Below are 57,671 nucleotides of genomic sequence, written 5' to 3' on the forward strand. Positions count from 1 at the left end.
GCGCGACGATACCCCCTGGATGCCCAAGGGCCGTTACGAGATCATGCGCAATTATATGCCCAAGGTCGGGTCGATGGGCCTTGATATGATGCTGCGGACCTCGACCATTCAGGTCAATCTGGATTTCGCGTCCGAGGCGGATATGGTCAACAAGTTCCGCACCTCGCTGGCCTTGCAGCCGGTGGCAACTGCCCTGTTTGCCTCATCCCCTTTTGTCGATGGTAAACCCAGCGGCTTTTTGTCGTCGCGGTCCCATGTCTGGACCGATACCGACCCGGACCGGTGTGGCATGTTGCCGTTTGTGTTTGAAGACGGGTTCGGGTTTGAACGGTATGTCGATTACATGCTTGATGTGCCGATGTATTTTGTCTATCGCGATGGCAAATACATCAATGCGGCGGGCAAATCGTTTCGCGATTTCATGGCCGGAAAACTTGATGTGATGCCGGGCGAACGTCCGACCCTTAATGACTGGTCGGATCACATGACCACCGCCTTTCCCGAAGTCCGTTTGAAAAAGTTCCTTGAAATGCGCGGGGCCGATGGCGGGCCGTGGAAACGCATTTGTGCATTGCCGGCCTTTTGGGTGGGATTGCTGTATGATGATGCCGCCCTTGCTGCGGCATGGGAACTGGTGGCTGATCTGACCCCGGATGAACGCGATGCCCTGCGCAATGACGTGCCGAAACTGGGCCTGAAAACGCCGTTTAAAAACGGCACCTTGCAGGATCTGGCCAAAGACGTGGTGGCCGTGTCAAAACAGGGCCTTAAAAGCCGGGCGCGGCTGGACAGTTATGGCGATGATGAAAGCCATTTCATCGAAGGTCTGGAAGATGTTGCCGAAAGCGGTCGCACTTTGGCCGAAGAATTTCTTGATTTGTATGAAACGCGCTGGAACGGGTCGGTGGACCCGGTTTTTCGCGAATATGCCTATTGATGACAATCGGGGCGGTGGGTAAAACCACCGCCCCGCCTGTTTTCAGGAATGATAAAAGGATAACCGCCTGATGAAAGCCAACCGTTGCGAAACCATGAAGGATGTCCGCGCCAATGTGGACCGCGTTGACCGGTTGCTGGTGGCCCTTTTGGCGGAACGGTTAAATTACATCGAACAGGCCGCCCGCATCAAACCGTCCCGCGATGCGGTCCGTGATGAGGACCGCATCGAAGACGTGATTGCCAAAGTCCGCGCCCAAAGCCGGATTGACGGATTTGATCCCGACATCGCCGAACGTCTGTGGCGGTCGATGATGGAAGATTTCATCGATCACGAATTCATCACATGGGATGATTTGCGGGATCGTCAAACCAGTTCCTGACCGCCGCAATATCCTGTTTCGCCATGCCAAGGCCCAGCTTGCTGCGTCGCCACAACACGTCATCGGTATTTGTCGCCCATTCGGTGCGCACCAGAAACCGCAATTCGGCGTCATACAGGCCGGGGGCAATTTCCGGCCCCAAATCTGCGATGTTTTGGGCATCGGGTGCAATATCATGCAGTCGGGTGCCATAACTGCGGGCCCAGCGTGCCCGGATCGATGATGGCACCCACGGCAATTTGTCGCCAAGATGCCGCACAAAGCCGTCAAAATCGCCATCGGGAATATCGCCGCCCGGCAAGGTCGCCGATGCCGTCCATGTCGGGGCGTGATTGTCCAGATACGGGCACAGTTTTGCCAGCGCATGTTCGGCCAGCCTGCGATAGGTGGTGATTTTCCCGCCATAAATCGACAGCAAGGCCGGTTTGCCATTGCCGCCGGTATCAAGATCAAACACATAATCGCGGGTCACGGCCGAGGCATTGTTGTTGCGGTCATCATAAAGCGGCCGCACGCCGGAATAATGCCAGACAACCTGATCGCGGGTCGCAGGCGTTTTGAAATAACCATTCACCAGATCCAGCAAATAGCCGATTTCGCCTTCGGTAATTTCAACCTTGGCCGGATCGGCATCATAGGGGACGTCGGTGGTGCCGATCAGGGTGTAGTCATTCTGATAGGGGATGGCAAAGGCAATGCGGCCATCGCCATTCTGGAAAATATAACAATGATCGCCGTCATAAAGACGTGGCACGACAATGTGACTGCCCTTGACCAGACGCAACCCCGCCGCCGCCCGGTTGATCCCGGCACTGCTGACGATTTCCGATACCCACGGCCCGGCAGCATTGACCACGGCGCGCGCTGTAACGGTATGGGTGCCGATATCATCGGCAAGTGTGGCGGTCCACAGATCATCACCGCGCAACAGGGTGGTGCAACGGGTGCGGGTTTTGATTGCCGCCCCGCGGGCCTGCGCATCCAGCGCATTGAGAACCACAAGGCGGGCATCATCGACCCAGCAATCGGCATAGGAAAAGGCAGTGGTATATTTGTCTGCCAATGGCGCGCCTTCGATGCTGCCCGGCAGCGACAATTTACGCGATCCCGGCAGTTTCTTGCGGCGGCTGAGATGGTCATACAAAAACAGACCGGCGCGCAACATCCATTGCGGGCGCAGACCGCGATGATGCGGCAAAACAAAGGTCAGCGGCCAGATAATATGCGGGGCAGCGGCCAGCAACACTTCGCGTTCCTGAAGGGCTTCGCGCACCAGCCGGAATTCGTAATGTTCAAGATAACGCAATCCGCCATGAACAAGTTTGGTACTGGCCGACGATGTGGCGGATGCCAGATCGTTTTTTTCAACCAGCAGCACAGAAAGGCCGCGTCCGGCGGCATCACGGGCAATACCGGCCCCGTTGATGCCGCCGCCGACGACCAGAAGGTCGTAAGGTTCAGACACGTCAGATCACCTTTTTTCGCAACCAGGCGGCCAAAGCTTCGCCAATGATCACCAGAACAATGATCGCCAGCAAAATGGTGGCCACGGTTTGCCAGGCAAAGGTATCAATCGCACCTTGCAGAACGATGCCGATCCCGCCAGCCCCGACCAAACCCAGAACCGTACTTTCGCGCAGGTTAATGTCCCAGCGCAGGATGGAAACGGCAAAGAAGGTTGGCATGACTTGCGGCACAACACCGTAAATCAGGATTTTAAAACGGGATGCACCAACGGCCTCAAGGGCCTCAATTGGCGCACGGTCAATTTCCTCGATCGCCTCGCCCAGCAATTTGCCGATAAAGCCGATCGAACGGAAAATAATCGCCAGAATACCGGCCATCACGCCGGGGCCGAAAATCGCCACAAACAGCAACGCCCAGATGATGGTGTTGACCGACCGCGACGATACCAGAATAAACCGGCCAATCCACAGCGTCACCTTGTTGGGGGTGGTGTTCTGGGCGGCAATCAGGGCAATCGGCAGGGATAGAAACACGGCAAAAAACGTCGCAATCGTTGCGATATTGATGGTTTCAAGCAACGTGATGGCGATCATTTCCCATTGATCAAGCGATGGCGGATACATGCGGCCAAACAGATCGCCCATCTGCTGGGGCGCATCCCACAGCCACGGCCAGATGATATTGATGGTTGATAACGACCAGACCGTAGCCAGTACGATCCCGCCAAACATGGCAAAGCGTAGCCAGCGTTGTTTGGGAGTATGGCGGGACCATTCGCGATGTGCGATGGCGTCCGGCCCGGAATGTTGAGACGTGGTTACCATATGTTCCTCCGGATCCGGCCGCTGATGGCTTCGCTGATCAGGATCACGCCGATAATGCACAGCGTAATCGCCAGCGCGAAGTCATAGTCATAGCGCCGAAAGGCATTCATCAGGGTCGAGCCGATACCACCTGCCCCCACAATCCCGACCACCGCCGATGCGCGCAGATTGCTGTCAAGCTGATAGATCGCAAGACCGATCTGGCGCGGCATGATTTGCGGGATAACGGCATAAAGCATGGTGATAAAGGTCGCCCCTCCGGCGGCCCGGATGGCTTCGACCTGCCCCCAGTCGATTTCTTCAATCCGTTCGGCCAGCATTTTGGCAACGAACCCGATGGAATAGAAGATCAGGGTCAAAATCCCGGCCAGCGGACCAAAACCCACCGCCTTGACGAACAGGATGGCAACAATCACCGGGTGGAAACTGCGCGCGATGATGATGATGGCGCGCCCGATATGATAAAGCCATTTCGGCGCGACATTGGATGCGGCGGCAAAGGCAATCGGCACGCTCAGCAACACGCCAAACAGGGTGGATACAATGGCGATCTTGATGCTTTCAAGAAAACCCTGAATCACCAGTTCACCCCGGATGAATTCCGGCGGAAACGCTCCCTTGAAGATGCGAATGGCGCGTGGAATGCCTTGTTCGATACGGTCCCAGTCAAAGGGCAGGCTGGTAATCGCCCACCAGACATAGGCCAGCACCCCGATAATCACCGTCCAGCGCACCACCGGATTGGCGATGAAAGACGGTTTTTTCCAGGTGCGATGGCCCGTTGGTTTTTCAACGGAACTGGTCATTATGATACGGCCTCGCGCTGCAAGTCGGCCTCACCGGTTTCGCCGCGTTCTTCGGCAGGAACCCCGGCATAGATTTCTTCCATGGCGTCATGGGTCAGATCGACGGGCAGGCCATCAAAAATGATGCGGCCAAACCGCATGCCGACGATGCGCTGGGTATATTCCTTGGCCTCGGTCACATTATGGATATTGATCAGGACCGGCAGATGCAATTCCGAGGCAAGGGCGCGCAACAATTCCATGATCTGCCGTGATGTTTTTGGATCAAGGGACGCGGTCGGTTCGTCTGCCAGCAGGATTTCAGGTTCCTGCATCAGGGCGCGCACAACGCCCACACGCTGGCGCTCACCGCCGGATAATTCATCGGCGCGTTTGTTGGCGTAATGGGCAATACCGACACGTTCCATCAATTGAAAGGCGCGGTCGATGTCATTTTGCGGAAAATTGCGGGTCACAGCACGCCATGTCGGCACATATCCCAGGCGACCCGACAAAACATTTTCCATCACCGTCAGGCGGTTGATCAGGTTAAATCCCTGAAAAATCATCCCGATGCGCCGACGTGCCAGACGTAACCCGGTGCCCGAAAGCGTTGTCAGTTCGGTGCCGTTAAGGTCAATCGACCCGGATGTCGGTTCAACCAGCCGGTTGATGCAGCGCAAAAGCGTGCTTTTGCCTGCCCCCGATGCGCCGATAATGGCAACGACGCTTTCGCCGGGAACTTCAAGATTGAGATTCTTGAGGACGGGCTCGTCCTTGCCATAGCGTTTGACCAGATCTTTGATACGCAGCATGAAGCTACCCCGAAAAAAGACTGCCGGGACCCAAACGATCCCGGCAGGATGTCATTGAAACAAAGGATTACTTCAGGTTGTCCGGGGTGTATTTCACACCGTTGGCAGCCTGAATGTCACGGATCACCGACCAGTTGTCCTTGTAATTGATCGGGACAAACTTCGAGACGCCCTTGAATTCCTCGCCCAGCGCAGTGCCCTTCATGTCGAAGGTAAAGAAGGCTTCCTTGATCTTTTCAACCAATGCCGGATCAAGATTGTGGGCATAGTTAAACGAGGTGGTCGGGAAACGGGCGGTTTCGTAAATGATTTTCACTTCTGCCGGATCATAAAGATCGCGCTGTGCCATCCGCTCGACAACTTCGGATGCGACCGGGGCCGCCTCGTAGTCACCGGCAACCACACCCAGCATCGACTGGTCATGCGACCCGGAATAAACGACTTCGTAATCGGTGTCGGGCACGATGCCAAGGCCCGGGAACAGGGCGCGCGGTGCCAGATTGCCGGAATTCGAGGTCGGCGAAGTATGCGCAACCCGTCTGCCTTTAAGGTCGGCCAGTTCGTTAATGCCGCTGTCAACACGGGTGTAAAGCTGCAAGGTGTAACCAAAATTGCCTTCGTCATTGCCCATCAGGGCAAACGGAACCGCACCGGCAAGATTGACGGCAAACGGGGTCGGCCCGGTCGAGAAACCGGCAACATGCAGGCGGCCTGACCGCATGGCTTCGACTTCTGCCGAATTCGACTGCACGGCAAAGAAATGCACATCCTTGCCGGTAACTTCGGCCAGATGGTCGATAAAGGGCGACCAGATGTCGGCATAAACCGCCGGGTCTTCAACCGGGGTATAGGCAAAAACCAGCGTATCGGGATTGACCAGCTGATCTGCTGCCGGGGCATCGGCAACCAGATCACCATCTTCATCGCAATACATCATGTCCAGATCGCCGCGTGAAATGCAATCGGCCTGCGCCTGGGCAGAGGAAGGGGCAAATCCAAACATGCCAATGGCAGCCAAAAGCGTTGTGACCTTCAGACTGTTGGAAAGATTGATATGTTGGAGTCCGGATTTTTTCAGTTCTGAAAACATGAATTCTTGACCTTTTTCCCTGTGAACGGCAGCGTGCCGCCATATTTTGTGTTGTTTTGTGGTTTTTGTTATTGCTTTAGCCAACATTATAGGCCGTGGAAAAGTTGGAAAAGCAACATAAAAATGTCACAAACGGGCATCTTTTCTGCTGCTACTATACAGGAGGTTGGGGAAATTTCGGGGTGGCAGCAGATGTTAAGGGCGCGAATGCGAAAAAAAGAACGTCATCAACTGATTTTGCAGGAACTGCAAATTCGACCACATGTGAGAGTAGCCACATTGGCGCAGCGATTCGATGTGGCGACCGAAACCATCCGGCGCGATCTGGATGCGCTCAGCGCCGAAGGCCTGATCGACCGGGAATTTGGCGGCGCATCGGCCCGACCGATGGGCCATCAGCCCCCGGCAGAGGAACGCGGGCAAACCATCATTGCCGAACGCGCCCGGATCGGGGCGGCGGCCTGTGCGATAATTTTGCCGGGCGAGGTGGTGATGGTCGATGCCGGATCAACCGTATCGCAACTGGCGCGGTTTTTACGGCCCGGTGCGCAACCCCGCACCTTCATCACCAATTGTTATTCGGTGGTGCGCAATATGGGCGATCAGGCCCGATCCGATCATGTCATTCTGTGTCCGGGCCGATATGATCCGCAGGAAAATGCCGTTTATGGCACGGACACGGTGGAATATCTCCGGCGGTTTCAGGCCAACAAGGCCTTCATCGGCGCATCGGGCCTGTCGCGTCAGGGGCCCAGTGACGTCAACCGCGATGCGGTCTGGGTCAAACGTGCGATGATGGAACGATCCGGCGAAGTCTGGCTGATGATCGATCATACCAAATTCGATCAGCGGTTTCTGGAAATCGTCACCCCGCTGGATGTTCTGACCGGCATCATTTCCGACCAATTGCCACCCCCTGCCTTGCTGGCGCAACTGGATCGCAGCAATGTCAGGGTGGTGGTGGCAGAAGGTCAGGATAATGGATTGGTGGCGATCTGATCACGATATGAGATGTACTTGTATGTGTACATTTTGGGGACTTTGTGCGATAAGAACAACAGCAAAGACCCAAAACGAGGATCGACATCATGAATGTCGTCAATTTCACGGATATCCGAAAAAACCTGAAGGCCGAACTGGATCGGGTTGATCAGGACCATGACTATACTGTCATCGCACGCCGCAATGCCTCGAATGCAGTTGTTATGTCAGAAGCCTATTTCAATCAGATCATGGAAACCATGCATCTGATCAAATCACCTGCAAATGCGACTCATCTGGAAAAATCCATTGCGCAATTGCGGGCCGGACAGGCTCAGGAACGCGATCTGATTGAATGAAAAGACGGATCGCGTTTACCCCTGATGCCTGGGATGATTACCTGTATTGGCAGGGGCAGGATCGAAAAACGCTTAAACGTATCAATCAACTGATTCGTGACATTCAACGCGAACCATTTGACGGAATCGGCAAACCTGAACCCCTTAAAGAAGGTCTTTCCGGTTTCTGGTCGCGCCGGATCGATGATACCAACCGGCTGGTCTACGAGGTCAGCGAAGAACGGATATCGGTTGTTTCCTGTCGCTATCATTATTAAATAGTGAGCGTCGCCGCCGAATTATTCCATTAATCTGCTGGCGATGAACCATAAAATCCCTATATCGGGCACAGCGCCGGGTTCCCGCCCCGGTCAGTTTTTTCTGACACGGAGGAAGATTGTGACTGCACAGCCAAACAGCCGCACGGAACGCGATACGATGGGGGCGGTCGAGGTTCCCGCTGATCGTTATTGGGGCGCACAAACCCAACGATCCAAAGAAAATTTCCGCATTGGCGGGGAACGCATGCCCGATGCCCTGATCCGGGCCTTTGGCATTCAGAAACTGGCCGCCGCACGGGCCAACCGGGCGCTGGGCGATCTGGATGCCCGATTGTCCGACGCCATTGAGGCCGCCGCCCGCGAAGTCGCCGATGGCAAGCTGATGGATCATTTCCCCCTGGTGGTCTGGCAAACCGGCAGCGGCACCCAGACCAACATGAATGTCAACGAAGTGATCGCCAACCGCGCCTGTGAAATTCTGGGAGCACCCATGGGCCAACGCGATCCCGTCCATCCCAATGATCATGTCAATCGCGGGCAATCCTCCAATGACAGTTTTCCGGCCGCCATGCATATCGCCGCTGTGATCGAGATTGAGGAAAAACTCAAACCGGCGCTGGCACATTTGCGATCCGCGCTGGAAATCAAAATGGCGGAATTTTCCACCATCGTCAAAATCGGCCGCACCCATATGCAGGATGCCGTACCCCTGACCTTGGGGCAGGAATTTTCCGGCTATGCCACGCAAATCGCCCTGGGTCTTGACCGGATCAATGATGCCCTGCCGCGTTTGTGCAAACTCGCACAGGGCGGAACTGCCCTTGGCACCGGTTTGAATGCGCCCAAGGGATTCGACGTGCAATTCGCCCGCGAGGTCAGCACCCTGACCGGGCTGGATTTCCAGACCGCCGAAAACAAGTTCGAGGCACTGGCCGCCCATGATGCCTGTGTTGAAATGTCCGGCGTTCTGAATGTTCTGGCGGTGTCGCTGATGAAAATCGGCAACGATATCCGGTTACTGGGATCGGGGCCGCGCTGCGGGCTGGGCGAACTGGTATTGCCTGCCAATGAACCGGGATCATCCATCATGCCGGGCAAGGTCAACCCGACCCAGGCCGAAGCCCTGACGATGGTCTGTGCGCAGGTGATGGGAAACAATGTGGCGGTGACGGTGGGCGGATCGAATGGTCATCTCGATTTGAACGTGTTCAAACCGGTGATCATTTATAATCTGTTGCAATCCATCCGGTTGCTGGCCGATGCGGCGGTCAGTTTCACCGATCATTGCATCACCGGGCTCGAAGCCGACACGGCACGCATTGCACATTATGTCGAACAAAGCCTGATGCTGGTGACGGCGTTGGCCCCGCATATCGGCTATGACAAGGCCGCCGCCGTTGCCAAAAAGGCCCATGCAGAACGATCCAGCCTGAAAGAAGCAACCCTTGCCCTGGGATATCTGGACGCGGCCCAGTTTGATGAACTGGTGCGGGCCGAAGACATGATCGGTTAACCATCGGGTCGGCGGGCCGGATAGTTCCGGCCCGCTTGATCAAAATCATTGTTGTCGCCGACAGGATCGGGCATATCTGCCGTATGCAAAAGTACCAACGCCCCTTGCGCCGGATGCAAAAACCGGCCTCTGTTTGCGCCCCTGCCGGGAAATGGCGGGCGTGGCTGGTGGCGTTTGCGGTTTTCTGGGCTGCGACCCTGCCCACAGGCATGCCCGCAGCAGCGGGGGATGGCCTTGTCCTGATTTGCACCAGCGACGGCATCCGGGCGGTTAATCCCGATACCGGCAAACCGGATGGCACGGGGGTCGTGTCGCATGGCTTTTGTTCACTCTGCGCCAATCATCACACGGCGATTACCCCCGACCTTGCCCCGAATGCCTTGCCAACCGGGCGTGTCATGGCCCGGCAAGCTTTCACGATGGGCGAGGATGTCCTGACCGGTTATCGCATCGGTGTCAAACATTCCCGCGCCCCGCCTTTTTTCATCTGATCCCGTATTCCCAAATCCTGTTTACACACTGCCGCCGCCTGTTGGCGCGGTTATCAGATGGAAAAAATGATGTTGCACAAATCCTTTATGACTGTTGTTGCCGCCCTGACCCTGCTGGTTTCGGCCCCGGCCTTTGCCGATCATGATCATGCCGCAAAGGGTGATATTCACATTGCCGGAGCATGGGCCAAGGCCTCCATCGGGCAGGTGCCCAATGGGGCGGCCTTTATGACGATTGAAAATGCGGGCGCGGCGGATCGTGTGGTTGCCGCAACATCCGATATTGCGGACCGCACCGAACTGCATACGCATCTGATGGAAAACAATGTCATGAAGATGCGTCAGGTCGATGGCATTGATGTGCCGATGCACGGATCGGTGATGCTGGAACCGGGCAGTTACCACGTCATGCTGCTGGGCCTGCATGCCCCGCTGGTCGAAGGGGACGAAGTTTCCATTACGCTGGAATTTGAAAAGGCCGGCACAATGACTGTGCCGGTCAAGGTGGTTTCGCCCAAGGAATCCGCCCCGATGGGCGGCATGGACCATAAGGGTGCGCATAGCAGCCACTGACGGACCTTGCAAATTTGCAAAGGGGTACGGTTTGCGCCGTGCCCCTTTTGTGTTTTGATGGGGTAAAATCACAGGGGAAGATGATGACCGACATCACGATTGACGATTTGATTTCGCAACTGCGCCTGCAACCGCATCCCGAAGGCGGATATTTTGCCGAAACCTTTCGGGCGGTTGAAACAACCAATCCCGGCGGACGCTATGCCGCAGACCGGGCGACGGGAACGGCGATTTACTATTTGCTGACGCCCGATACGTTTTCGGGGATGCACATCCTGACATCGGACGAGATTTTTCATTTCTATCTGGGCGATGCGGTGGAGCAATTATTGCTGTTTGCCGATGGCCGTCACCAGATTGTCGAGATCGGCACCGATATTGCCGCCGGACAACGCCCGCAACAGATTGTCCCGAAAAATGTTTGGCAGGGGGCGCGCCTGAAACCGGGGGGCGCGTTTGCCCTTCTGGGCTGTACCGTTGCCCCCGGTTTTGATTTTGCCGATTTTGCGATGGGCAAACGCGCCGATTTGCAGGCACGCTGGCCCGCCGCATCATCACAGATTGCCGACTTGACGCGCGATTGAATTTGCGGCCCAATCCCGGTCAAATGGGATGATGAATGGGGATGAAAATGCCGTTTGATGTGTGGGTGCTGTTTGCCGGGGCGGCTTTTGCATTATGTATGGCGCCGGGGCCGAATAACTTGCTGGCGATGTTTAACGGGGCGCGTCACGGCGTTCTGGCGGCATTGATCGGCGGGGCCGGGCGGCTGACGGCCTTTGCCGCCATGATTGTCGTCACCGCAATGGGGCTGGGTGTGGTTCTGGCCACCAGCGAAACCGCCTTTATGATCCTTAAATGGGGTGGGGCGGTTTATCTGGTTTATCTTGGCGTCCGGACATGGCGCAGCAAGGTGACGGGTGCGCCCGCGGATGTCTCTGTCGATAAGGGGTCGGCGGTTCTGATCGCCCATCCCGGCGCGATGACACTGGCGAGGATCGAATTTCTGACCGCGATTGGCAATCCCAAGGCGATTTTGATCTTCACGGCATTTTTCCCGCAATTTCTGGACCCCGCTGCGGCTTATGGACCGCAATTCGCGGTGATGGGGCTGACATTTCTGGTGCTGGAGGCCTGCGTTTTGTTCGGCTATGGCCTTGTCGGCGGACAGGTCAAGGGCCTGATCCGCTCAGCCCGGCATATGATGATCCTGAACCGGATCAGTGGCGGGCTTTTGATGGGGGCCGGGGTGTTGCTGGCAACGTCGCGGCGGTAATACTTGTTGGTATTCCCAAGGACAAAGGGGCGCAAATCATCGCGCCCCTTTGTTTTGATGTCGGCTTTGGTCCGGTCTGTCACGCGATCAGGAAATTTCCTCAACCCGGTGGCAGGCGATGTTGCTGCATATCATCAAATGCCGGAACAAGGCACCCGGCAAAGACCCGTCAGGGGGGAAGCAGTTTGAAATTGGCACCTTCCGGCAACAGTTGCCCGCCATCGACGATAATGGTGGTGCCGGTCACATAGCTTGCATCTTCAGAGGCAAGAAACAGGAAAACATTGGCGACGTCCCGAGGGGAACCGAGGCGACCGAGGGGTATCGAATCTTCCATGTTCTTGATGAAAGCGGTGCTGCGATGAAGCTGAATGGCCTCAGTTAAAATGTTGCCTGGCTCCACACCATTGACATTGATACCGTAGGACGAAAATTCCAGCGCGGCCGAACGGATAAAGCCGTTGATCCCGGCCTTGCTCGCGGCGTAGTGGCCATGGCCCGGACTGGTTACATGCGGGCCGGTAATGGACGAAGTGAAAAGGATACGCCCCGAACCCTGTTTTTTCATCGGTGTGAGTGCGGCGCGTGCGGCATTGAAACAGCCACGCAGATTAACGGCCATCACACGATCCCAGTCTTCAGGAGACGTCGCCTCAATCAGTTGCCACGGATATATGCCCGCATTCTGCACGATGATGTCGAGCCGACCGTGGCGTTCTATCGTGAACGTGACCGCTGCGACCGCGTCATCCATCTTCGAGATATCTGTGCGAATGAATTCGATACCAAGTTCATCTGCCGCCGCCTTGCCTTCTTCGGCCTCGAAATCGGCGAGGACGACTTTTGCACCTTCCTCCTTGAAGCGGACAGCGGTGGCCTTCCCGATCCCGCGCGCGGCACCGATGATCAGTGCTACCTTGTCTTTCAGTCTTTCTGTCATGCGAGCCTCTGACGTAACCTTTGTTTGAATGTATCAAGAAGAACGGCCGCCAGCACCAGAAGGCCGTGGATAACCTGGGTATAGTTCGCTGGCAGCCCCATCAGGTTGATGGCTGTGTTGATGGACGAGAGCAGCAGCACACCTGCATAGACGCCGGGCAAGGCACTGACCCCGCCCTTAAGGCTGACACCCCCGATTACGACAGCGGCAAAAGCATTGAACAGCAACCCGACGCCAAGGTTTGCCGTCGCGCCTGAGGTGCGAACCGCAAGCAACCACCCGGCAAGACCGGCAATGGCACCGGCGATCATGAAGGCTATGATCAGGTTACGGGTGACGCGGATGCCTGCGCGGAAGGTCGCGGTTTCGTTGCCTCCGATCATCACCAGGTGCCGCCCGAATGGCGTCTTCGCTATAAGGATCGAAAAGACCAGAAAACAGGTAATGGCGATCCAGGCCGATAGCGGAATGCCGAGGAAACGCTCGATCGCGAACCAGCGGATGGCAGGTGCCAGATCCTGGGCGGACCGGCCACCCGATACGGCAAGCACAATACCGCGCACCCAGATAAAGGAGGCAAGTGTGATGATGAAGGCGCTCATCTTCAGTTTGACAATGAGAAAGCCATTGAAGAGACCGATCAGTGCCCCAATGGTACAGGCGACCAGCAGAGAGACGGGAATCATCAGCCATTCTGGTGAAAACGTGATGCCGAGCCCGATTCCTGCCGAGCAGAAAAGGATGCCGACCGCCATAGCCGAGAGAGCGGCAACCGATTCAACCGAGAGATCCATGTGACCCGTAATGATCACCAGTGCGAGACCGATCGACATGACGCCGAGCACGCTTGACGCCTCAATGATATTGACAAAGATACCGGGCTGAAAATAGTTCGGGATCAGCGCCGAAAATATGGCCAGCACGAAAATCAGCATGAACCAGACGAGATTGTCGAGGACGAATTCGAGAGTCTTTCGGGTACGGGGCGTCATGCGGTAAATCCCGATTGGAGGGGAGGAACCCGGGGCCTTCCGCCCCGGGGAGGAACGATTGACTATTTGACGGATTCTACCGCTGCCGTCGGGGGCTTCATATTGCCCCAGAATGCCGGATCATCGACATTCTCTTTGGTGATCACAGCTCCCGGGATTTTGATGTTTGGTCCCCAATCCTCGATTGTCACGACACTCTTAAGACCGAGTACGTCATACTCGCCGGGTTTGATTTCCTGCTTTTCGACGATCTTGTCCATAAACATGGCAATGGCGGCTGCCTGGGCATAGAGCGGTTGCTCGACCTCGGTGTTGAGCCATCCTTTTCGGATCAGGTCGAGGCCGACAGGAGCACCGTTTGAACTCATCATCATGACTTCGCCGGGTTTTTTACCGGCGGCCTCAAGCGAGGCGACAGCCGCAACCGAAAGATGGGCCGCGTGCAGGAAAATCAGGTCGATGTCGGGATTGGCAAGCATCTGGTCGGAGACTATCGTTCCCGCATTGCTCGCTTCCCATTGCATGGCGGGGACTGAAACGATGGTCACATCCGGAAAGGCAATCATCTTTTCCTCGAAGCCCTTCTGGATGTCGAGTGTGTAGGGATCGCCGGGATCGCCGAGAACTTGCAGGATTTTGCCCTTCACTTCACCATGCCTGGTTTTGAGCATTTCTTCTGCCTGATCGGCGGCGACTTGGCCGATTTCGATTGTTCCGGCGACAGAGGTGAAGTCGGACGGGGTAGAAGTAATCTGGCGGTCAAACTCGACGACCGGTATACCGGCGGCACGCGCAGCCTCAATCGAAGGTTTGAGGGCATTAAAATCGACTGCGGCGAGGACGATGGCCGCAGGTTTCAGCGCGATGACGTCGTTCATCTGCGATTGCTGGACGTCGGTTTTATTGTCGGCATTGAGCGTTTTCATCTCGTAGCCCGTCTGCTCAAGAAACATCTCCAACGCACTGACCGAACCGGTCTGGAATTCGTCAAGCAATGTCGGCACAAGGTAGTAAACCGTACTCTTGGTCTGGGCCATCGCCGTCGTGAGCATGGAAAGGCCGAGTACCAGAACACTTAGCAAGCCTGGGATTATTCGCTTCATGATCATTCTCTCCAGTTGAGCCGGACCCCTTTCCATTATCTGCCCTCCGGTCCGGCTCCGGAGAGGCTTTGCCCTGTGATCATCTGGATCACTGCATCCGGGCTTGTTTTACTGCTCTCGACATCTCCGGCGACGACGCCGTGGCGGATGACGACAATGCGATCAGCGACCTGAAAGGCCTGCTGCATTATGTGTGTGATGATGATGACGCCGATGCCCTGATCTGCAACATGGCGGATCATGTCCAGCCCGCGCCGCGTCTGTTCGACGCCAAGCGCGGCAAAAGGCTCGTCAAGCAGGACGAGCTTGCCCCCCCAATGGACAAAGCGGTTAAGTTCAATTGCCTGACGTTGACCGCCAGACAGATGCTCGACTTTGGTCCGCATGGAGGGAATACGGGTGCCTGCGCTGGCCAGCGCCTTGCTTGTGATGTCCTCCATCGCGCGTTCATTGAGAAAGGGAATACCGGCGATCTTGCGGCAAATTTCCCGTCCCATGAAGAAATTCCCGACCACATCGACATTGGTGCAAAGCGACAGGTCTTGATAGACTGTTTCAATGCCTGCGGCCTTGGCTTCGGCAGGTGTTTTTGCCTGATATTCTGCGCCTTCAAAAAGCATGCTGCCAGACGTCGGTTGCTGGCCGCCCGAGATGATTTTCACCAATGTCGATTTTCCGGCGCCATTGTCACCGAGAAGGGCCACAACTTCGCCCTTTCCAATCGAAAAACTGATACCTTTGAGAGCTTCGATAGCACCGAAATTCTTGCGTAAATCATTCAGGACAAGCAGTTTGTCGGTCATGCGGCATCCCCTTTCTCTGGAGTTTCAAACATCTGGCCGAAGCGTGGCGACAGGACACCGAAGACAGCGAGTGCCGCAGCACCGCGCAGTGCCGAATGCTGGCAATCGCTGGCGACGATAACCCGGGGGTGAGGGCGGTTGGCGCGGGCGGAAACCGAATTGTTAAGCCCGTCGGCAAGCGTTGCGAGTTGCTCGACCAACGGCTGTGGGGCCAGACCGCCAAGCACGATGGTTTCCGGGTCGAACAGATTTTCGATCGTGCGGATCGCATTGCGAAAGATTGGCGCGATCTTGTGGACCCAGTCTGCCTCTGACAGGCCACTCCTTTTGAAGGCATCAAGCGAAAGATACCGTTCGAGGCAGCCGTGGTTTCCGCAGGGACAAGGTTCCCCTTCCGGTATGGCCGGGATATGGCCAATTTCACCGGCATTTCCCCACGCACCGCGCATGACCGAACCATCACTCATCATGGCACCGCCAAGGCCCACGCTGAAAAAGAGGTAATAATAGTGTGAAAGCTGTTGTCCGAGACCGTAAAGCTGTTCGCCTAAGGCTGCGGCGGCCATGTCGTTTTCTATAAAGGCAGGCAGACCCGTCACCGTGGCGAGGCGCTGGCGTATATCGACATTTTTCCAGCCCGTCATGGTGGTAGGGCCAACAAAGCTCATCGACTCAACATCGAATGGACCCGGCAGTGCCATGCCAGCGCCAAGAAGTCGACCTCGGCTGGGGCTTGCCTTGAGTTCGTCCACCAACTCGCCGATCAGGGCAAATGCTTCATCCGGCATCGGGTTCGACGCGTGGCGGTGACGGCTTTCGACCACATCGCCGCGAAGATTGACCAGTGCCGCCTCTATACCCAGCGGTGTCAGGTGGATGCCAACAGCATGCCCCCCTTCTGGATTGATGGTCAGAACCGAGGGTGGAATGCCGCGTCCCTTGGGCTTTTCCCGCACAGACAGGATAAGGCCCTGCTCCTCAAGTTCACGGATGATTGTGGAAACAGTCTGGACAGTAAGACCCACACGGCTGGCGATATCGCCCCGCGTCATTGGCCCATGCAAACGGATCGATTCCAGAACGATCCGTCTGTTATAGGGTCTCCCTGATTCTTGGTTTGTACCGCGCAGTGTCATTTTAAAACCTCCGCTTTTGAAAAGACTGGCATCGTTTTTTTATTTAGTCAAATGGTTTTCAAAAATAAAAAAGACAGATATGTCCGGCTTATTCGCAGGAATCAGCGGGATGAGGACCGCGTTTTCCAACGAAACAAACCCGTGATTCTGGCACAAACCAAAACGGGGCGCACCGCATGATGCACCCCGTTTTCGCTGATAATGTCTGATAGTGTTCGCTTTGACCGGCTTCGATCAGGAAATTTCCTCAACCCGGTGGCAGGCGACGCTGCGGCCATCGAACGGGCGCAGTTCCGGACGGATCTGGGCGCATTGTTCGGTGGCAAACGGGCATCGTTTGTGAAAGGTGCAACCCGATGGCGGGTTGATCGGCGATGGCAATTCACCGGTCAGCGGTTCTGATTTGATCCGCTGTGCCGGGTCAATACGCGGGGCCGATGCCAGCAAGGCGCGGGTATAGGGATGCAGGGGGCGTTTGAAAAGTTCCTCGGTCGGGCCTTTTTCGGCCACCCGGCCCAGATACATCACCATCACATCATCGGCAATATGGCGCACCACCGACAGATCGTGCGAAATGAAGACATAGGCGACATTCATCTCGTCTTGCAGATCCATCATCAGGTTCAAAACCTGGGCCTGCACCGACACGTCAAGGGCGGAAACCGGTTCATCGGCCACGATGATTTTCGGTTCCAGAATCAATGCCCGGGCAATCGCAATGCGCTGGCGCTGGCCACCTGAAAACATATGCGGATACCGGCCAATGAATTCAGGCCGCAGGCCAACCTTGGCCATGGTTTCCTGTACCCGTTCGGTGCGTTCCTTGCGGCCCAGATGATCCATGTTCAGCAAAACCGGTTCGGCCAGAATCTGCCCGACCTTTTTGCGCGGGTTCAGCGACCCGTAAGGATTCTGGAAAATCATCTGCACCGTGCGGCGAAACAGCTTGGCATCGGCATCGGACAATTTGCCGACCGGCGCACCATTGATTTTAAGCGCACCGGCGCTGGGCTTTTCAATCAGGGTCAACTGGCGGCCAAGGGTCGATTTGCCACAACCGGATTCGCCGACAACCGCAAGGGTTTTGGCGGTTTCCAGGGTAAAGGAAACCCCGTCCAGCGCCTTGACGACGGCATCGCCCCGGCCAAGGCCGCGACTAACCGTGTAATGCCGTACCAGATCATCGGATTCCAGCAACGGCACGCCGGGTTTGCTGTCAAGAAAGCTCATCATGCGGTCCTCCCGGTCGGTTGCCCCTGATCGTCAAGCGGATAAAAACAGCGTACATCATGGCCGCCAAAGGCGGTGATGGCCGGTTGTTCGGACACGCAACGATCATTGGCATAACGGCACCGCGGGGCCAAAAGACAGCCTTGCGGGCGGTCATACTGACCCGGCACAACACCGGGAATGGTCCGCAAACGATGATGGCCTTCGGACCGTTCAGGCAGGGCTTCAAGCAGGGCCTGGGTATAGGGGTGGCGCGGCTTGTCAAACAATCCTTCGGACGGGGCACTTTCAAACAATTGCCCGGCATACATCACCTGAATGCGGTCCGCCGCCTCGGACACCAGCGCCAGATCATGGGTGATCAGGATCAGGGCCATGTCGCTGTCTTCTTGCAGTTTCAGCAACAGATCAATGATCTGGGCCTGAATGGTCACATCCAGCGCGGTGGTCGGTTCGTCGGCGACCAGCAAACGCGGATTGCAGGCAATCGCCATGGCAATCACAATCCGCTGGCTCATACCGCCCGACAATTGATGCGGATAGGCGGTCATGCGCGATTTGGCATCGGGAATGCCAACCTGATTGAGCAATTCCATCGTGCGGTCGCGCAACTGGCGTTTTGATCCGCCTTCATGGACTTTCAGGGCCTCCATAATCTGCGCTTCGACGGTGAAGCACGGATTAAGCGAGGACATCGGGTCCTGAAAGATCATGGCAATATCCTTGCCGGTGATCTGGCGGCGGCGGCGGGCGGACATTTTTAACAGATCCTGCCCGTCAAAACTCAGGCGGTCGGCCGTGACGCGGCCCGGATAATCGATCAGCCCCATAATGGCAAGCGAACTGACCGATTTGCCCGACCCGGATTCACCGACAATGCCCAGAACTTCGCCCCGGTCAACGTGGTAGCTGACGGTATCAACAGCCCGGAACGGTTTGTCTTCCGATCCGAACTCGACCGTAAGGTTTTGGATTTCGAGAAGAGCCATAACTTACCGTTTCATCTTGGGATCAAGGGCATCGCGCAAGCCATCACCCATCAGGTTAAAGGCCAGAACCGTGGTCAGAATGCACAGGCCGGGGAAGGTAATCACCCACCAGGCAGATCCGACAAATTCGCGGGCTTCGGACAACATGGTGCCCCATTCCGGCAAGGGCGGCTGTGCGCCAAGGCCAAGGAAACCAAGGGCAGCAGCATCCAGAATGGCGCTCGATACGCCCAGCGTGCCCTGCACGATCAATGGCGCCATGCAATTGGGCAGGATGTTGATAAACATCTGTCGCGTATGCCCGGCCCCGGCAATCTGGGAGGCAATGACATATTCCTTGTTCAGTTCAGACACCACCGATGCGCGGGTCAGGCGCACATAATGGGGCAACTGGACAATGGCGATGGCCAGCATGGCATTTTCCAGCCCCGGGCCGAGAATGGCGACAATCGCCAGTGCCAGCACCAGACTGGGCAGGGCCAGCATGATATCCATCAGGCGCATCACGCCGACTTCGATCCAGCCCCGGAAATATCCGGCAACCAGACCCAGCGTAATGCCTGCAACCATCGAAATGATGACGACAAAAACACCAATCGAGACGGACAATTGCGCCCCGTGGATCAGGCGCGACATAATGTCGCGGCCAACCGCATCGGTGCCCAGCCAATAACGCGGATCGGCACCTTCCATCCAAAAGGGCGGTTTCAAAAAGGCGGTGCGGTCCTGCGTGATCGGATCATAGGGCGCGATATATTGTGCAAAGGCGGCAACAAACAAAATCACGCCAATCACGATCAGTCCGACCAGTGCGCCGCGATTGCGGCGGAAATACTGCCAGAATTCCTGAAACGGGGTCGGCGGTGCCGCATGGATATCGGCGGATTCTGCGGTGGTTTTAAGGGTTTGATTGCTCATGACGATCTCCTAGCGCCGGTGCCGGATGCGCGGATTAATGACCCCATACAGCAGGTCAACCAGCAGATTCACGGACATCATCAAAAAGGCGATCATCAGAATGCCGCCCTGAATGGTCGGATAATCGCGACGGCCCAGCGCCTCGACGATCCATTTGCCAATTCCCGGCCACGAAAAAATGGTTTCGGTCAGAATGGCCCCCGCCAGCAAAACACCGACCTGAAGGCCGATCACCGTAATCACCGGGATCAGGGCATTGCGCAGGGCATGAACCATAATGACCCGCATCGGGGCAAGGCCCTTGGCGCGCGCAACACGGATATAATCCTCGCCCAGAACTTCCAGCATCGAGGATCGCGTCATGCGGGCAATCACCGCCATCGGAATGGTGCCCAGTGCAATGGTCGGCAGGATCAGATGGCGCAGCGCACTGACAAAGGCACCTTTTTCACCACTGATCAATGTATCGATCAACATGAAACCGGTAACCGGTTCGATGTAATAGAAAATCGACAGCCGACCTGAAACCGGGGTCCAGCCAAGGGTCGTGGAAAAGAACATGATCAGCAGCAACGCCCACCAGAAAATCGGCATGGAATAGCCGGTCAGCGAAATGGTCATGGTGGTATGATCGACGATGGTGCCACGTTTGATGGCGGCAATCACGCCCAGGGGCAGGCCAATGATCACGGCAAACAGGATACCCATGATGCTCAGTTCAACCGTTGCCGGGAACAGGGTCATGAATTCCTCAAAGACCGGTTTTTTGGTCACAAAGGACCGGCCAAGATCGCCCTGAAAAACGCCCACCAGATAATGGTAATATTGCACAATAACCGGCTGATCGAACCCGTATTGGGCTTGCAGTTCGGCATAGCGAACCGCGTCAACACCACGTTCACCGGCCATCATCAGGATGGGGTCGCCGGGGATCAGGCGGATCAGGAAAAATACCAGCAAGGTGACACCGAAAAAGGTCGGGATGATGTCACCCAGGCGGCGTAACAGAAATCCGAGCATGCCATGGGGCCTTTTTATTCGTCCGTGCCCGGCAGGGCGACCTTGCATGTCAGGATGCAGGTGCTGCGGGCAGGGGCGTCTCTCTCTTTATGGAACAAGAAGAGGCCCGGAAAACCGGGCCTCTTCGGCAAGGTGTTGTTTTTGTTATTCTTTGATGTCAACGCCATAGAAGATGTGACCGCCAAACGGGTCAATCTTGTAATCGACAACTTCGTTGCGGATCGGTTCAAAAACGATCGAATGCGCAATGGTTGCCCACGGTGCTTCGCGTTTGAACACGGTCTGGGCTTCTTCGTACAGACGGGTGCGTTCCAGAACATCTGCCGTGGTCTTTGCCTGCTGGATCAGACCATCAAACTCGTCATTGCACCAGCGCGAACGGTTGGCACTGCCAACAGCATCACAGCCAAGCAGAACGGCCAGGAAGTTGTCGGGGTCGCCATTGTCACCGGTCCAGCCAAGCATGAAGGTGCCCTGTTCGCCCTGTTTGGTGCGTTCAAGATATTCGCCCCACTCATAGGAAACGATTTCCGCCGTCACACCGATTGCCGCCCAGTCCGCCTGAATCATTTCGGCCATACGACGGGCATTCGGGTTGTAGGGACGCTGTACCGGCATCGCCCAGATGTCGGTGGTGAAGCCATCCGGATAACCGGCATCGGCCAGCATCTTTTTGGCGGCTTCCGGATCAAAGGGATCGTCAACGGTATCGTTGTTGTACGACCAGATCGTCGGCGGCAGCGGGTTTTTGGCAACTGCACCGGCCCCCTGATAAACCGCTTCGATGATGGCTTCCTTGTTGATCGCCATGTTCAAAGCCTTGCGGACTTCGGCTTTGGTGAAGGGTTCTTTTTCGGTGTTGTAACCAAGATACCCGACATTGAGGCCTTCCTGACTCATCAGGTTGACATCGGCATCGGCTTCCATTGCGGCCAAGTCGGCCGGGTTCGGATAGGGCATGACATGGCATTCACCGGCTTTCAGCTTCTGGTAACGTACCGTGCTGTCCGGGGTGATGGCAAAGATCAGGTTGTCAATGGCAGCCGGACCTTCCCAGTAATCCGGGTTGGCCTTGTAACGGATGACCGCATCTTTTTGATACTGGACCAACTGGAACGGACCGGTACCGACCGGATTCAGGTCAACATTTTCCGGGGTCCCGGCTTCCAGCATATTGTCGGCATATTCGCCCGACAGAACCGATGCAAAATCCATCGCAAGGTTGGCGATGAACGGTGCTTCGGGGCGGTTCAGGACGAATTTGACGGTGTAATCGTCAACTTTGACGATGTCCTTGATCAGGTCAGGCATCGACATCGAGTTGAAATATTCGTACGAGCCACCCGATACGCCGTTATAGGGATGATCCTTGCTCCACTGACGCATGAAGGTAAACATGATGTCGTCAGCATTGAAATCACGGGTCGGGGTGAAATCGCCGGTGGTGTGGAATTTCACACCCTCGCGCAGATGGAAGGTATATTCCGTGCCATCGGCTGAAATATCCCAACTGGTTGCCAGACCCGGAACGATGGTGGTGGTGCCGCGTTTGAACTGGACCAGACGGTTGAACACCTGACGCGAAGATGCGTCAAAGGTCGTACCGGCGGTATAAAGTGCGGGGTTGAACCCTTCCGGGCTGCCTTCCGAGCAATATACCAAGGTCTTTGCCGAAGCGGCGGTCGGTGCGGCCAGCGCAGTGGTCGCGAGCAGAGCAGCGCCGATGGCCACTTTGACGAAATTCGATTTCATTAAATGCCTCCCTCAAGGCTAGTGTTACCCGAACCGGCACGTATGCCGGAATCGACGAGGGGAAAATAATCAGGGTTTCTGGGTATCGTCAACGCCTGCTGCGGGATTTTGCGTAGATGTCGGGGGGCGTTGAATGATGAATTTATGTCAAGTGTTTGTTATTTTTATGAAATTGTTCGGTCTATTTACGTATGGGTGGTGTGCATTTTTTTCAGGGCTTGTTGCTTTCGGGTAGAAAAACACGCCCGTAAAGTACATTTCGGGCGTGTTTTTTGATCCTGTCTGTATATTGTTTACGGATTCGTTTTATCTTTCAGCTTGTTAGCTGCGGCGGCATTATCCTGCCAGACGCTGTCCCAGTGCCCGGATATCGTCAAGGCTGCTGTTCCATGCGGTCACAAAACGATACACATCCGCGCCCAATGCCGTCCATGCATGGAACGACACCCCGTTATCGCGCAAACGTTTCGCCAGATCGTCGGGAATATGCAGGAACAATTCATTGCTGCATGACGCATGGACAGGACGTGCGCCCAGCGTGACCAGCATGTCATTCAGGGTTTTGGCGGCGTCATTGGCGCTGCGGGCATTGTTCAGCCAGACATCATTTTTGATGTAGGCCAGCAATTGCGCCGCCAGATAACGGTGTTTGGAATGCAGATGGCCGCTGCGCTTGCGGGCCTGTTCGATGCGAAACCGCAGGGATGTGTCAAACAGAACAATGGCATCGACCGCCATCGCACCGTTTTTGGTCGCGCCAAAGCTCAACACATCAACCCCGGCCTTCCATGTGACATCGGCAGGCGCACAGTCCAGCCATGCCATCGCATTGGCAAAGCGCGCCCCGTCCATAAACAGGCGCAAATCGTGGCTTTTACAGACATCACCAATCGCGGCAACTTCATCGGGGCTGTAAACCGCGCCCAGTTCGGTGGCCTGGGTGATGGCAACGCATTCGGCGGCAACATTATGCACCCCGCGTGCGGGCATGGCCGCCAGATAAGCCGTCAGGGCATCGGGTTCCAGTTTGGCCACCGGGCCATCCATCAGCAACAACTGCGCCCCGCCGGTAAAAAACGCCGGTCCGGTCAGTTCGGCATCATTGATATGCGCATCATGATGGCAAATGATCCCGCCATAGGGCGATGTCAGGGCCGATAATGAAATACAATTGGCCGCTGTCCCCGTGGCAACCGGCAAAACCGCAACATCGGTGTCAAACAGATCGGAAAAAACACGATCCAGCCTTTGCGTCGGATCATCCCCGCCATAGGCCGGGGCATTGCCACTGGCCTCGGCGCTCAGGGCTTCAAGGATTTCAGGACACAGGGGCGATACATTGTCGGAGGCAAAATTCATCAAAAGTCTCTCATTTTATGCCCCGATTTATCGGGGCATATCGTTTCGGAACTTTGCCAGTCTTTCTCCGATCTGCCGGGGATTGCAAGCCTGTATCGCGGTGGCGGCCAAACTCTATTTGCTGGTCGCCACATATACCCCGTCCCAATCGGGGCCGGGCGGGGTGGCGCGGAAACTGGCAATACGGTCTTCATACAGCCCGTAAAGCGTCTCAAGGCTGTCGATATCGGCGCTGCGGCATGTTGCGATCAAGTGTTCGGCCTGATCCCAGTTCTGACTGCGATAGGCGGCCAGCATGGCCTCATGATTCTGCGACAGCGCAATGAATGTCGGGTCGGTCCGCAGTGTATCATCCCCCAAAAGGGCAAAAATCCGCACCGCTTCGGTTTTGCCTTTCACGGCAATCAGGTCGAGTTGCACAATTGCAAACCGGTCCTGTGCGGCGGCGGCTGTATCGGGACCAAGGACGATATCAACGCCATAACTTTTTGATTGTCCTTCCAGACGCGCCGCCAGATTAACCGCATCGCCCAGAACCGAATAATCAAACCGCTGATCCGATCCCATATTGCCCACCACGCAAGGCCCGCTATTGATGCCCGCGCCAATCATCAGGGGCAAAAACGGAACCCCTTCTGCCTCGGCTTCGGCCTTGCGTTCGGCATTCAGGACATCCAGCGCCTTGAACATCGCAAGGGCAGAATCGCAGGCATTGACCGGGTGGGCGGGCACATCAAGCGGGGCGTTCCAGAACGCCATGATGCAGTCGCCCATATATTTGTCGATGGTGCCCTGCCGTGCCAGAATGCAATCGGTCAACGGGGTCAGCAACCGGTTGATCAGACGGGTCAGGCCTTGCGGATCGGACTTGAAGGTTTCGGAAATGGTGGTAAATCCCCGCACATCGCAAAACAGCAAGGTCATGTCGCGGGTTTCCCCGCCCAGTTTCAACCGTTCGGGATGCTGGGCAAGCTGTTCGACCAGGGCGGGCGACAAATAGCTGGCAAAGGCGGTCCGCACCTGCCGTTTTTCACCTTCGGTTCGCATGAAACCGATAAAACTGCCAATCACATAAACGGCCATCAGGGTAATAGTGGCATAGGCCGGATCAATCAGCATCAGATGGGTCTGATAGGCCCACCACGATACATAAATCGCCCCGCCAATCAAAACGACGCCAAAAATTGCAGGCCACACCGCGCCCAGACGCGGAATGGCGAATACCAGCATCAATCCGGCAATCAGCAGCGCCAGCGTTTCGGCCTCGGCACTCCAATAGGGGCGGGTCAGGAAATGTTCCAGCAACATCTGTTCCAGCATTTCGGCATGAATTTCCACCCCCGGCAGGATCGGGTTCAGCGGCGAGGACCGCAAATCCAGCAACCCTGCGGCACTGGTGCCAATCAATATGGCGGTATTTGCCAGTTCATCCGGACCAACCCGGTCATGAAGGACATCGGATGCCGAAATATAACGTTCGGGTTTGTGGCCGGTATAATGCACCCACATATAGCCATTCTGATCGGTTGGAATGGTGATGGCACCGACGCGGATGGCATCAATCCCCTCGGTCGAGGTCCAGCGCACCTTGCCGCCCGATCCCGACATACGGACATTCATGGTGCGCGGTGCCTGTTGCAAAACCCGCAGCATTTCCATCGACAGGGTGGGGTAAACCGGCTTGCCGATCACCGGCAATTCCATATCCAGTGCCAACATCAACGGCACCCGCCGCACCACGCCATCCCCGCCGGGGGCGACATTGACCAGACCATTACCGGCAGCAGCATTTTCAAGTTGCGACAGGCTGGAATTTGCGCCGGGCAGAACCGGGATGAAATCAAACAATTGCCGCCCGGCTTCGCCACCAACCGAAAAATTGCCGATTTGCGCCGGGGCGCGGTCGGCGGTATCGCGGGTCAGTTGGGCGACGGTGACAATATTGCCAACCCCGCCAATGAATTGTGCAAACAGATCGTCATGGTCGGGCAGGGTGGCGGCAAGGTCGCGGATGGTTTGCATATCGTCATTTTGCGGCCAGCTTTCGACAACGCGCATCGGCGATGTCCGGTCGGCCTCGGCAAAGACAATGTCGAACCCGACAATCGCCGCCCCGCCTGCACGCAGACGATAAACCAGTTCGGCCATGCGGGTACGCGGCCACGGCCATTGACCCAGTTCGGCCAGACTTTTTTCGTCAATATCCAGAATCCGAACGCCAACATCCTCAAATTCGCGCGGGGCAATCTGCTGATAGGTATCAAACAGCGTGGCGCGCAACTGCCCGACCATCGGCACATCCTGCCAGCGCAACACAATGGCCGCGACCAGAACCGCAAGCGGCACCAGATAATGAAGCGCCTTCAGATATTTGGCTGGCATGGGATGCTCCGCTTGCGCAATCGGGAATTGGTTAGTCTTCAGTCATGGTCAGGGTGCCACCCAGGCCATCCGGATGTCCATCTGTTCGCAAGTGGAAATCAACATCGGTAATGCTTTTGAATGTCGCTGTCGCAGAACATCCGGCTGCACCGCAATCGAACGGATTTCCGAAGATGAGCATCTGGCTGCTATCAAGCGTCACCGCGCCATTCAATGATGAGTAATCTATGGGGCCGGTCTCGCCGCCATAGTAAAGATTATTGTCAACGACGACGTTGCTAAATCCTGCTCCCAGCGTCCGGTCCGCAAAATTCACATTGGCGGAAAAAGTGTAGCTTATAGGGTCACCACCTGACCCGACATTCGTGTTCCCGCTATATGATCCTGATGTAACCTGACGCATCGCCTCAAAGGTGTAGGCGGCCGGGGTGTTGGTCGTCGTGTCGGCCTCGGTTACGGCATTGACGGTCTGGGCCGTTTCCGCCGGATTGCTGTTACCCGATGATTGCGTGGTGACACGGGTCTGGGTCACTGCGGTATTGAGCACGGCGGCCATGGTCTGGCCGGTCTGGTTGCTGGCCATTGTGATGGCACCGCTGCCCAGCGAACCGCGTGCGACGGTTGAACTTCTTGTGGTCGTGCTGCCGCTGCCCGATGTTGCCGAACCGCCATCCGAAGTTGTCGATGTGGATGAGGATGCCGTCTGGCTGCCGCCTTCGGACGAAGAACCACCTTCGCCATCGCTATTGGCACTCTCGCCATTGCCGTCGCCGCCGCCTTCACCATCGCCATCGGTTCCGGCAGATGCGGTTTCGGCGGTGGATTCAGTCCCGCCACTGTTCTCGCTGTCCGATCCGTCCTGCCCCTGATCCTCATTGTCCGATTCGCCATCCGGGCTTTGGGTTGCGGCCAGACCAAAGTCAAAAGCCCCCATTTGCGGTGGAAACCGTGTCGGTTCGGTCACAAATCCCTGACCGACAAAAACCCCGAAATTTTCCCCCGTCACCGGTTGTTCCGACCCGCTGGCCGATGTGACGACAAAAGCGCCGGGGCGCGATCCGGAATCATTGCGCCCCAATCCTGGCCCCTGATTGACGGCGCTGAACACCAGATTGCCGCCGGACCCGCCACCGCCATTATCGGGCAGGGACGATCCCAGATTTTCACTGCTGGCCTGATTGGCCTGTTCGGGATCATAGGATTGAATAAGGCCAATCGTGCCTCGAATGCCGATTGATCCGACCGGCAGATTGATATTCATGCTTGATGGATTGTTTTGCGCCACCTGTCCTGTGACAAACCGCATGACGCCGCGTGTCATGCTGGCGGTCAGGCGGCCATTGCCGGTTGCCGGGTCATAGACGAAATCATCAATGGCGATTTCGCTGTTGGGGCCGATGGTAAACACCGTTTCATCCATCAGCAAAATCTGCATGCCCGACTCCGCCGAGGAGGTAATCAGATCCCCCAGATAAATCGCCTCGCCGCTTTCAACCTTGCGGCCCACGGCCCCTGTGGCGGCGGCCAGTTCAACCGTTCCCTTGACCGCGGCAGAAACCCCGGCCTGTTCGCCGCGATCTGCCATGGCGATGCCGGGCAGGGTGGTAAAAGACACAGCCGCGGCAATAAGGCCGGATTTAATCGTAAAGTGCCAGACATGTTTCATTTCGGTGGCTCCATTACCGGGGGGCTTGCCCTGTGACAGCCTAAAAATCCCAACGCCGCGACAGCAGAATCTGCGCCCGCATGTTTTCGTATTCGTAATTGGTGATGTTGGATCGTGCGCCCTGATATTCACCGGTTACAGACCATGAAATCGGGGCCAGAAAATCATAAACCTCGCGACCGGCACCCTCGGCATCGAACCAGTCGGATTCCATCAGATTGCCAAGGCGCGCCCCATAGGTCAGGCGCAACCGCATCGGATTGTCGGTCCGCCGGATCGGTGATGTTGTGCCGGTTACCAGGGTATCGGCTTCCTGATACTGATCCAGCCCATAGGTCAGGCCGCCAATCACATATTTACCGCCCGGCAACAGATAGGTGTGATTGATATCACCTGAAATGCTGCGCGATGTGTAATAGCCGCGTGCGGCTTCCTTGCGCGACCAGGTGGCGGCAACTGACGTCCGTTGGCTTTCATTCCAGGTATAATGGCTGCCAACCGTTCCGGTGTATCTTTGCCCGGCACGCTGGACAAGGGCGGAGGAGTCGGTTGTGGACTGGAACCGTTCATCGGAATAGGCGACCTGCCCAAACAGGATGGTATCGGGTCGCACATTCCAGTCGGCACGAAGCTGTGCGGTACGTGCCGTCAGGAATTTTTCACGGCTGAGTGCCTGGGCTGTTTGCGAGATCGAAGGTGTGATCACCAGATCAAGGGCGCGCCAGCGTGCGCCGATTTCAACATCGGCGGACATGACATCAAGTGAGTCAAGTTGTACCTGATCGTCGGTATAGCCGCTCAGGGCAGCGAAAACCTCGTGGCCTTCCTGATATCCCAGATCATAGGAAACGTCATAACGCACCGCGCCGATAAAGCCGATATCATCCTGACGCAGATCGGCATCGGTTGAAATCGCGGTGCGTGTCCCGGTGACCAGTTGTTCCTTGCTGGTGGGCGATGCGTTTTTATTGGTGTCGTAATGGGTGCCAAAACTGACGGTCAGGGCCTGTTTTACCCGTTGGCGGCGTTCACGGATCAGGCGCAGATATTCATTGATCTGCCGGGCAGCTTCGCCGTCCAGTTCAAGGGTTTGCAACAGTTCAAACTGGGATCGCGCCTCGTCAAGACTGTCAAGGCGAAACAGGACAATGGCATAATACAGTCGTACAGGCGCCAGCGACGGATCAAGCACCAGAATACGTTCAAGCGTTGACACCGCCCCGCGCATATTGCCGCGTGCCATCTGGGCCTTGGCCCAGCGGAAATTCAAAAGGATGTCATCGGGATTGGCCAGAATATCGCCAAAGGTGATGTCCGCCCCGTCATCGGTCATCAACAACATTTGCGACCGTTCGGTGGCATCGGTTATCGTATTGAAATCCTGAAAGAACTGTTCTGATTGACGGGTAACATTTTGCAACGAATCCTGCGCGTTGGCCGCGCCGGTTCCGGTTATTCCCGACAATAAAACGGTTATGAAGGCCATCCTGGCCTTTGACATACACCGCAAAGCATTATCCCCCGACAAGCTTTATGGCAGAATTGTTTACCGGATTGATTCCTTCAGTCCGAAAAACGCCATGTTGGCCTGTACATTAGGCGGGATTGGAACTGTTGAAAAGGGGGAAACTGTCCATTTGTATAATTTACTAATAAAAAGTGCCGCCAACACGGGGCGGCGGCACTTTTAAGGATCAGGGCAGGCGGTCGATCACATCGCCGTGCCGCCCACGGTCAGGCCGTCAATGCGCAGGGTCGGCTGGCCGACGCCAACCGGAACGCCTTGCCCGTCCTTGCCACAGGTGCCGATCCCGTCATCCAGTTTCATGTCATTGCCGATCATTGAAACCTTGGTCAGGCTGTCGGGGCCATTACCGATCAGGGTCGCGCCCTTGACCGGCGCGCCGATCTTGCCGTTTTCAATCAGATAGGCTTCGGACGCGGCAAAAACGAATTTGCCCGATGTGATATCGACCTGCCCGCCACCGAAATTGACCGCATAAAGGCCTTTTTTGACCGAGGCCAGAACCTCTGCCGGGTCATGTTGCCCGCCCAGCATATAGGTATTGGTCATGCGCGGCATCGGCGCATGGGCATAGGATTGCCGACGGCCATTGCCGGTGGATTTGACCCCGGTCAGGCGGGCATTGAGGCGGTCCTGCATGAAACCGGTCAGAATGCCGTCCTCAATCAGAACCGTGCGTTGGGTCGGTGTGCCTTCATCGTCAATCGACAATGACCCGCGCCGGTCATGGATGGTGCCGTCATCAACCACCGTCACACCGGGGGCGGCAATGCGTTTGCCCAGCAACCCGGCAAAGGCCGATGTGCCCTTGCGGTTGAAATCGCCTTCAAGACCATGCCCGATTGCTTCATGCAGCAAAATCCCCGGCCAGCCCGGCCCCAGAACAACCGTCATCTCGCCCGCCGGGGCGGCGACGGATTCCAGATTGACGCAGGCCTGCCGCAAGGCTTCGTCTACGGCCGATTTCCAGGTTTTTTCATCGAAAAACCCGTCATAGCCAATGCGCCCGCCCTGTCCGTGCGACCCGGTTTCCATGCGGTCGCCCTGGGTGACAACGACCGAGACATTAAACCGAACCAGCGGACGAATATCGCCCAGCCGCAATCCGCCCGCCCGCCAGATTTGCACCGCCTGCCAGTTGCCCGAAATCGAGGCGGACACCTGTGATACGCGCGGGTCGCGGGCGCGGGCATAGGCATCGATTTGCGCCAGCAAATCAACCTTGGCCTGAAACGTTGCCTCGCCCAGCGGATTGATATCGGTATAAAGCGACACATTGGTGCCGGTGGCCCCCAGATCGACCTTGCCCGACCGGGCATTGCCGATGGCGCGCACGGTGTCGGCGGCACGGGCAACCGCATCGTTTGACAATTCGCTGGAATGGGAAAACGCCGCCGTTTCATCGGCCACCGCCCGCAGGCCAAATCCCTGTGCGGTATCGAAATTGGCACTGCGCAGACGGCCATCATCCCATGACAGGCTTTCGGACTGGCGATATTCAAGGAACAGTTCCCCGTCTTCCGCATCACCCAGCGCCGCATTGACCTGCGCCTCAAGACGGTCGCGGTCAAGCTCACTTTTGCCGAAAAACAGATTGTCGGTTTTGCTCAGATCGGTCATCGAACCTCCTTGCGGCTGTCGGAGAATCCCGGCAACCAGTGTCATTCATACCCGGCAAGAACAGGCCCTGTGACAGTAATTTCCCTGACGCTTTAGGGGCTTTCTGTCATGTTTGACTTTGGTCTATACAGGTTTATCGCTGGCTTCCTATATAGAACGCCAGAACCAAAGATGAAAGCCCGTGGCAATGTTTGTTGAACATCCGCAGCGCGTCGCCCTTCATAACGAAATCCATGCAAGGCCGTTTGGCGGCGTGGAATCGCCCGCAAGGTGCAGTTGCCTTGCCTTTCATGCAGGCGAAGACCTTGATTCTAGTGTCCGGCAGCATTTCCGGATTTTCTGCGAACGCTACAGCCTGACACCGCCCGCCGCCGAACAAAAATATTTCGAGGCGGCCTGCGACGGCTTTACCGTGATCTGGGAACGCCATGCCGAATTTACGGTCTATGTGTTCAAGCGCCACGCCCCGTTCGATCAACCCTTTGACGACCCGGTGATCAATCTGATTCCGCAGGACTGGCTGGAAAGCACACCGGGGCAGTTGCTGGTTGGCTTGCACATCGCCATCGACCGCGATCAACGCAGCCCCGAAGAAATTTCGCGCCTGTTTGACCATAACGGCCTGACCGGAAGCCGCGTAATGGGCGGCTCGGCCATGGTCTGGACCGATTTTCGCCTGCATGGCGATGGCTTTGGCCGCATTCTGGTGCGCGATAACGGGCTGGAACCCTTGCAGGCCGGGCGGCTGATTCAGCGGTTAAAGGAACTGGAAGTTTACCGGATGATGGCCTTGCTGGCCTTTCCTTACGCCCATTGCGCCACGCCCAAGGTGTCGGAAATTGATGCGCGGCTGTCCGATATTACCGCCGAAATGGCCAGCAAAGCCCACACCAATGACGAAGAAACCCTGCATAAACTGACCGATCTGGCCGCCCAGACCGAGGAAATGGCGGCATCGCTCAATTACCGGTTTGGCGCGGCGCGGGCCTATTACAAAATTGTGCAGGCCCGCCTTGCCGAATTGCGCGAGGAACGCATCGAAGGGCTGCAAACCGTGACCGAGTTTATGGAACGCCGTCTGGCCCCGGCCATGCGCACCTGCCAGAATATTGGCGACCGTCTGGAAGTCCTCTCGAAACGGGTGGCACGCGCCAACAATCTGCTGCGCACACGGGTCGATATTCTGCTCGAAGCCCAGAACCGCGATTTGCTCGCCAGCATGGACCGCCGCGTCAAACTGCAATTGCGTTTGCAACAAACCGTCGAAGGATTGTCGGTTGCCGCCATCACCTATTATGCCGTCGGCTTGCTCGGCTATCTGTTCAAGGCGATCCACGACGCCGGGGTGCCGCTCAATGACCGCATCGCCACCGGCCTGTCGGTGCCCGTCGTGCTGGCCGTGATCTGGTATGGCATGCGCCGCGTCAAAAAAGCCCTGCACCGGGAGGAGGGGTGAGGTCGCTTGGAAGTCCCTTTTTATTGATGCTCGTCAGGCTCATAACCTGAAGGTGTCAGGCCAAAATTGTGCCAAATAAACAAATAATATCAATAATTTATTTGATAAGTAGGATAAATCGTTTTTGCATTTGGAAGCATTTTGTAAGCTCCAGAGGCTCAGGTCACAGAGCATCTATAATAGAATATGTGAATTAGTATATACTGTTAATGGGAATGTATGCTCCAAATGTTCGACTAAGTATCAAGCGTTATGACACTGCACGCCTCAAGCCCATTTTTTGCTGACCTGTGTCTTATGATAGGCGCAACTGAAAAGCTTGCGATGGGTACAAGTGGTCTTTGGCAATCAATGCGGAAAGGGTGAGAAGATGGATGTAAGAGAAATAGTAAAGAGCTTAGATTCTGAGATTGCAGCCCGCACTTCCGACAGATTCGGCATCAAAATGGGATACGCCCTTATGAAAGCGCTTGCCGAAGATGGGCTGGTTACTCTTGAGAAATTCAGCATCATGGGCAGCGGTGTCTTTGAGCATGAGCTTCTTACTTACAAAAGGAAATATGCCGTTACGATTGACTATGACATGGCCGATTACGATTTTGCCCTAGGGGTGGCTAGGCCACAGATGTAATTGAAGGAATTTATCTATGTCAGACGCATGCCGCAGCGTTGGATCGGTCTGGAAGAGATGGGATCTTCATCTTCATGCGCCTGGCACAAAACTTTCCAATGGTTTTGGTGAGGCTTCCGAAGAGAACTTGCTGCGATATGTTGAAGCGCTGGAGGCTTCGGAAGTTCAGGTGTTTGGGATCACTGACTACTTCTCGTTTGATAGTTATCTCGTTGTGAGTGAGGCGTATCAGGCGGCGTATCCCGATGGGAAAAAACTCTTCATCCCGAATATCGAGTTCCGTTTGACGGAAACGATCAGCAAAGATGCAAGGCATGTTCACACCCATGTTCTTATTGATCCTAAAGCAGGCACGAAAGCTAAGCTTACAACTCTGCTGAGTGATTTGCTGACGCACATTACGCGAGATGGGGGGCGGCGTGTGAGATGTGGCGAACTGTCATCAACGAGTGACTACGAACAAGCTACTGTCAGTATTACCGAGCTGGGCAAGGCGCTTGATGCGGTTTTTTCCGACCGCACCGCTTACATAATCGTGACCGCAGCGAATAATGACGGGCTCAAGGGGGTGGATACGAAATCACCGAGAAGCATGTCGATTTCGGACGAACTTGACAAAGCCAGCGATGCTTTCTTCGGATCTTCAAAGAATTCCGACTATTTCTTGGGAATAGAGCGTTACGAAGACAAAACACCGTCTGAACCGAAACCTGTGTTTTCAGGGTCAGACGCTCACTCGTTTGACGATCTTGCGAGGTTATCGGGAGACGAGGCGGGCTACGAGGGAACCTGGATTAAGGCCGACTTAACATTTCGTGGACTTAGGCAGACGCTCTTCGAACCTAAGGGGCGTGTCCATCTTGGAGAGCGACCGCCAGTGTTGAAACGGCAGGATCAAGACGCTACCCGGTTCATCACCGCACTTGAGATTGATCATGTAGCTGGATACTCAGGCGCAAACGGATCTTGGTTCAAGGATATTATTATACCCTTTAATCCCGAACTAACGGCAATCATCGGCAACAAGGGTAGCGGCAAGAGTGCTGTGGCAGATATTATCGGCTTGCTTGGAGAGTCACGACAGTTCGAGCATTTTTCTTTTCTCACCGATAAGATGCAAAATCGCAAATTTCGCCAGAAGGGTTTCGCCGAGAGTTTCGTTGGAACGCTGTCATGGGCAAGCGGCGCGAAACCCCAGAAACGGCTCGACCAAGATGTTGATCTGAGTAAACCCGAGGTAGTGAAGTATCTTCCCCAGAACTATTTCGAGAGCCTGACGAACGAGATCGAGGTCAAAGCGTTCAGGGGGGAAGTCGAAAAGGTCGTGTTCTCGCACGTGGAAGAGTCTGACCGCATGGGCAAATCGACCTTCTTGGAGCTGGAGGAACTAAAAACTGCACAGAGCAAGAGCGATATCAGTACGCTGAAAGTGCGTCTGCAGGAACTGAACATAGAAATTGTCGAGTTGGAGGGGCAGGCAACCCCCGCGACCAAGGCCGCACTTTCCGAACAGCTCAAGCAAAAGCAGGAAGAATATCGCGTTCTGGAGGCTTCAATACCGACCGAAGTCCCTAAGCCCGAGAGTGAAACCAGTGAGCAGATAGCGATTGGCGATCAGATCGAAAAAGTTAGGCGGAATCAGTCCGACCTTGAGAGCCGTGGAAAGGAAACCGTCGAAAGGCTGTCCTCACTCAAGAGCGATCTTGTGGGCTTGGGTGACATCAAGGAAGCGGTCATAGGGCTTGATTCACAGATCAAGGATGCCAAGGAAGAGCTGCGGGCAGCTTGTACAAGGTTAGATATGGATGTCGATGCGATCATCAAGCATGGGATCGATACATCAACTGTTGACGCAAAGATCGCTGATATTTCGGCGAGGATCAAGGTGCTCGAAGCAGATAGCGAAGTTGCTGTCACAGATGCGACAGAGTTTTCATCGCTTGTCAGCGTTCCCGATCTACGCCGCGCGCACCAGTTTTTGTCCGAAAAGTTGAAGGGGTTGCAGGAAACGCTGTCAGCTCCGCAACGCCGCTATCAGCGCTACGTTCAGGCGGTTTCGGATTTGGCGACTAAGATGACAGACGTCATGGGCAATGAGGAGAACCCAAAGCCCGGAACGATCAAGTATATCGAGCATCGCATTCGCTACATTGAGAATGAGCTGACAGCAAAGCTTGAGGCCAAATATACCGACCGAGATCAGATCGCCCGTTCTATATTCGAAGCGAAGAAGAAGGTTCGTGTGTTCTACGAGGCGTTGAAGTCGAGTGTTGAAGAGCGATTGGCAAGTGTGCGATCAGAAGAGTTTGAAGTTACAATTGATGCCTCGTTTGTTCCATCATACGAGTTTCCTGAGCTGTTCTTTGATCTCGTGAATCAAGCTTCGAGCGGTCCGTTTCGGGGAACGGCTCAAGGTGGAGCGGAGTTGGAGGCGCGTCTGGCCGAAACTGATTGGAACAATGTGGACCGCGTTCTTGGGTTTGCCAACGGCATTATCGACGCTATTCGCACCGAAGACGTGAGCAAGCAGGTTAAGGACGTCAAACGCTTATATGATCTGTTATTCTCGTTTGAATATTTTGATGCACGGTATGAACTGCGATTGGGCGGCAAGAACCTGAACCAACTTTCTCCAGGTGAGAAAGGTCTGTTGCTCCTCGTTTTTTATCTCCACCTGGACAAGGAGAAGACGCCGCTCATTATCGACCAACCCGAAGATAACCTAGATAATGACAGCATTTTCAGCGTTCTGGCTAACTGCATCAGGCAGGCAAAGAAAACCCGACAGGTTATTCTAGTAACCCATAACCCGAACCTCGCCGTTGGCGCTGATGCGGAGCAAGTCCTCTATGTGTCGCTGGATAAGGCTGCGGGCTACAAGTTCTCTTATGAGTCCGGTGCAATAGAAAACCCAAGGATCAATGACATAATAGTTAAGATTCTCGAAGGTTCGAAACCGGCATTTGTTCAGCGACGGCTGAAATACCAGATAAAGTAGGATATGGGACAACAAAAAGGGACAGATTTATTTTTAGCAGCGACTTTTGGGGCGCACGTGTTTTGCCATCAAACCCCGCCAACACCCCGATCTTCCGACAGCTTGTAAGCCGCATAAGTCATGGCCCCGACAAGCACCACCGCCCCGGCCTGATGCGCCACACCCAGCGGCAACCAGACGACGGACAGCAATGTTGAAATCCCCAGCGTGACTTGCAGGCAAACGGCGGCCAGCACCAGATGGGTGGCGATGCGCTGATCGCGCGCAAGGTTCCATGTCCCGGCCCGCCACCAGAACAGCAGCACGGCGGCAAAGGTGATTTTCGCCAGCCAGCGATGATCCCACTGCACCGTCATATGGTCCTCAAACGGGGCCAGCCATGCCGGGCTGTAGTCAAACAGGCCATCGGGGATGATCTGCCCGTCCATCAACGGGAAGGTGTTATAGATATGCCCGGCATTGATCCCGGCAACAAATCCGCCGGAAAGGGTCGTGATGAAAATCAGGCCCAGTACCATCCAGCCGCGTTTCGAGGCAATGGTCGCTATCGGGCGCGGCGCATATTGTTGCAGCCCCACCCACAACAGCGCGATGAAAATGATCAGCGCCAGACCGAAATGCGCAGTCAGGCGATACTGGCTGACATCGGGGTTATCGACCAGGCCGCTCATCACCATGTACCAGCCCATCACCCCCTGCAAACCGCCCAGAATGAACAGGCCCCACAATTTCCATTTGGTCGTGCGGTCAAGATGGCCTTTGACCAGAAACCAGACGAACGGCACGAAAAACACCACGCCAATCAACCGCCCCCACAGGCGATGGATATATTCCAGCCAGAAGATGTTTTTGAAATCCTCAACCGACATCCAGGCATTGATTTTCTGAAATTCCGGATACTGGCTATATTGCAGATACAGATTGTGCCAGTCGGCCTCGCTCAGGGGCGGCAGAATGCCGGTAAAAGGCCGCCATTCGACAATCGACAGGCCCGATTCCGTCAGGCGGGTCAAGCCGCCAATCACCACCATGATGAAAACCATCGCACTGCACACAAACAGCCAAACCGCGACAGAACGATGCGGCGTGGGTGCCGCAAGAAGGGCGGCAGCAGGAGCGGACGGCGTTGGGGCGGCGGACGAAGCGGAATGCGACATGGCGGTTATTCTCTTGGCTTGCGGAATCGGGCGACACTATAGGCAAAAATTCGCAAAAGTGCAGGAAAAGCTGCAAGCCGTTGATACGAAGCACTTTACCGAATGGTTCGCAGCCCATGGGTGCAATTTAATAAACATTAATTTTATGTATTATAATATATAAACACATAAAAAATGTATTGAATTAAATAAAGCACATCGGCATAGTAAATTCCAAAGAGAGAGAACCCAGAATTAAGGATCGCCGATGTTTCCCATCAATCTTGATCTGGCGCGGCTTGCCGTCGTGTTGGTCGGCGACGGTCGGGCCACGCTCAACCGCCTCAAACAGCTTGACGATGACGGTGCCACCCATGTCACCGTCTATAGCGAAAATCCCGAATCCGCGCTGGTTGATCAGGCCGGGGACCGGCTGCATCGGTATTTGCCCAATTCCGCCGATATCAACGCAGCCGCGGTGATGTTTGTTGCCGACCTTGCCGCAGAAAAATCGGCCGAACTGGCGACGATGGCGCGCGCCGTTGGCACGATTGTCAATGTCGAGGATGTAAAGGATTATTGCGATTTTCATTCGCCCGCGCGCATGGTGCGCGGCGATCTGATGGTCACGGTATCCACCAATGGTGCCAGCCCCCGTCTCGCCGGGCGCATTCGCCGGGCGATTGAAAACTGGCTGTTGCCCAACTGGGCCGAACGGCTTGATGAACTTGCCGCCCAGCGTGCCCGCTGGCAGGCATCGGGGGCAGATATGCAAAAACTGATCCGCCTGACCGATGATTATATCGACCGGCGCGGGTGGCTGTGATGACGGTGATGCGCGAAGACGATATTGTGACGGGCGGCAGCATGTCGGTCGAAGAATCCGCTGATCGGGCGCGCGATCTTTTGGCGCGTTATGGCCATTTGCAGGGCATTTCCCTGATCGAACCGATGGTGCATGAAGAATTCAATGGCCGCATCACCATGACCTCGTCCTTCGGGACCGAGGCGGCGGCATTGCTGGCATTGGTGGCCGAAGTGGACCCGAACTTGCCGGTGATTTTCCTCGATACCCGCAAGCTGTTTGGTGAAACCCACCGCTATCGCGAACAATTGGTCGATCAACTGGGCCTGACCAATATCCGCATCATGCGCCCCGATGAAACCCTGCTGGCGGCCGAAGACCCCAAAGGCATGCTGTTTGCCTCGGACACCAACCGCTGCTGTTTCTTGCGCAAGGTCGAACCGTTGCAACGTGCCCTGACGGGCTATGATGCGTGGCTGACCGGGCGCAAGCGCTTTCACGGGGGCGAACGCGGGGCCTTGCCCGCGATCGAGGCGGCGGGAACCCGGATCAAGATCAATCCGCTGGCCGGGTATCAGCGCCAGGATATCGAGGATATCTTTGAAAACCGCGCCCTGCCGCGCCATCCGCTGGAGGCGGAGGGATATTTGTCGATCGGCTGCATGCCCTGCACCGACCGCGCCGCCCCCGACAGCAACGACGTCCGCGCCGGGCGCTGGGCCGGGCAGGATAAAACCGAATGCGGGATTCACTATATTATCTGATCCCGGATTGGGCCGGTGGTCAGATGGTAATCCCCTGCAATTTGCGAAACAGGGTAACGGCATAGCGGTCCGTCATGCCGGAAATATAATCCATCACCCGCATGATTTTTTCATACAGCCCGACGGTTTCCGACAGGCGCCCCGACAGCAGTTTGTCGATGCGGTCGGCCTGCGGCGGCAGGCGTTTGCCGTGAATCTGATGTTCTTCGATGTCAATGGCGGCCCGGACAAAACTGTCAAGCAGGCCGTGAATCACCTCGAACCCGGCAATTTCAATCGGCAGGACATGCGGCGCGTTATAAATCTTGCGCACCGCCAGTTTCTTGCAGTTTTTGGCATCAACGCCCAGCGGCGTATTGGCCAGCAAATCGCCGTCAAGCGTCCCGGTCAGAAGCGCATCCTCGTTGGCGATAAAGGCATCGACGGCGGCCTTGACCAGATTGCCAATCGCCTTGCCGCGCAAAAAACCGATGCGATCATCTTCCGATTTTTCGGCGTACCAGCCCTCGGCCCGCAAATCGGCCCAGCGTTGATCCGCATTGCCGGGGTATTTTTCCGGGTGGCGGGCAATCGGGGCAAGGGCGCGTTCGACTTCTTCAAAGGTCACACAGCCCAGTTCCCAGCCATCCTCAAGATCAACCACCGAATAACAGATATCATCGGCCGCCTCGACCAGATACACCAGCGGATGCCGCCGCCATGCCCCGTCCAGCCCGTCGAGCGGCAACAGGCCGCACACATTGGCAATGGCGCGGGCAATATTGCGTTCCGCCTGATAATATCCGGGCTTTTTCAGGCCGGTATAATCCTTGCGGCGCTCTTCGGGCACAGAAGTAGACCGGGGATATTTGATAAAACTGCCCAGCGTGCCATAGGTCAGGTTCAACCCGCCGTCAAAGCGTTTCATTTCAATCTGGCTGATAATGCGCAAGCCCTGGGCATTGCCCTCGAAATGGCGCAAATCTTCCAGTTGCGGGCCGGTCAGGCGGCCGCTTAATTCATCCTTTGCCAGCCTTGATGTGGCAAACCATTCATTGATCGCATCCTCGCCGGAATGACCAAAGGGCGGATTGCCGATATCATGGGCCAGACAGGCCGCCTGCACCATATAGCCGATATCGGCAATGGTAATCGTGCTGTCGGGGCCCAGTTGCGGCACAATATGCGCGCCTGCCATCAGGCCCAGCGACTGCCCGACCGATCCGACCTCGATGGTATGGGTCAGGCGGGTATGAACATGATCATTTTCCGACAGCGGATGCACCTGCGTCTTGTTTTGCAAGCGCCGGAACGATGACGAAAAAATGATCCGGTCCACATCAATCTGAAACGGGCTTCGGCCATCGGGAGCCGGAAAAACCGGCCCGTCAGGCACCATGATCCTGCCATCCTGCATCTCAAGCCGATGGGCCGAAAGCAAATCCTGCCAGCGCATTCTGGCTGGTGTTGTCAAAGATACCGGATGTGCCGGGGTGGGCGGGGTCGTCATGGTGGTGCGGCTCCTGTCCGTCACAAGGGATATCGGCGACTGTACCGGGCGATCAGCCAAACATCCAGCTTTGCGGATCGTCAATCGGCCGCTCATTAAGCGCCCGCAAAATGCCGATCACATTGCGGCCAATGAACCATGCGACGGTGTAAAGGCTCATGATCCCGACAATCGCCCAGCCAATCAGCGGAACCCACCCGATGAACAGTGCCACGCACCCGGTCAGGATGGTATAAAGGATGCTGATCCAGAAAGTGCGAATGATGAAGGTGTAATGGCTGTTGGTCCAATGCCCGTCGCGTTCGCGCGAGACATAGGCAATGATCACCGCCACCAGCCCGGTGGCAAAGGCGGTAAACAATGTCGCCAGCATCAGGGCATAACACACCACCGCCCCGTTGCCGCCGCGTGTATCGGCATATTGCGGGGCATGGTCAAACGCGGCATCCTGCCCACTCATCCGGTCGCTCATGGGTCTTTTTCCTGTTATGTTGCAAGGGCACAAATTTCTGCGCGATATTCATCGCAGCATATAGCGATAACGGCTCAGGGGCGCAAACCATCGATCATCAACCGCACACCCAACGCGCCCAAAATCAGACTTGCAAAACGATCCACCCATGTCTTGCCCCCCAGATAGACCCGTCTGATGCGATGTCCCGAAAACAACAGGGCGACAATTGCATACCAGCCGGCCTCGATCATGAAAATCAGCGGCGGCAAGGCCAGCAACATCCAAAGTGGCGGCTCGGCAGGCAGAAGGCTTGCGAAAATGCTGGCATAAACCATGGCGGTTTTCGGATTGCTGATCTGGGTCAGCATGGCAAGGGTAAAGGATGTTGAGGCGGATGCCGGTTTCAGGGTGGCATCCGTGCCATTCAGGCTATCGGCTTCAATCTCCAGCGGCTCGGACGCATGTCGCCATATCCGGATGCCGAGATAAACCAGATACGCACCGCCCGCAATTTTGAACACCAGATAAAGCCACCCGACCTGGGATAAAACGGTTGCCAGTCCAAGAATTGCAAGGCTTGCGAACAATGCGCCGCCTGCACCCATACCAAGGGCGGCGGCCAATCCGTTGCGGCGCGATGAGGATACCGCAATCCGCGTTACCATGACAAAGCTGGGCCCGGGGCTGATGGCACCAATCAGCAGGGCACCCAATATTCCAGCCAGAATGACCGCATCGTGCATAACATCCTCCCCTTTTTGCCATGCAAGGCCTGTGACAGGGGGCGAGGATATCACAGCCGGGTAAAAATTGAACTTTTGTTGGCTTTTACCTCGACTCTTCTGATTTCCGGCCTACATTTGCCGCCATATAGCGGGGATCTTTCGAGACAAGGAAAAGACGCATGTCTGAATATGATTATGATCTGTTTGTGATCGGTGCCGGGTCGGGCGGGGTGCGTGCCGCCCGTGTGGCATCGGGATATGGCGCCAAAGTGGCAATTGCCGAAGAAAGCCGGGTGGGTGGCACCTGTGTCATTCGCGGCTGTGTCCCCAAAAAGCTTCTGGTTTACGGCGCGCATTTCGCCGAGGATTTCGAGGATGCGGCCGCCTATGGCTGGACCCTGCCGGGCAAGCCGGAATTTTCATGGAAAACCCTGATTGCCAACAAGGATGCCGAGATTGAACGCCTGAACGGCATTTATAAAAAACTGCTGGCCGGGTCCAATGTCGAACTGTTTGAAAGCCGCGCAGTTCTGCAAGACGCTCATACCATCAAGGTCGGCGATAAAACCGTGACGGCGGACCGGATTTTGATTGCGGTGGGCGGCACGCCGACCCTGCCCGATATTCCGGGTATCGAACATGCGATTTCCTCGAACGAGGCCTTTCACCTTGAAGAATTGCCCGGCCGCATTGCCGTGGTTGGCGGCGGTTATATTGCGGTGGAATTCGCCGGGATTTTTGCCGGGCTGGGCGCACAGGTCACACAGTTTTATCGCGGCGATCAGATTTTGCGCGGCTTTGATCACGATATCCGCACCCATCTGGCGCAGGAAATTGTCAAAAAGGGCATTGACCTGAAACTGCACACCAATGTCACGGCGATTGAAAAGCAGGATGACGGGACGCTTTGCCTCACCCTGACCGGCGGCGGGCATCAGGTGGTCGATGCCATCATGTTTGCCACCGGGCGCAATCCCAAAACCCACGGCATGGGCCTTGAACAGGCCGGGGTGGAACTGAAAAACAACAATGCCATCATCACCAATGCGGCACTTCAAACCAGTGTGCCCAATATTTATGCCGTGGGCGATGTCCGCGATCATGTGCAACTGACGCCGGTGGCAATCAAGGAAGGCATGGCCTTTGCCGACAGTGTCTTTGGCGGCAAACCGTGGTCGATGTCCTATCACGCCATCCCGACGGCGGTGTTCAGCCAGCCGCCGGTCGGCACCGTGGGATTAAGCGAGGAAGAAGCGCGTGCCAAAGGCGGCGAGGTGGTGATTTACAAATCCACCTTCAAACCGATGCGCCATACCCTTTCGGGGCGTGATGAAAAAACCCTGATGAAACTGATCGTCGATAAAACCACCGATGTGGTTTTGGGTGCCCACATGGTCGGCCCCGATGCCGCCGAAATCATTCAGGGCATCGGCATTGCGGTCCGCATGGGCGCAACCAAGGCACAGTTTGACCAGACGGTGGCGGTGCATCCGTCGGCGGCAGAGGAATTTGTGACGATGCGCTTCCCGGTCGGCGGCTGATCTTAAAAGCTAAAGCCTTCTGATATGCAATAGGTATATCAGAAGGCTGCGTTTTTGCTTAACTGTTGTAAAGGTTGTGTCGACTATGACATGATCGGCTTAAAGTAAATGGTTGGCGCCAGTTTTGAGGGGGGGAGATGCAGCAAACTGAATTGTTTTATGATGAGCGCTTTCTTGAAAGTTGGGCTGGCTCAATCGTATCTGTTCCGAGTACCGCTTTGGTTGAATTGGTTGCCAACTGTTGGGATGCTTATGCGACAAAAGTGGATATCACGTGCGCTGATTTTTCCGAGCAAACTCAATTCTCAATTGTAGATAACGGCAAAGGGATGACGCTAGACGAGTTCCAGTTTATTTGGAAGACGATGTCTTACAACCGTTTGAATTATGGCGGAGAATCTGTACTACCCCCGAATGACATCAAGGGAAATCCACGTCCAGTCTTTGGTCGAAACGGCAAAGGACGCTTCGCTGCATTCTGTTTTTCAGATTCATATGTTGTTAAATCCCGAAGCAATGGGGAAGAGTTTGAGTGCAAGGTTTATCGCACGTCAAGTAGACCGCTAGTCATCGAAGAGATAAGCTACACGGCGACCGGCGTTGAGGGGCACGGTACAGAGATTCGAGGCGTTGGTTCGATTACTCAACTTAAGTTCTCAGAAGACGAGGCGCGAGAGGTTATCGGAGGACGATTTCTAGCTAACCCTGGTTTTGAAGTGTTTGTAAATAAAAGGAAAGTTACCTTTTCAGATTTACCAGATAGTGCTCTGCGCACTGAGATGGTTGATGTGCCTGGATATGGGGCTCTTAAGATTATCCATATCGATTCTAGGCAGGCGGATAAAACAACCAAACAGCACGGTATTGCATGGTGGGTGGCTGGTCGAGCCGTTGGTGAATGTAGGTGGAGTGGCAGTGACCTTGAGAGAGTTCTTGATGGCAGGACGAACGAAGCCAAGAGATTCACATTTATTGTCCAAGCCGATTTTCTAAAAGATAATTCGGCTGTCGAGGCCGATTGGTCCTCTTTTATCGAGGATAACCAAGCTTGGCAGGCAGCTAGAGCTATTGCCCAGAACAAGATCAAAGAAATAATTGATGGCGTAAATCTATCAGAGCGAGATGTAAGAAAACGCTCAGTTATTAAGAAGATTGGTAGTGGCATCGACCGATTGCCCCCACTCAGTAAAGATCGCGTTTCCAATTTTGTTGATCAAGTAGTAGATCAGTGTCCGAGCTTACGTGAAAGCGATATCGTTCATTTGAGTTCTATTCTCGCCAATCTTGAGAAAAGTAGTTCGCAATTTGGTTTGCTTGAGCTTCTTCATGATCAAGCTCCGCATGATTTAGATGCCTTGCACGATATTTTAACTAAGTGGTCAATTGGCATGGCTAAAATTGTGTTAGATGAAATACAGACTCGCCTAAAGATTGTGCATGAACTTAAAGAAAAAGTTCAAATTGATCGTGTCGATGAGGTTCACGAATTACAGCCTTTGTTTGAAAAGGGGTTGTGGATGTTCGGACCCCAATTTGAGTCTATTGAGTTCACATCTAACAAAGGCATGACAACTGTTATTCGTGAATTATTCAAAGACTCAGAATTAAAAGGTACTCGTAATCGTCCAGATTTCGTAATTCTTCCAGATACGAGCATCGGATTTTATGCTCGGAACTCATATGATGAGGAGTTTAACGAGAATGGGATTGATCACTTGGTTGTTGTTGATTTGAAAACAACTAAGTTGCCTCTTGGGAGTGTGGAGAAAGAGCAAGTATGGAAATACATAAAAGAGCTTAAATCCAAAGGGAAGATCCAAGCTCATACTAGGGTGGATGGCTTCGTTCTCGGCACGGAAATAGAGCCTGGAGAAGGCGATCATACGACGCACGGTAGCAACGTCCGGGTTATACCTATGTTATACGACACTGTTCTGGCGAGAGCGGAAACAAGACTACTAAACCTTTATGATCAAGTGAAAGAAGCTCCGTTCCTGCGTGAGCACAAGGACGATCTAGCACAATTTGTCCAAGCTTCTTCTTCTGACCAAGGTAGTTTAGCTGTTTAGTTAGAGAAGTTTGGGTGCTTGGCATTGCGGATGGTTTCAATCGTGGTGCTTTTCGCGAGTATAAAAGGGGACTGTCCCCTTTTATAAGGAATGTGTTGCCGTGAGGGTTCTTCAGAATGGCAGCGGCGCATTATCCACCACCTCTTTCATGACAAAAAACGTCCGCGTTTGCCGCACGCCGGGCAGGGCAATCAGTTGTTCGCCGTGCAGATGGTTGAAATCCGCCATGTCGCGCACCCGGATTTTCAGGAAATAGTCAAAATCCCCGGCCACCAGATGGCAATCAAGGATAAAGGGCAGTTTGCGGCACGCGGTTTCAAATTCGGCAAAGCTGTCAGGCGTGGACCGGTCCAACACCACACCGACCATCACCAGCGCCCCGCGATCCACCTTGTCGGGTGCGATGTGGGCGCGGACCGATGTGACATAGCCATCGTCAAACAATCGTTGCATCCGGCGGTGGCAGGTTGCCGGGCTGACATTGACCCGTTTGGCAATCTCGGCATTGCCCATGCGACCATCGCTTTGCAACAGGCGCAAAATCTTTTGATCGATGCGGTCGATAGTATCGGGCATGAAAGAACCTTCCGGAAATTTGATCTGTTATGGAATTTTGCGCATATTTTTTGTCGGGATGAAAGTCCGGTATGAAATTTTATCCCCAAATTCGAGCGCACCTTTCATCGCGAGTGCGATAGCCTTTCCCGGTCTTCTTCTTCGTTCTACACATCAGGGAATGCGCAATGAATCTGAACAAATTTGAAAAATATCCGCTGACCTTCGGCCCGACGCCGATTGAAACCCTGCCGCGTCTGTCCGCCCATCTGGGCGGTGATGTTGAATTGTTCGCCAAGCGCGAGGATTGCAATTCCGGCCTGGCCTTTGGCGGCAATAAGGTCCGCAAGATGGAATATATCATTCCCGATGCGATCAAATCGGGGGCCGATACCCTGGTGACGATTGGCGGGGTGCAATCCAACCATACAAGGCAGGTCGCCGCGATTGCCGCCAAGATCGGCATGAAATGCCGTCTGGTGCAGGAAAGCTGGGTGCCGTTCAATGATGCGGTCTATGACCGGGTGGGCAACATCCTGATGAGCCGCGTTCTGGGCGCACAGATTGAACTGGTCGATGAAGGATTTGATATCGGCATCCGCGAAAGCTGGGAAAATGCCATTGCCGATGTCAAGGCGAAGGGCGGCGTGCCCTATGCCATTCCGGCGGGCGCATCGGTGCATAAATATGGCGGGCTGGGCTTTGTCGGCTTTGCCGAAGAAGTCCGCGCACAGGAAGCCGAACTGGGTTTCAAATTCGATTATATCGTGGTCTGTACCGTAACGGGCTCCACCCATGCCGGAATGCTGGTTGGCTTTGCCGCCGATGGCCGGGCGCGTCAGGTAATCGGCATCGATGCCTCGGCTACCCCCGATCAAACCCGCGCACAGGTTCTCGATATTGCACAGAAAACCGCAAATCTGGTCGAACTGGGTCAGGATATCGTGAATGACGATGTGGTGCTGATCGAGGATTACGCCTATCCGCTGTATGGCGTGCCATCCAAAGAAACCAACGAGGCAATGCGCCTGTGCGCCCGGATGGAAGGCATGATGACCGACCCGGTTTATGAAGGCAAATCGATGCAGGGCATGATTGATCTGGTCAAAAAGGGCTATTTCCCCAAGGGATCAAAGGTGCTGTATGCCCATCTGGGCGGCGTTCCGGCGATCAATGGCTATAGCTATCTGTATCGCAACGGCTGATCCGTGGCGATCTGAATTGAAAAAGGGGAAGCCTGAAACCGGGCTTCCCCTTTTGTCTTTTGTGTTGGCACCCCAATCCTAACGCCCGGTAATCCCCGGAAAGATGATCAGGACGGCAACGGCCAGAATCTGAAGGCAGATAAACGGCACAAGGGCGCGGAAAATCGTGCCCAGCGAGATATCGGGCGGGGCCACCGATTTCAGGTAAAACGCCGCCGGGCCAAAGGGCGGGGTCAGGAAGGAAATCTGCATATTCATGGCAAACAACACCCCGAACCACACCGGGTCATAGCCCAGATCGCGGATCACAGGCACAAAGATCGGCATGGTCAAAAGCGCAATGCCGACCCAGTCCAGAAACATGCCAAGCACAAACAGGATCAGCATCATAAACAGCAGGATGGTGGTCGGATCATCGGAAATGCCGGTGATCATGCCCGACACAAACTTGATCCCGCCCATCAGGTTAAACACCCCGACCAAAGCCGACGCGCCAATGCCGATCCAGACAATCATGCCACAGGTCGAAAGCGTCTGGACCGCGGCGGATTTCAACATATGCAGCGAAAATTCGCGGCGCATGATGGTCGATACGATCACCCCGGCCACCCCGACTGCGGATGCCTCGGTGACCGAGGCAATCCCGCCATAAATCGATCCCAAAACGCAAACCACCACCAGCAAGGGCAGGAACAATCCCTTAAGTAGACGGATTTTTTCGGAATGCGGGATCGGTTCGGTTTGCGGCGGCGGGGCGATGTTTTTGCCGGTGTAACAGCGGATCAGGATATAGGCGACGTAAAACCCGGCCAACATGAAACCCGGCACAAAGGCCGAGGTAAACAGATCGCCAATCGACACATTGGCCGTCAGGCCATAAATGATCAGGACGATGGACGGCGGCACCATGGTGCCCAACGACCCACCGGCACATACCACGCCAATTGCCAGATTGCGGTCATACCCCTGTCGCAACATTTGCGGCAGGGCGATCATGCCAAGCAACACAATCTCGCCGCCGATGATACCACTCATGGCGGCCAGAATAACGGCGACAAAAATCGTCTGAACCGCCACCCCGCCCTTAAGCCGCCCGCCAAACAGGCGCATCGCCTCGAACAGATCACGCGCAATGCCCGACCGGTCCAGAATGGCCGCCATCAGGACAAACATCGGCACCGACACAAAAACAAAGGACGACACAAACGAAAATACCCGGCTGGTAATCAGTGGCACAGCCATCGGCCCGAACCAGCCCAGGGTAAAGATCAGCGCGATCAGCAAGGTGACAAAGGCCAGTGGCATCCCGGTCAGCAAAAAGCCGATCAGCATGACCAGCATGACCAGCGTACCGTATTCAATGCCCAGAGATTGCAAGTCAAACATCGAAACTTATCCTGTATGGCCAAAGGCACAGATCAGACAGATCGGAAAAAAACACCGGATTATGACGCCGAAGGATTATCAGCCGCCGGGTCCGAAGGACGGGGCGCACGGGCATAATTGATGGCCAGAACAATGAATTGCACCGTCAGAATAACCAGCACCACCAGCATGAAAATCTTGAGAACACCCGGATAGGGGGCGTTAAAGGCGCTGCCGGTGGTTTCCAGATGAATGCCGCCATCGCGGAAAAACACTGCACGGCCGACCATCTGCCAGGCGGCCCAGGCAAAAAACGCCGATGACAGGGCACAAATCAGCGATATGGCAATATCAAGTCCCCGCCGGGTATGCGGGCCGACAATGTCATAAAGAATGACAACGCGGATATGTTTGTTATGGGCGGCACAATACAGCCCGCCAAACACAAACCCGATGGCGCACAGGAAAATTGTTGTTTCATGCGCCCACAGGGTCGGACGGTTAAAAACATGGCGCATGAAAATTTCGGTGATCAAAACCCCCATCGAGACCAGAAAACACAGGGCAAAAAACGGCCCTGTCTTATCGACGATGCGGCCCAAAATCCCGGATTCCGGGCAGGCAGGCGGCGGGGCTTCGCCAATGATTTCGATGGCTGTTTCGTCAATGACGGGCGGTGTCGTCGGCGCAATTTTGGGATTATCGGTCATTTCTGAACGATCCTTTGCGGTGCCGCCCGGCGGGATAACCGCCGGGCGGAACTGTTCACGGAATTCCGAAAGGTCCAAAGACCTTACAGCATACCCTGCGCTTCAAGATACGTCATCAGGGTCTCATAGACCTTTTTGGCGTTTTCCGACCGGTCGGCGACTTTCTGCCACTGGCTGGTGGCGATTTTGCGGAACTTGTTGCGTTCTTCGGCCGACCAGTTGTGGATGGTGATATCCCCCTTGGCGCGGGCGGCGGCAACGGCTTCAAGATCCTTCATCGCCAGTTGGGCATCCATGTCACGGGCCAGATCACGGACCGAAACCGTCAGGATGGCCTGCAAATCGGCAGGCATCGATTCCCATTTGGTCTTGTTCACCGAAACTTCCAGCATCGGCATGGAATGGAAACCCGGATAGACCGGATGTTTGGCGATATCATGCAGGCCCATCGCCTGATTGGTCGAAAATACCGTGGCGTCGGCGGCATCAATCACTTTTTTATCCAGCGATGTGAACACTTCCGATTGCGGAATATTGACCGGCGATGCCCCGGCGGCGGCAAAAACTTCCTGTACCATGCCTTCCGGCGCGCGGACTTTCAAACCCTGCATATCGGCGACGCTGTCAAGCGGCTTGGCCGATACAAAGGCTTCAAGTCCCGGCGTGACCGCGCCGACAAAATACAGGCCATACGGGGCCAGCATTTCATTCATCAATTCCTTGCCGCCTCCATATTCAACAAACCGCAGCATTTCAGACGGGGCCGACCATGCGCCCACCGGATTGGCGATCAGGCCGAATGCCGGGTCCTTGCCGGTGAAATAGCTGGTATCGGTGATGTGACCATCGATGATCCCGGCGGAAATGGCGTCCTGGGTTTCGGCATGTTCGACAACCGATCCGACCGGCAACATTTCAACGGCAATCCGGCCGCCGGACATGGCGCCAACCCGTTCGGCCCATTCCTGTTCAATCACGAAATTCGGCACGCCCGCATTGTCGCTGGACTGGATTTTAAAGGTAAATTCCTGGGCCTGGGCCGCAAAGGGGGCGACCGATACCAGAAGAGTGGCCGCAAAGGCGGCTCCGGCAAGTGAGGTGAAACGGCGTTTCATTTGTTTTCTCCCTGATGTGCCGGTTTCCCGGCAGGGGTGGGGCCTGATGTTACAGGGCCACCCTGTTGATGCACGGCCAGACCGGCCAGTGCAGTGTTGACGATGGTTTCAATCGGGGCATCAATCGAGACCGTCAGCGGATCTTCATCCGGCCCCGGCGGTTCAAGATCGCCAAGCTGACTGTCAAGCAGGCTGGACGGCATGAAATGACCGGTCCGGCGTTCCAGCCGGGCAAGGATCAGATCGCGGGAACCTTCCAGAAACACAAAGCATACCGGGGCAAGACGGTTGCGCAGAAAATCGCGATAACGGCGTTTAAGTGCCGAACAGGCCATAAAAACCGGGGCTTCGGTGCGGATATCCTGTGCAGCAATACACAACGCGCCCAGCCACGGCCAGCGCATCTCGTCATTCAACGGCAATCCGCGCCGCATATATTCGACATTTTCCAACGGATGATGATCATCGGCATCCAGCCACGCCCCGCCGGTGCGCTCTGCCAGACGGCGTGCGATCTCGGTCTTGCCCGACCCACTCACACCCATCACGATGACGAAACCGGCTTTGATGGTCATTCCTCCCGCCGTCTTTATTTTGTGCAGGTGATCTTGTTTCCCTGCGTTGTTAGCGCTAACATAATAAAGCAATCAGGTTTGAGTCAACAGATATTCTATGGTCACATGCCATGCCGGACCCTATAAGGGGCCGCCGGTTGCAGAAAAAAGGCACAAGGCTAGAAAGTGCCACAGGGAGGATTTTTGATGCCGATCCAAATCACTATGTGCGATTTTCCGTTCTGAGATGACAGGGCAGGAAGACAAACCGGCCCGCAAACGCCGGGGCGGCGGGCGACCGACGATTGCCGATGTTGCGGCACGGGCCGGGGTCAGTACGATCACGGTATCGCGGGCCTTGCGTGACCCGCACAAGGTTTCCGAAACCCTGCGCGACCGGATTGATCAGGCGGTACGCGATCTTGATTATGTCCCCGACAGCCACGCCAGCGCGTTGGCTTCGGCACGAACCAATGTGCTGGGCGTTGTGGTGCCGTCCCTGACCAACAATGTGTTTTCCGATACCTTGCGCGCCATTTATGACGGGCTGGAAGGCGGGCCGCTTCGGGTGCAGCTTGGCAATTCGCGCTATTCGGCGGCCGAAGAAGAACGTCTGCTGCGCATCTTCCTCAGCCAGCGGCCCTGTGCCCTGATTGTTGCGGGCAATGACCAGACTCCCGCCGCCCGCGAGATGCTGGAAAATGCCGATTGCCCGGTGGTGCAGATCATGGAGGTTTCCCCCGATCCGGTCGATATGATGGTCGGGTTTTCGCATTTTGAAGGCGGACGGGCGGCAGGCGCACATCTGATTGCGCAAGGATACCGCCATATCGGGTTTGTAGGCGCACGCATGGACCCGCGCACCAAACGCAGGCAGGCCGGTTTTGCCCAGGCGATGAAAGATGCGGGGATGTATGACCCTGCTCTCATCATGACCACGGCCACCTCTTCCAGCGTCGCACTGGGCGGCTGGTTGTTACGCGAATTGCGGCAAAAACGCCCCGATCTGGATGCGGTTTTTTGCAATAACGATGACCTTGCCCTGGGTGCCTTGTTTGAATGCCAGCGATCCGGTATTTCCGTGCCCGATGAATTTGGCATTTCGGGTTTTAACGATCTTGAAATGATGGCGGCCGCCTTTCCGACCCTGACCAGTGTCCGGACGGACCGGTATGGCATCGGTCTGCGGGCGGTGGAAATGATCCGCGCCTGTCTGGATGGTCATCCCCCGGCCCGCAAGATCCTCGATCTTGGCTTTGCCGTGCAGGCAAGGCAAAGCACGGCCCGCAGTCCTCGGGACTGACCAGGCAGGGGAACTGTTGCGCAAATGCGCATCGGCATCCGCCCGCTGCGCACCCCACCCACCAAAACCGTCTTCCCATGACCGGTGGACCCCGGACAAGCCTCGGGCGTCTGCCAGCCTTGCCAACAAGCCCGCCAACGGTCCCCGACAAAACCGGACGCTGCCCGAAACTGTAAGGAAATGTTGCCACCATGCACGCCGCCGACAAGACGCAACTCGGGCGTCTTGACAAATGACCGGGTCAGACCGCCTGCGCACTGCCCCCGTAATGGCTCCTCCACCCGCCAGTCATAATCTTGCGGGGTCGCCCGCCGCCTTGTCTGTCTTTATATCGCTGCATCATCATCGCCTCTTTCACCTGCCGCCAAACGCAAAAAAACCGCAAGACACAAGGCCTTGCGGGTTTCGGACCGGGCGGATTTGTCCCGTTGATTTTTCTGTTATGCCACAGCAAAAAGAACAAATCAAGAACTTTTTCAAAAATCCGAAAAAACTTTACATCAATCCGGATCAGGCCAACCCCGCCTTGCCCATCAGGATCACACCAAAAATCATCAGCATCACCAGCACCAGCTTGCGAAAGGTTTCAGCATCCAGCCGGGCCCGCACCAGACTGCCCAGTTTGGTGCCCGCATAAACCGGCACCAGCCCGAACAGCGAAATCCACACGCTTTCCTGTGTCATCAGCCCCAGATGCGTCAGCCCGACGGCCATCACAAGGCTGGACAGGCTAAACGATATGTTGATCGCCTGGATAAAACGTTTGGGGTCCAGCCGCATCGCCAGCAAAAAGGGCAATACCGGCATCACCTGTGATCCGGTAATGCCATTGATGATCCCCGTGGCAAAACCGATAACCGGGGCCAATGGCCGGGCCATGCGACCCGGCAGGACCGCACCGGCGCGGCGCAGACTGATCGCGCCATAAATCATCAAAACCGCCCCCAGAACGGCCCCGGCCAAAAGACCATCCACCAGATCCAGCAGAAAAAGACCCAGCACCAGCCCGGGCAGGGTGGCAATAAACATCGGCCAGAACCGCGTCACGGTTTCGCGAAAATGTCCGGCACCGATCATCACGATCAGATTGCTGGCCAATGACGGAATGATCACCAGCGGCATCGCGGCCTTCAACCCGATGCCAAGGGCCAGCACCGGCAATGCCGATGTCGAAAAACCCAGCCCGGTCGCGCCCTTGACAAAGGCGGCAATGAAATAGGCACAGGCGATGATCGCAATGGTTTCAAGGGGCATGTCGGCGGGCATGATTGTCCTGTGGGTGGGGCCGGAAACACCGGGTGCAGTCTGCCGCCGAATCCGGCGCAACGCAATGACGATCCGCCCGGTGATGGCTTGCGATACAGCCGGATTCGGCCCATATCCGGGAAATAATGTCGGGATGCCGACATATTTCGGCATAATCCTGTGGGTGCAGGCAACCGTGAATTGGGGTTTTGGGTTGAATTTTGCGCAAGATTACGGCTGTTTGGCAAAATTTTGCGATAATGCGGTTTGGGCCGTGCGGGAAAAGCTGGAAACCGGGGGCCAAAACCCGTATCAAGTTGGACCCGGCGCAGATTGCCGGGAAAACGGGCGATACGCCGCCCGGATGGTGCATTTGAATGTTAAAGGAACGGCACGGCAAACGTGCCGGATGGAGAGGAAGCATATGAGCAAGAGCTGGAGCATTGAAAGTTGGCGCAAACTGCCTGTGACGCAGATGCCTGCTTATCCGGATGCGCAGGCCCTCGAGGCCGTTGAAAAAGAGCTCGGCAGCTATCCTCCGCTGGTATTTGCCGGAGAAGCGCGCGCGCTTCAGGAAAAGCTTGGCGCGGTGGCCGAAGGCAAGGCGTTTTTGTTGCAGGGCGGCGATTGCGCCGAAAGTTTCAAGGAATTTCACCCCAACAATATCCGCGACACCTTCAAGATGATGTTGCAGATGGCGGTTGTGCTGACCTATGGCGCGGCGTGCCCGGTGGTCAAGGTCGGCCGGATGGCCGGCCAGTTTGCCAAACCGCGTTCGGCCGATAACGAAACCATTGATGGCATTGAACTGCCCAGCTATCGCGGCGATATCATCAATGGCATCGAATTCACACCCGACGCCCGCATTCCCGATCCGCAACGGCAAATTCGCGCCTATAACCAGTCGGCATCGACGCTGAACCTGTTGCGGGCCTTTGCGCAGGGCGGTTTTGCCGATCTTAGCAAAATTCATCGCTGGAACCTGTCCTTTGTCGATAACAGCCCGGCGGGCGAACGTTATGGCAAAATGACGCAGCAGATCGACGAGGCGGTGGCCTTCATGAAGGCCTGCGGCATTACCGCAGAAACCGCGCCGCAAATGCGCGAAACCGATTTCTATACCTCGCACGAGGCCCTGTTGCTGGGTTATGAGCAGGCCCTGACCCGTCAGGACAGCCTGACCGGCGATTATTACGATTGTTCGGCGCATATGCTGTGGATCGGGGATCGCACCCGTCAACCCGGCGGCGCGCATGTTGAATTCCTGCGCGGGGTTAAAAACCCGATTGGCCTGAAATGCGGCCCGTCGCTGGATGAAGCCGAACTGATCCGCCTGATTGATATCCTCAATCCGGCCAACGAAGCCGGTCGTCTGACGCTGATTGCGCGGATGGGGTCGGGCAAAGTGGCCGAACATCTGTCGCGTCTGGTGCGGCGGGTGCAGGCCGAAGGCCGCAAGGTGGTATGGTCATGCGATCCGATGCACGGCAACACGGTCAAGGCCAGCAACGGTTACAAAACCCGCGCCTTTGATTCGATCCTGTCCGAAGTCAAAACCTTCTTTGACATCCACAAGGCCGAAGGCACCCATGCTGGTGGCGTTCATTTTGAAATGACCGGCACCGATGTTACCGAATGCATCGGTGGTGCCCAGGAAATCACCGAAGACAGCCTGTCAGATCGTTACCACACCCATTGCGACCCGCGCCTGAACGGTGCGCAGGCATTGGAACTGGCGTTTCTGATGGCCGAAATGATCAAACAGGAACGCGATAATGTCCGTCAGGAACTGGCCGCATCGGCCTGATCCTGACCAAAACCGGAAAAAGGGCGTTTCGCATGCCGCGGGACGCCTTTTTTGTATGGGCTGTATTGCGATGTCATTGACATAAAGCATGCAATTCCGAATGATCACCGACATGTTTTTTTATGGGGTCAAGAAAGTTTTCAATGTCTTTTTTTACGGATTATTTGCCCACCCGTGATGCATCTCGTCAGATGGTCTTGATGGCAGCAGTTCTTGCGGCGGTGTTCATGGCAAAGCTTGTGGCGTTGATCGTTTGGGGGCCGGGCATGCAACCCGATTCGGGTGGTTATATTGCCTATGCGGCCCGTTTGATGAATGACCGACAGTGGATGACCGATGCCGAACTGGAAAGTGCGATGATGCCGGTGACGGTGTTTCGGGTCATTGGCTATCCGGCCCTTATTGCGGTTATGCAACTTTTGTCCGCGCAATTTTGGGACTGGTTCCTGATTTTATTGCAGATGACATTGTCAATAATCACCCTTGGGGTTTGTTTTGTGCTGGCGATACGGCTTGGCCTTGGCAAGGGTTTTGCTGTTTTTGCCGTGCTGGCATCGGGGTTGTCCCTTTCCTTCACGCTGGATCAGTTCATTCTGACCGACAGCCTGTTTGCGAGTCTCTTTATTCTGGTCATATCGACGCTCGCCCTCGGTGCTCTTGCCTGTCGGCCCCTTGGTCTTGGAGAGGCACTGGCCTTGGGCGTGTTGCTTTCCCTGGCGCTGCTTTTGCGCGAAGGTGCTGGGATCTTATCGGTTTTGTTTCTTTTGCTGTTGGGCTGCCGGATTTTTCTATCACCGCAAGGGCAACGCCTAAAATCTTGCATCGGAGCGGTTAGTGTTTTTGTTCCACTTTTTTTGACATCGCAAATTTATCAGGGGTGGAATGAAAACCGGACGGGTGACAGATTTATCACCACCGGGGGACAGACGGTTTATTTGCAGGGGCTGGTCGATGCTGCAAGGCGGGATACGCTGATTTTTTCCGGCGATACGGATATGGATTTGGCCGCGAGGGATATTCTGGCAGACTATTCGTTTGCGGAAGTGCTTCAGATTCTCTCCCGACTTTATGATGAGGGATATCAGGCTCCGGCATTGGCGGCGATGTCGCGTGGAAAATATATGCAAGCGTGGGTCGAAAGGCCGTCCTCCATGCTGCGCATGACAGTTGGTCATATGCGGGAAAGTCTGGCTTTTATGACATTCCAGCCCTTGGCGGCAATAAGGGATACCGGATTTTGGGCAACCGGTGAACGCCCGTGGCCGGACTATTCGGGATTAAAGCGCAATCTGTCTGACGGGACCGGCACGATCATCCTGTTCGGGTTTGAAAGTTTGGAAAGAGTAACCGGCATTCTTCTTACCCTGTCGTTTTTATTGACGCCGGCGGTTTGGCTGGTGCGTGCATTCCGTCGCCGGGACTGGAATACATTGTTATCCGGGCCGGTTCTGGTCCCCGTCGCATTGTGGCTTTTCTATCTTGGTTTCATGATTGCGCACGCCATGGTGCATTTGGAGACCCGCTATATGGCCCCGGTCTTACCTTTTTCAATTATGATCGGGCTTTTGGGAATACAGGGGATATATATCGCTGTCAGGCAACGGATCAGGGGGCGGAATGCTTCCTGATTTATGCCATCGGGTCACGGACCCAGCGTCTTCCGGCAAGATATTGTAACGGTGCGCCGATGACGATTACCAACAGGGGCGCGATCAGGGGCGGGACACCAAGATATAAAACAATCCACATTAACCCGGCAAAAAGTGACGAATATCCCGCATAAATCAGCATTGAAATTGCCGCACGGCCAAAAGTCAGATCCGCCCGAAAAACAAAGGGCGCCATCAGGCAAGCCTGAATGATCAGGGAAACCCCGACGGCGATACCGTAGGCCGACATGGGGGGTAATATCTGCAAGGCTGCGACATATGTCGTATAGCTTGCCGCCGTTGTAATGACCCCAAGTGCGACAAACCGGACCGCAGATTTCATGAGGCGGAGGCGGGACGTTGTGCCAAGGTTAATGCTGAAACCCCAAATGGTGCATGGATCAAGGGTGCGACCCGACAGTCAATCTCGAAGATCGTGGTGAGAACCGCGTTGATGGCAGGGTTGTTGAGTTCATTCTCGCTTTTCAGGTTGGGACGTGTAGCCCGGATCAGGCGGCGGGCCAGCCAGATAGGCCCAAAAAGAACGAAATTGAAATAATATGATTTTTGCGGAGTCAGGCCTGCGATTGATATGGCTGTGTTCAGGGATTGTTTGCGATAACGCCGTTTGTGATGGGACACATCGTCTTGCAGTCCCCACAGGCTTTGAAAGGCGGGCACTGTAATCAGGATATGTCCGCCAGGGCGCAAGGCGCGTGACAGTTCCAGGAGTGCGGTGGCATCCTCGTCAACATGTTCGATAATGTCTGTTGCAAGAATAAGATCGAATGTCGCGTCGGGAAAAGGCAGATTGCAGATATCCCCTTGCTGAACAGTCCCCAAATCTTTTTCGGCACAATATCTAATGGCCTCCGGGCTGGAATCCAGTCCTGTCACATTTCTAAAA

Annotated in this window: 53 protein-coding genes (2 of these 53 cut by a window edge); 21 read left to right on the forward strand and 32 right to left on the reverse strand. The window is 55.5% G+C overall.

What is annotated here, in order from left to right:
* Positions 1 to 937, forward strand: the 3' portion of a protein-coding gene (locus tag Q8O73_RS16180; protein WP_305559230.1) for a glutamate--cysteine ligase. Its footprint begins 434 nt before the window's first position; only the last 937 of its 1,371 coding nucleotides appear in the window; its start codon lies off the left edge, out of view; its stop codon occupies positions 935 to 937.
* Between the two features lie 70 nt (positions 938 to 1,007).
* Complete coding sequence (locus Q8O73_RS16185; protein ID WP_305559231.1) at positions 1,008 to 1,319, forward strand: chorismate mutase; 312 nt, start codon at positions 1,008 to 1,010, stop codon at positions 1,317 to 1,319.
* Here the strand turns inward: Q8O73_RS16185 and glpD are convergent.
* The 5 genes from glpD to phnD all read right to left on the reverse strand — a co-directional run bounded on the left by glpD (position 1,279) and on the right by phnD (position 6,300).
* Positions 1,279 to 2,784, reverse strand: coding sequence for a glycerol-3-phosphate dehydrogenase (gene glpD, locus Q8O73_RS16190; protein ID WP_305559232.1), 1,506 nt, complete (start codon positions 2,782 to 2,784; stop codon positions 1,279 to 1,281). The genes Q8O73_RS16185 and glpD overlap by 41 nt on opposite strands.
* 1 nt (position 2,785) lies before the next feature.
* Positions 2,786 to 3,610 carry a phosphonate ABC transporter, permease protein PhnE gene (gene phnE / locus Q8O73_RS16195; RefSeq protein WP_305559233.1) on the reverse strand — a complete coding sequence of 275 codons (825 nt, stop codon included), beginning with the start codon at positions 3,608 to 3,610 and terminating at the stop codon, positions 2,786 to 2,788.
* Entirely contained in the window at positions 3,604 to 4,416 is an 813-nt protein-coding gene (gene phnE / locus Q8O73_RS16200; protein ID WP_305559234.1) for a phosphonate ABC transporter, permease protein PhnE, read from the reverse strand. Before phnE (Q8O73_RS16200) ends, phnE (Q8O73_RS16195) begins: the two co-directional genes overlap by 7 nt.
* The gene (gene phnC, locus Q8O73_RS16205) at positions 4,416 to 5,210 is read right to left on the reverse strand and encodes a phosphonate ABC transporter ATP-binding protein (protein ID WP_305559235.1); all 795 of its coding nucleotides are present in this window, start codon (positions 5,208 to 5,210) and stop codon (positions 4,416 to 4,418) included. The genes phnE (Q8O73_RS16200) and phnC overlap by 1 nt, the downstream gene beginning before the upstream one ends.
* Before the next feature lie 67 nt (positions 5,211 to 5,277).
* Complete coding sequence (gene phnD, locus Q8O73_RS16210; RefSeq protein WP_305559236.1) at positions 5,278 to 6,300, reverse strand: phosphate/phosphite/phosphonate ABC transporter substrate-binding protein; 1,023 nt, start codon at positions 6,298 to 6,300, stop codon at positions 5,278 to 5,280.
* 207 nt (positions 6,301 to 6,507) lie between these two features.
* On the opposite strand from phnD, the gene Q8O73_RS16215 reads away from it, so the two are divergent.
* From Q8O73_RS16215 to Q8O73_RS16250, 8 genes are all read left to right on the forward strand, one after another.
* A complete protein-coding gene (locus tag Q8O73_RS16215) occupies positions 6,508 to 7,299 on the forward strand; it encodes a DeoR/GlpR family DNA-binding transcription regulator (protein ID WP_305559237.1) in 792 nt (263 codons plus the stop codon).
* An 89-nt stretch (positions 7,300 to 7,388) separates the two neighbouring features.
* On the forward strand, positions 7,389 to 7,640 hold the full coding sequence (locus Q8O73_RS16220) for a type II toxin-antitoxin system Phd/YefM family antitoxin (protein ID WP_305559238.1): 252 nt from the start codon (positions 7,389 to 7,391) through the stop codon (positions 7,638 to 7,640).
* Positions 7,637 to 7,897: a Txe/YoeB family addiction module toxin gene (locus Q8O73_RS16225; RefSeq protein ID WP_305559239.1), complete on the forward strand. Its 261-nt coding sequence runs from the start codon at positions 7,637 to 7,639 to the stop codon at positions 7,895 to 7,897. Before Q8O73_RS16220 ends, Q8O73_RS16225 begins: the two co-directional genes overlap by 4 nt.
* A gap of 121 nt (positions 7,898 to 8,018) precedes the next feature.
* Complete coding sequence (gene fumC, locus Q8O73_RS16230) at positions 8,019 to 9,413, forward strand: class II fumarate hydratase (RefSeq protein ID WP_305559240.1); 1,395 nt, start codon at positions 8,019 to 8,021, stop codon at positions 9,411 to 9,413.
* Positions 9,414 to 9,496: 83 nt separating this feature from the next.
* Positions 9,497 to 9,904 (forward strand): DUF2946 family protein, encoded by a 408-nt coding sequence (locus Q8O73_RS16235; RefSeq protein ID WP_305559241.1) that lies wholly within the window; start codon positions 9,497 to 9,499, stop codon positions 9,902 to 9,904.
* Between the two features lie 57 nt (positions 9,905 to 9,961).
* Positions 9,962 to 10,477: a copper chaperone PCu(A)C gene (locus Q8O73_RS16240; protein WP_305559242.1), complete on the forward strand. Its 516-nt coding sequence runs from the start codon at positions 9,962 to 9,964 to the stop codon at positions 10,475 to 10,477.
* Positions 10,478 to 10,560: 83 nt separating this feature from the next.
* Positions 10,561 to 11,061 (forward strand): cupin domain-containing protein, encoded by a 501-nt coding sequence (locus Q8O73_RS16245; protein ID WP_305559243.1) that lies wholly within the window; start codon positions 10,561 to 10,563, stop codon positions 11,059 to 11,061.
* 41 nt (positions 11,062 to 11,102) lie between these two features.
* Complete coding sequence (locus Q8O73_RS16250; protein WP_305559244.1) at positions 11,103 to 11,753, forward strand: LysE family translocator; 651 nt, start codon at positions 11,103 to 11,105, stop codon at positions 11,751 to 11,753.
* 169 nt (positions 11,754 to 11,922) lie between these two features.
* On the opposite strand, the gene Q8O73_RS16255 is transcribed toward Q8O73_RS16250, so the two are convergent.
* From Q8O73_RS16255 to tldD, 15 genes are all read right to left on the reverse strand, one after another.
* Positions 11,923 to 12,693 carry an SDR family NAD(P)-dependent oxidoreductase gene (locus tag Q8O73_RS16255; protein ID WP_305559245.1) on the reverse strand — a complete coding sequence of 257 codons (771 nt, stop codon included), beginning with the start codon at positions 12,691 to 12,693 and terminating at the stop codon, positions 11,923 to 11,925.
* Positions 12,690 to 13,685: an ABC transporter permease gene (locus tag Q8O73_RS16260; RefSeq protein ID WP_305559246.1), complete on the reverse strand. Its 996-nt coding sequence runs from the start codon at positions 13,683 to 13,685 to the stop codon at positions 12,690 to 12,692. Before Q8O73_RS16260 ends, Q8O73_RS16255 begins: the two co-directional genes overlap by 4 nt.
* Before the next feature lie 62 nt (positions 13,686 to 13,747).
* Positions 13,748 to 14,788: a sugar ABC transporter substrate-binding protein gene (locus Q8O73_RS16265; RefSeq protein WP_305559247.1), complete on the reverse strand. Its 1,041-nt coding sequence runs from the start codon at positions 14,786 to 14,788 to the stop codon at positions 13,748 to 13,750.
* Between the two features lie 35 nt (positions 14,789 to 14,823).
* Positions 14,824 to 15,591 (reverse strand): ATP-binding cassette domain-containing protein, encoded by a 768-nt coding sequence (locus Q8O73_RS16270; RefSeq protein ID WP_305559248.1) that lies wholly within the window; start codon positions 15,589 to 15,591, stop codon positions 14,824 to 14,826.
* Entirely contained in the window at positions 15,588 to 16,727 is a 1,140-nt protein-coding gene (locus Q8O73_RS16275) for an ROK family transcriptional regulator (RefSeq protein WP_305559249.1), read from the reverse strand. The genes Q8O73_RS16270 and Q8O73_RS16275 overlap by 4 nt, the downstream gene beginning before the upstream one ends.
* A gap of 234 nt (positions 16,728 to 16,961) precedes the next feature.
* Positions 16,962 to 17,957 carry a peptide ABC transporter ATP-binding protein gene (locus Q8O73_RS16280; protein ID WP_305559311.1) on the reverse strand — a complete coding sequence of 332 codons (996 nt, stop codon included), beginning with the start codon at positions 17,955 to 17,957 and terminating at the stop codon, positions 16,962 to 16,964.
* The gene (gene dppD, locus Q8O73_RS16285; RefSeq protein ID WP_305559250.1) at positions 17,957 to 18,946 is read right to left on the reverse strand and encodes a dipeptide ABC transporter ATP-binding protein; all 990 of its coding nucleotides are present in this window, start codon (positions 18,944 to 18,946) and stop codon (positions 17,957 to 17,959) included. Before dppD ends, Q8O73_RS16280 begins: the two co-directional genes overlap by 1 nt.
* 3 nt (positions 18,947 to 18,949) lie before the next feature.
* On the reverse strand, positions 18,950 to 19,864 hold the full coding sequence (locus Q8O73_RS16290; protein WP_305559251.1) for an ABC transporter permease subunit: 915 nt from the start codon (positions 19,862 to 19,864) through the stop codon (positions 18,950 to 18,952).
* Positions 19,865 to 19,873: 9 nt separating this feature from the next.
* Positions 19,874 to 20,884: an ABC transporter permease subunit gene (locus Q8O73_RS16295; protein ID WP_305559252.1), complete on the reverse strand. Its 1,011-nt coding sequence runs from the start codon at positions 20,882 to 20,884 to the stop codon at positions 19,874 to 19,876.
* Positions 20,885 to 21,028: 144 nt separating this feature from the next.
* Entirely contained in the window at positions 21,029 to 22,636 is a 1,608-nt protein-coding gene (locus Q8O73_RS16300; protein ID WP_305559253.1) for an ABC transporter substrate-binding protein, read from the reverse strand.
* Positions 22,637 to 22,972: 336 nt separating this feature from the next.
* On the reverse strand, positions 22,973 to 23,995 hold the full coding sequence (locus Q8O73_RS16305) for a low specificity L-threonine aldolase (protein ID WP_305559254.1): 1,023 nt from the start codon (positions 23,993 to 23,995) through the stop codon (positions 22,973 to 22,975).
* A gap of 114 nt (positions 23,996 to 24,109) precedes the next feature.
* The gene (locus Q8O73_RS16310) at positions 24,110 to 26,377 is read right to left on the reverse strand and encodes a CHASE2 domain-containing protein (RefSeq protein WP_305559255.1); all 2,268 of its coding nucleotides are present in this window, start codon (positions 26,375 to 26,377) and stop codon (positions 24,110 to 24,112) included.
* Positions 26,378 to 26,408: 31 nt separating this feature from the next.
* Positions 26,409 to 28,043, reverse strand: a complete 1,635-nt coding sequence (locus Q8O73_RS16315; protein WP_305559256.1) for a FecR domain-containing protein — start codon at positions 28,041 to 28,043, stop codon at positions 26,409 to 26,411.
* A gap of 40 nt (positions 28,044 to 28,083) precedes the next feature.
* Complete coding sequence (locus Q8O73_RS16320; protein ID WP_305559257.1) at positions 28,084 to 29,529, reverse strand: hypothetical protein; 1,446 nt, start codon at positions 29,527 to 29,529, stop codon at positions 28,084 to 28,086.
* Between the two features lie 225 nt (positions 29,530 to 29,754).
* Entirely contained in the window at positions 29,755 to 31,188 is a 1,434-nt protein-coding gene (gene tldD / locus Q8O73_RS16325; protein ID WP_305559258.1) for a metalloprotease TldD, read from the reverse strand.
* A gap of 187 nt (positions 31,189 to 31,375) precedes the next feature.
* On the opposite strand from tldD, the gene Q8O73_RS16330 reads away from it, so the two are divergent.
* The 3 genes from Q8O73_RS16330 to Q8O73_RS16340 all read left to right on the forward strand — a co-directional run bounded on the left by Q8O73_RS16330 (position 31,376) and on the right by Q8O73_RS16340 (position 36,273).
* On the forward strand, positions 31,376 to 32,644 hold the full coding sequence (locus Q8O73_RS16330; protein ID WP_305559312.1) for a DUF3422 family protein: 1,269 nt from the start codon (positions 31,376 to 31,378) through the stop codon (positions 32,642 to 32,644).
* A gap of 370 nt (positions 32,645 to 33,014) precedes the next feature.
* The gene (locus tag Q8O73_RS16335) at positions 33,015 to 33,275 is read left to right on the forward strand and encodes a hypothetical protein (protein WP_305559259.1); all 261 of its coding nucleotides are present in this window, start codon (positions 33,015 to 33,017) and stop codon (positions 33,273 to 33,275) included.
* A gap of 16 nt (positions 33,276 to 33,291) precedes the next feature.
* The gene (locus Q8O73_RS16340) at positions 33,292 to 36,273 is read left to right on the forward strand and encodes a TrlF family AAA-like ATPase (protein WP_305559260.1); all 2,982 of its coding nucleotides are present in this window, start codon (positions 33,292 to 33,294) and stop codon (positions 36,271 to 36,273) included.
* A 68-nt stretch (positions 36,274 to 36,341) separates the two neighbouring features.
* On the opposite strand, the gene Q8O73_RS16345 is transcribed toward Q8O73_RS16340, so the two are convergent.
* Positions 36,342 to 37,430, reverse strand: coding sequence for a COX15/CtaA family protein (locus Q8O73_RS16345; protein WP_305559261.1), 1,089 nt, complete (start codon positions 37,428 to 37,430; stop codon positions 36,342 to 36,344).
* Between the two features lie 247 nt (positions 37,431 to 37,677).
* On the opposite strand from Q8O73_RS16345, the gene Q8O73_RS16350 reads away from it, so the two are divergent.
* Together Q8O73_RS16350 and Q8O73_RS16355 are read left to right on the forward strand one after the other, a co-directional pair.
* Complete coding sequence (locus Q8O73_RS16350) at positions 37,678 to 38,235, forward strand: bifunctional precorrin-2 dehydrogenase/sirohydrochlorin ferrochelatase (RefSeq protein ID WP_305559262.1); 558 nt, start codon at positions 37,678 to 37,680, stop codon at positions 38,233 to 38,235.
* Positions 38,235 to 38,978: a phosphoadenylyl-sulfate reductase gene (locus tag Q8O73_RS16355; RefSeq protein ID WP_305559263.1), complete on the forward strand. Its 744-nt coding sequence runs from the start codon at positions 38,235 to 38,237 to the stop codon at positions 38,976 to 38,978. Before Q8O73_RS16350 ends, Q8O73_RS16355 begins: the two co-directional genes overlap by 1 nt.
* Before the next feature lie 19 nt (positions 38,979 to 38,997).
* Here the strand turns inward: Q8O73_RS16355 and Q8O73_RS16360 are convergent, their stop codons facing one another.
* The 3 genes from Q8O73_RS16360 to Q8O73_RS16370 all read right to left on the reverse strand — a co-directional run bounded on the left by Q8O73_RS16360 (position 38,998) and on the right by Q8O73_RS16370 (position 41,664).
* Positions 38,998 to 40,467: a deoxyguanosinetriphosphate triphosphohydrolase gene (locus tag Q8O73_RS16360; protein WP_305559264.1), complete on the reverse strand. Its 1,470-nt coding sequence runs from the start codon at positions 40,465 to 40,467 to the stop codon at positions 38,998 to 39,000.
* 52 nt (positions 40,468 to 40,519) lie between these two features.
* The gene (locus Q8O73_RS16365) at positions 40,520 to 40,939 is read right to left on the reverse strand and encodes a hypothetical protein (RefSeq protein ID WP_305559265.1); all 420 of its coding nucleotides are present in this window, start codon (positions 40,937 to 40,939) and stop codon (positions 40,520 to 40,522) included.
* A gap of 74 nt (positions 40,940 to 41,013) precedes the next feature.
* Positions 41,014 to 41,664, reverse strand: coding sequence for a LysE family translocator (locus tag Q8O73_RS16370; protein WP_305559266.1), 651 nt, complete (start codon positions 41,662 to 41,664; stop codon positions 41,014 to 41,016).
* 161 nt (positions 41,665 to 41,825) lie between these two features.
* Between Q8O73_RS16370 and gor the strand changes: the two genes are divergently transcribed.
* Entirely contained in the window at positions 41,826 to 43,187 is a 1,362-nt protein-coding gene (gene gor / locus Q8O73_RS16375; protein ID WP_305559267.1) for a glutathione-disulfide reductase, read from the forward strand.
* A gap of 137 nt (positions 43,188 to 43,324) precedes the next feature.
* Positions 43,325 to 45,256 (forward strand): ATP-binding protein, encoded by a 1,932-nt coding sequence (locus tag Q8O73_RS16380; RefSeq protein ID WP_305559268.1) that lies wholly within the window; start codon positions 43,325 to 43,327, stop codon positions 45,254 to 45,256.
* Positions 45,257 to 45,367: 111 nt separating this feature from the next.
* Here Q8O73_RS16380 and Q8O73_RS16385 read toward each other — a convergent pair whose 3' ends face one another.
* Positions 45,368 to 45,832: an Lrp/AsnC family transcriptional regulator gene (locus tag Q8O73_RS16385; RefSeq protein ID WP_305559269.1), complete on the reverse strand. Its 465-nt coding sequence runs from the start codon at positions 45,830 to 45,832 to the stop codon at positions 45,368 to 45,370.
* Positions 45,833 to 45,999: 167 nt separating this feature from the next.
* Here Q8O73_RS16385 and Q8O73_RS16390 point away from each other — a divergent pair, with 167 nt between their 5' ends.
* Complete coding sequence (locus tag Q8O73_RS16390; RefSeq protein ID WP_305559270.1) at positions 46,000 to 47,016, forward strand: 1-aminocyclopropane-1-carboxylate deaminase; 1,017 nt, start codon at positions 46,000 to 46,002, stop codon at positions 47,014 to 47,016.
* A gap of 78 nt (positions 47,017 to 47,094) precedes the next feature.
* Here Q8O73_RS16390 and Q8O73_RS16395 read toward each other — a convergent pair whose 3' ends face one another.
* From Q8O73_RS16395 to Q8O73_RS16410, 4 genes are all read right to left on the reverse strand, one after another.
* Positions 47,095 to 48,402 carry a TRAP transporter large permease subunit gene (locus Q8O73_RS16395; protein WP_305559271.1) on the reverse strand — a complete coding sequence of 436 codons (1,308 nt, stop codon included), beginning with the start codon at positions 48,400 to 48,402 and terminating at the stop codon, positions 47,095 to 47,097.
* Positions 48,403 to 48,461: 59 nt separating this feature from the next.
* Entirely contained in the window at positions 48,462 to 49,091 is a 630-nt protein-coding gene (locus Q8O73_RS16400) for a TRAP transporter small permease subunit (RefSeq protein WP_305559272.1), read from the reverse strand.
* A gap of 83 nt (positions 49,092 to 49,174) precedes the next feature.
* Positions 49,175 to 50,206, reverse strand: a complete 1,032-nt coding sequence (locus Q8O73_RS16405) for a TRAP transporter substrate-binding protein (protein WP_305559273.1) — start codon at positions 50,204 to 50,206, stop codon at positions 49,175 to 49,177.
* A complete protein-coding gene (locus Q8O73_RS16410; RefSeq protein ID WP_305559274.1) occupies positions 50,203 to 50,781 on the reverse strand; it encodes a gluconokinase in 579 nt (192 codons plus the stop codon). The genes Q8O73_RS16405 and Q8O73_RS16410 overlap by 4 nt, the downstream gene beginning before the upstream one ends.
* 226 nt (positions 50,782 to 51,007) lie before the next feature.
* Here Q8O73_RS16410 and Q8O73_RS16415 point away from each other — a divergent pair, with 226 nt between their 5' ends.
* Positions 51,008 to 52,063, forward strand: a complete 1,056-nt coding sequence (locus Q8O73_RS16415; RefSeq protein WP_305559275.1) for a LacI family DNA-binding transcriptional regulator — start codon at positions 51,008 to 51,010, stop codon at positions 52,061 to 52,063.
* Between the two features lie 510 nt (positions 52,064 to 52,573).
* Here Q8O73_RS16415 and Q8O73_RS16420 read toward each other — a convergent pair.
* A complete protein-coding gene (locus Q8O73_RS16420; RefSeq protein ID WP_305559276.1) occupies positions 52,574 to 53,482 on the reverse strand; it encodes a sulfite exporter TauE/SafE family protein in 909 nt (302 codons plus the stop codon).
* Between the two features lie 250 nt (positions 53,483 to 53,732).
* Here Q8O73_RS16420 and Q8O73_RS16425 point away from each other — a divergent pair, with 250 nt between their 5' ends.
* Together Q8O73_RS16425 and Q8O73_RS16430 are read left to right on the forward strand one after the other, a co-directional pair.
* Positions 53,733 to 55,115: a class II 3-deoxy-7-phosphoheptulonate synthase gene (locus tag Q8O73_RS16425; protein WP_305559277.1), complete on the forward strand. Its 1,383-nt coding sequence runs from the start codon at positions 53,733 to 53,735 to the stop codon at positions 55,113 to 55,115.
* 560 nt (positions 55,116 to 55,675) lie between these two features.
* Positions 55,676 to 56,743, forward strand: coding sequence for a hypothetical protein (locus Q8O73_RS16430; RefSeq protein ID WP_305559278.1), 1,068 nt, complete (start codon positions 55,676 to 55,678; stop codon positions 56,741 to 56,743).
* Between the two features lies 1 nt (position 56,744).
* Here the strand turns inward: Q8O73_RS16430 and Q8O73_RS16435 are convergent, their stop codons facing one another.
* The gene (locus tag Q8O73_RS16435; RefSeq protein ID WP_305559279.1) at positions 56,745 to 57,107 is read right to left on the reverse strand and encodes a GtrA family protein; all 363 of its coding nucleotides are present in this window, start codon (positions 57,105 to 57,107) and stop codon (positions 56,745 to 56,747) included.
* Positions 57,104 to 57,671: the 3' portion of a class I SAM-dependent methyltransferase gene (locus Q8O73_RS16440; protein ID WP_305559280.1), read on the reverse strand. It continues 179 nt past the right edge of the window; 568 of the gene's 747 nt are visible here — the last part of the coding sequence; the start codon falls outside the window, past its right edge — the gene reads right to left on this strand; the stop codon is at positions 57,104 to 57,106. The genes Q8O73_RS16435 and Q8O73_RS16440 overlap by 4 nt, the downstream gene beginning before the upstream one ends.

The organism is Thalassospira sp. (genome assembly GCF_030690045.1).
In the GTDB taxonomy this organism is placed as follows: Bacteria; Pseudomonadota; Alphaproteobacteria; order Rhodospirillales; family Thalassospiraceae; genus Thalassospira.

Excerpts from the sequence above, each read along its gene's own strand:
- Q8O73_RS16185 (WP_305559231.1), top strand. The coding sequence starts at position 1,008 with ATGAAAGCCAACCGTTGCGAAACCATGAAGGATGTCCGCGCCAATGTG.
- phnE (WP_305559233.1), bottom strand. The coding sequence starts at position 3,610 with ATGGTAACCACGTCTCAACATTCCGGGCCGGACGCCATCGCACATCGC.
- phnE (WP_305559234.1), bottom strand. The coding sequence starts at position 4,416 with ATGACCAGTTCCGTTGAAAAACCAACGGGCCATCGCACCTGGAAAAAA.
- phnC (WP_305559235.1), bottom strand. The coding sequence starts at position 5,210 with ATGCTGCGTATCAAAGATCTGGTCAAACGCTATGGCAAGGACGAGCCC.
- phnD (WP_305559236.1), bottom strand. The coding sequence starts at position 6,300 with ATGTTTTCAGAACTGAAAAAATCCGGACTCCAACATATCAATCTTTCC.
- Q8O73_RS16215 (WP_305559237.1), top strand. The coding sequence starts at position 6,508 with ATGCGAAAAAAAGAACGTCATCAACTGATTTTGCAGGAACTGCAAATT.
- Q8O73_RS16220 (WP_305559238.1), top strand. The coding sequence starts at position 7,389 with ATGAATGTCGTCAATTTCACGGATATCCGAAAAAACCTGAAGGCCGAA.
- Q8O73_RS16225 (WP_305559239.1), top strand. The coding sequence starts at position 7,637 with ATGAAAAGACGGATCGCGTTTACCCCTGATGCCTGGGATGATTACCTG.
- Q8O73_RS16235 (WP_305559241.1), top strand. The coding sequence starts at position 9,497 with ATGCAAAAGTACCAACGCCCCTTGCGCCGGATGCAAAAACCGGCCTCT.
- Q8O73_RS16240 (WP_305559242.1), top strand. The coding sequence starts at position 9,962 with ATGGAAAAAATGATGTTGCACAAATCCTTTATGACTGTTGTTGCCGCC.
- Q8O73_RS16245 (WP_305559243.1), top strand. The coding sequence starts at position 10,561 with ATGACCGACATCACGATTGACGATTTGATTTCGCAACTGCGCCTGCAA.
- Q8O73_RS16250 (WP_305559244.1), top strand. The coding sequence starts at position 11,103 with ATGAAAATGCCGTTTGATGTGTGGGTGCTGTTTGCCGGGGCGGCTTTT.
- Q8O73_RS16255 (WP_305559245.1), bottom strand. The coding sequence starts at position 12,693 with ATGACAGAAAGACTGAAAGACAAGGTAGCACTGATCATCGGTGCCGCG.
- Q8O73_RS16260 (WP_305559246.1), bottom strand. The coding sequence starts at position 13,685 with ATGACGCCCCGTACCCGAAAGACTCTCGAATTCGTCCTCGACAATCTC.
- Q8O73_RS16265 (WP_305559247.1), bottom strand. The coding sequence starts at position 14,788 with ATGAAGCGAATAATCCCAGGCTTGCTAAGTGTTCTGGTACTCGGCCTT.
- Q8O73_RS16270 (WP_305559248.1), bottom strand. The coding sequence starts at position 15,591 with ATGACCGACAAACTGCTTGTCCTGAATGATTTACGCAAGAATTTCGGT.
- Q8O73_RS16275 (WP_305559249.1), bottom strand. The coding sequence starts at position 16,727 with ATGACACTGCGCGGTACAAACCAAGAATCAGGGAGACCCTATAACAGA.
- Q8O73_RS16280 (WP_305559311.1), bottom strand. The coding sequence starts at position 17,957 with ATGAGCTTTCTTGACAGCAAACCCGGCGTGCCGTTGCTGGAATCCGAT.
- dppD (WP_305559250.1), bottom strand. The coding sequence starts at position 18,946 with ATGGCTCTTCTCGAAATCCAAAACCTTACGGTCGAGTTCGGATCGGAA.
- Q8O73_RS16290 (WP_305559251.1), bottom strand. The coding sequence starts at position 19,864 with ATGAGCAATCAAACCCTTAAAACCACCGCAGAATCCGCCGATATCCAT.
- Q8O73_RS16295 (WP_305559252.1), bottom strand. The coding sequence starts at position 20,884 with ATGCTCGGATTTCTGTTACGCCGCCTGGGTGACATCATCCCGACCTTT.
- Q8O73_RS16300 (WP_305559253.1), bottom strand. The coding sequence starts at position 22,636 with ATGAAATCGAATTTCGTCAAAGTGGCCATCGGCGCTGCTCTGCTCGCG.
- Q8O73_RS16305 (WP_305559254.1), bottom strand. The coding sequence starts at position 23,995 with ATGAATTTTGCCTCCGACAATGTATCGCCCCTGTGTCCTGAAATCCTT.
- Q8O73_RS16310 (WP_305559255.1), bottom strand. The coding sequence starts at position 26,377 with ATGCCAGCCAAATATCTGAAGGCGCTTCATTATCTGGTGCCGCTTGCG.
- Q8O73_RS16315 (WP_305559256.1), bottom strand. The coding sequence starts at position 28,043 with ATGAAACATGTCTGGCACTTTACGATTAAATCCGGCCTTATTGCCGCG.
- Q8O73_RS16320 (WP_305559257.1), bottom strand. The coding sequence starts at position 29,529 with ATGGCCTTCATAACCGTTTTATTGTCGGGAATAACCGGAACCGGCGCG.
- tldD (WP_305559258.1), bottom strand. The coding sequence starts at position 31,188 with ATGACCGATCTGAGCAAAACCGACAATCTGTTTTTCGGCAAAAGTGAG.
- Q8O73_RS16330 (WP_305559312.1), top strand. The coding sequence starts at position 31,376 with ATGTTTGTTGAACATCCGCAGCGCGTCGCCCTTCATAACGAAATCCAT.
- Q8O73_RS16335 (WP_305559259.1), top strand. The coding sequence starts at position 33,015 with ATGGATGTAAGAGAAATAGTAAAGAGCTTAGATTCTGAGATTGCAGCC.
- Q8O73_RS16340 (WP_305559260.1), top strand. The coding sequence starts at position 33,292 with ATGTCAGACGCATGCCGCAGCGTTGGATCGGTCTGGAAGAGATGGGAT.
- Q8O73_RS16345 (WP_305559261.1), bottom strand. The coding sequence starts at position 37,430 with ATGTCGCATTCCGCTTCGTCCGCCGCCCCAACGCCGTCCGCTCCTGCT.
- Q8O73_RS16350 (WP_305559262.1), top strand. The coding sequence starts at position 37,678 with ATGTTTCCCATCAATCTTGATCTGGCGCGGCTTGCCGTCGTGTTGGTC.
- Q8O73_RS16355 (WP_305559263.1), top strand. The coding sequence starts at position 38,235 with ATGACGGTGATGCGCGAAGACGATATTGTGACGGGCGGCAGCATGTCG.
- Q8O73_RS16360 (WP_305559264.1), bottom strand. The coding sequence starts at position 40,467 with ATGACGACCCCGCCCACCCCGGCACATCCGGTATCTTTGACAACACCA.
- Q8O73_RS16365 (WP_305559265.1), bottom strand. The coding sequence starts at position 40,939 with ATGAGCGACCGGATGAGTGGGCAGGATGCCGCGTTTGACCATGCCCCG.
- Q8O73_RS16370 (WP_305559266.1), bottom strand. The coding sequence starts at position 41,664 with ATGCACGATGCGGTCATTCTGGCTGGAATATTGGGTGCCCTGCTGATT.
- gor (WP_305559267.1), top strand. The coding sequence starts at position 41,826 with ATGTCTGAATATGATTATGATCTGTTTGTGATCGGTGCCGGGTCGGGC.
- Q8O73_RS16380 (WP_305559268.1), top strand. The coding sequence starts at position 43,325 with ATGCAGCAAACTGAATTGTTTTATGATGAGCGCTTTCTTGAAAGTTGG.
- Q8O73_RS16385 (WP_305559269.1), bottom strand. The coding sequence starts at position 45,832 with ATGCCCGATACTATCGACCGCATCGATCAAAAGATTTTGCGCCTGTTG.
- Q8O73_RS16390 (WP_305559270.1), top strand. The coding sequence starts at position 46,000 with ATGAATCTGAACAAATTTGAAAAATATCCGCTGACCTTCGGCCCGACG.
- Q8O73_RS16395 (WP_305559271.1), bottom strand. The coding sequence starts at position 48,402 with ATGTTTGACTTGCAATCTCTGGGCATTGAATACGGTACGCTGGTCATG.
- Q8O73_RS16400 (WP_305559272.1), bottom strand. The coding sequence starts at position 49,091 with ATGACCGATAATCCCAAAATTGCGCCGACGACACCGCCCGTCATTGAC.
- Q8O73_RS16405 (WP_305559273.1), bottom strand. The coding sequence starts at position 50,206 with ATGAAACGCCGTTTCACCTCACTTGCCGGAGCCGCCTTTGCGGCCACT.
- Q8O73_RS16410 (WP_305559274.1), bottom strand. The coding sequence starts at position 50,781 with ATGACCATCAAAGCCGGTTTCGTCATCGTGATGGGTGTGAGTGGGTCG.
- Q8O73_RS16415 (WP_305559275.1), top strand. The coding sequence starts at position 51,008 with ATGACAGGGCAGGAAGACAAACCGGCCCGCAAACGCCGGGGCGGCGGG.
- Q8O73_RS16420 (WP_305559276.1), bottom strand. The coding sequence starts at position 53,482 with ATGCCGAAATATGTCGGCATCCCGACATTATTTCCCGGATATGGGCCG.
- Q8O73_RS16425 (WP_305559277.1), top strand. The coding sequence starts at position 53,733 with ATGAGCAAGAGCTGGAGCATTGAAAGTTGGCGCAAACTGCCTGTGACG.
- Q8O73_RS16435 (WP_305559279.1), bottom strand. The coding sequence starts at position 57,107 with ATGAAATCTGCGGTCCGGTTTGTCGCACTTGGGGTCATTACAACGGCG.